This is a genomic window from Gelidibacter sp. (assembly GCF_053579655.1).
Genome location: NZ_JBMDWE010000012.1, coordinates 57,672 through 98,154 on the forward strand (window position 1 = coordinate 57,672; position 40,483 = coordinate 98,154).

General features: G+C 37.4%; 36 protein-coding genes, 1 tRNA gene and 1 pseudogene (1 of these 38 running past the window's edge). 13 read left to right on the forward strand and 25 right to left on the reverse strand.

The features are described 5' to 3' along the window. Both ACOH2D_RS08055 and ACOH2D_RS08060 read right to left on the reverse strand, forming a co-directional pair. Positions 1-1,747, reverse strand: the 5' portion of a protein-coding gene (locus ACOH2D_RS08055) for a RecQ family ATP-dependent DNA helicase (RefSeq protein ID WP_449534914.1). 158 nt of this gene lie to the left of the window's left edge; 1,747 of the gene's 1,905 nt are visible here — the first part of the coding sequence; it begins with the start codon at positions 1,745-1,747; the stop codon falls past the left edge of the window. Beyond that, positions 1,747-2,289 (reverse strand): AAA family ATPase, encoded by a 543-nt coding sequence (locus ACOH2D_RS08060; RefSeq protein ID WP_449534915.1) that lies wholly within the window; start codon positions 2,287-2,289, stop codon positions 1,747-1,749. The genes ACOH2D_RS08055 and ACOH2D_RS08060 overlap by 1 nt, the downstream gene beginning before the upstream one ends. A 92-nt stretch (positions 2,290-2,381) precedes the next feature. On the opposite strand from ACOH2D_RS08060, the gene ACOH2D_RS08065 reads away from it, so the two are divergent. From ACOH2D_RS08065 to murA, 3 genes are all read left to right on the forward strand, one after another. Next, entirely contained in the window at positions 2,382-2,675 is a 294-nt protein-coding gene (locus tag ACOH2D_RS08065; protein ID WP_348036082.1) for a DUF493 family protein, read from the forward strand. Positions 2,676-3,019: 344 nt separating this feature from the next. Continuing rightward, on the forward strand, positions 3,020-3,676 hold the full coding sequence (locus tag ACOH2D_RS08070) for a DUF4290 domain-containing protein (RefSeq protein ID WP_348036081.1): 657 nt from the start codon (positions 3,020-3,022) through the stop codon (positions 3,674-3,676). A gap of 5 nt (positions 3,677-3,681) precedes the next feature. Beyond that, positions 3,682-4,992 carry a UDP-N-acetylglucosamine 1-carboxyvinyltransferase gene (gene murA, locus ACOH2D_RS08075; protein WP_449534916.1) on the forward strand — a complete coding sequence of 437 codons (1,311 nt, stop codon included), beginning with the start codon at positions 3,682-3,684 and terminating at the stop codon, positions 4,990-4,992. A gap of 125 nt (positions 4,993-5,117) precedes the next feature. Here murA and ACOH2D_RS08080 read toward each other — a convergent pair whose 3' ends face one another. From ACOH2D_RS08080 to ACOH2D_RS08095, 4 genes are all read right to left on the reverse strand, one after another. Continuing rightward, entirely contained in the window at positions 5,118-6,422 is a 1,305-nt protein-coding gene (locus ACOH2D_RS08080; protein WP_449534917.1) for a cryptochrome/photolyase family protein, read from the reverse strand. 24 nt (positions 6,423-6,446) lie between these two features. Beyond that, entirely contained in the window at positions 6,447-6,926 is a 480-nt protein-coding gene (locus tag ACOH2D_RS08085) for an SRPBCC family protein (RefSeq protein ID WP_449534918.1), read from the reverse strand. A 45-nt stretch (positions 6,927-6,971) separates the two neighbouring features. Continuing rightward, on the reverse strand, positions 6,972-7,433 hold the full coding sequence (locus tag ACOH2D_RS08090) for a TspO/MBR family protein (protein ID WP_348036077.1): 462 nt from the start codon (positions 7,431-7,433) through the stop codon (positions 6,972-6,974). Positions 7,434-7,596: 163 nt separating this feature from the next. Beyond that, a complete protein-coding gene (locus tag ACOH2D_RS08095) occupies positions 7,597-7,854 on the reverse strand; it encodes a hypothetical protein (protein WP_348036076.1) in 258 nt (85 codons plus the stop codon). A gap of 225 nt (positions 7,855-8,079) precedes the next feature. Here ACOH2D_RS08095 and ACOH2D_RS08100 point away from each other — a divergent pair, with 225 nt between their 5' ends. Next, positions 8,080-8,925 carry a DUF2911 domain-containing protein gene (locus tag ACOH2D_RS08100; RefSeq protein ID WP_348036075.1) on the forward strand — a complete coding sequence of 282 codons (846 nt, stop codon included), beginning with the start codon at positions 8,080-8,082 and terminating at the stop codon, positions 8,923-8,925. 129 nt (positions 8,926-9,054) lie between these two features. Here the strand turns inward: ACOH2D_RS08100 and ACOH2D_RS08105 are convergent. From ACOH2D_RS08105 to ACOH2D_RS08190, 18 genes and pseudogenes are all read right to left on the reverse strand, one after another. Continuing rightward, positions 9,055-9,737: pseudogene (locus tag ACOH2D_RS08105) on the reverse strand (SDR family NAD(P)-dependent oxidoreductase). Between the two features lie 112 nt (positions 9,738-9,849). Beyond that, a complete protein-coding gene (gene folE, locus ACOH2D_RS08110) occupies positions 9,850-10,548 on the reverse strand; it encodes a GTP cyclohydrolase I FolE (RefSeq protein ID WP_348036074.1) in 699 nt (232 codons plus the stop codon). Positions 10,549-10,631: 83 nt separating this feature from the next. Further along, positions 10,632-10,874 carry a TIGR03643 family protein gene (locus ACOH2D_RS08115; protein WP_348036073.1) on the reverse strand — a complete coding sequence of 81 codons (243 nt, stop codon included), beginning with the start codon at positions 10,872-10,874 and terminating at the stop codon, positions 10,632-10,634. After that, a complete protein-coding gene (locus tag ACOH2D_RS08120) occupies positions 10,871-11,296 on the reverse strand; it encodes a hypothetical protein (RefSeq protein WP_449534919.1) in 426 nt (141 codons plus the stop codon). Before ACOH2D_RS08120 ends, ACOH2D_RS08115 begins: the two co-directional genes overlap by 4 nt. Before the next feature lie 384 nt (positions 11,297-11,680). Beyond that, positions 11,681-13,108 carry an SDR family oxidoreductase gene (locus ACOH2D_RS08125; RefSeq protein WP_348036071.1) on the reverse strand — a complete coding sequence of 476 codons (1,428 nt, stop codon included), beginning with the start codon at positions 13,106-13,108 and terminating at the stop codon, positions 11,681-11,683. Between the two features lie 198 nt (positions 13,109-13,306). Continuing rightward, entirely contained in the window at positions 13,307-13,711 is a 405-nt protein-coding gene (locus ACOH2D_RS08130; protein ID WP_348036070.1) for a response regulator, read from the reverse strand. Then, positions 13,698-17,468: a PAS domain S-box protein gene (locus ACOH2D_RS08135; protein WP_449534920.1), complete on the reverse strand. Its 3,771-nt coding sequence runs from the start codon at positions 17,466-17,468 to the stop codon at positions 13,698-13,700. The genes ACOH2D_RS08130 and ACOH2D_RS08135 overlap by 14 nt, the downstream gene beginning before the upstream one ends. A 384-nt stretch (positions 17,469-17,852) precedes the next feature. Next, positions 17,853-19,163: an ABC1 kinase family protein gene (locus ACOH2D_RS08140; protein WP_348036068.1), complete on the reverse strand. Its 1,311-nt coding sequence runs from the start codon at positions 19,161-19,163 to the stop codon at positions 17,853-17,855. Beyond that, a complete protein-coding gene (locus tag ACOH2D_RS08145) occupies positions 19,164-19,820 on the reverse strand; it encodes a TetR family transcriptional regulator C-terminal domain-containing protein (RefSeq protein ID WP_449534921.1) in 657 nt (218 codons plus the stop codon). A 135-nt stretch (positions 19,821-19,955) separates the two neighbouring features. Continuing rightward, a complete protein-coding gene (locus ACOH2D_RS08150; protein ID WP_449534922.1) occupies positions 19,956-20,936 on the reverse strand; it encodes a Gfo/Idh/MocA family protein in 981 nt (326 codons plus the stop codon). Next, positions 20,923-22,614, reverse strand: coding sequence for a sodium:solute symporter family protein (locus ACOH2D_RS08155; RefSeq protein WP_348036065.1), 1,692 nt, complete (start codon positions 22,612-22,614; stop codon positions 20,923-20,925). The genes ACOH2D_RS08150 and ACOH2D_RS08155 overlap by 14 nt, the downstream gene beginning before the upstream one ends. 243 nt (positions 22,615-22,857) lie before the next feature. Then, positions 22,858-25,383, reverse strand: coding sequence for a PIG-L family deacetylase (locus ACOH2D_RS08160; protein WP_449534923.1), 2,526 nt, complete (start codon positions 25,381-25,383; stop codon positions 22,858-22,860). Between the two features lie 142 nt (positions 25,384-25,525). Next, a complete protein-coding gene (locus ACOH2D_RS08165; protein ID WP_348037614.1) occupies positions 25,526-26,068 on the reverse strand; it encodes a mechanosensitive ion channel domain-containing protein in 543 nt (180 codons plus the stop codon). A gap of 255 nt (positions 26,069-26,323) precedes the next feature. Continuing rightward, the gene (locus tag ACOH2D_RS08170) at positions 26,324-26,917 is read right to left on the reverse strand and encodes a Maf-like protein (protein WP_348037612.1); all 594 of its coding nucleotides are present in this window, start codon (positions 26,915-26,917) and stop codon (positions 26,324-26,326) included. 213 nt (positions 26,918-27,130) lie between these two features. After that, positions 27,131-28,054: a geranylgeranylglycerol-phosphate geranylgeranyltransferase gene (locus ACOH2D_RS08175; RefSeq protein ID WP_348037610.1), complete on the reverse strand. Its 924-nt coding sequence runs from the start codon at positions 28,052-28,054 to the stop codon at positions 27,131-27,133. Positions 28,055-28,364: 310 nt separating this feature from the next. Beyond that, a complete protein-coding gene (locus ACOH2D_RS08180) occupies positions 28,365-28,895 on the reverse strand; it encodes a KdsC family phosphatase (protein WP_449534924.1) in 531 nt (176 codons plus the stop codon). Next, positions 28,896-29,693 carry a Rossmann-like and DUF2520 domain-containing protein gene (locus ACOH2D_RS08185; RefSeq protein ID WP_449534925.1) on the reverse strand — a complete coding sequence of 266 codons (798 nt, stop codon included), beginning with the start codon at positions 29,691-29,693 and terminating at the stop codon, positions 28,896-28,898. A gap of 114 nt (positions 29,694-29,807) precedes the next feature. Continuing rightward, the gene (locus tag ACOH2D_RS08190; RefSeq protein WP_449534926.1) at positions 29,808-30,395 is read right to left on the reverse strand and encodes a Crp/Fnr family transcriptional regulator; all 588 of its coding nucleotides are present in this window, start codon (positions 30,393-30,395) and stop codon (positions 29,808-29,810) included. A gap of 75 nt (positions 30,396-30,470) precedes the next feature. Between ACOH2D_RS08190 and ACOH2D_RS08195 the strand changes: the two genes are divergently transcribed. The 4 genes from ACOH2D_RS08195 to mscL all read left to right on the forward strand — a co-directional run bounded on the left by ACOH2D_RS08195 (position 30,471) and on the right by mscL (position 35,863). Beyond that, a complete protein-coding gene (locus ACOH2D_RS08195; protein ID WP_348037597.1) occupies positions 30,471-30,761 on the forward strand; it encodes a hypothetical protein in 291 nt (96 codons plus the stop codon). 6 nt (positions 30,762-30,767) lie between these two features. Next, entirely contained in the window at positions 30,768-31,169 is a 402-nt protein-coding gene (locus ACOH2D_RS08200; protein WP_449534927.1) for a group III truncated hemoglobin, read from the forward strand. 947 nt (positions 31,170-32,116) lie between these two features. After that, positions 32,117-35,314, forward strand: coding sequence for a cytochrome c biogenesis protein (locus ACOH2D_RS08205; RefSeq protein WP_449534928.1), 3,198 nt, complete (start codon positions 32,117-32,119; stop codon positions 35,312-35,314). A 105-nt stretch (positions 35,315-35,419) separates the two neighbouring features. Then, on the forward strand, positions 35,420-35,863 hold the full coding sequence (mscL, locus tag ACOH2D_RS08210) for a large conductance mechanosensitive channel protein MscL (protein WP_449534929.1): 444 nt from the start codon (positions 35,420-35,422) through the stop codon (positions 35,861-35,863). A 153-nt stretch (positions 35,864-36,016) separates the two neighbouring features. Here the strand turns inward: mscL and ACOH2D_RS08215 are convergent, their stop codons facing one another. Next, a complete protein-coding gene (locus ACOH2D_RS08215; protein ID WP_348037589.1) occupies positions 36,017-36,694 on the reverse strand; it encodes an HAD family hydrolase in 678 nt (225 codons plus the stop codon). Positions 36,695-36,963: 269 nt separating this feature from the next. On the opposite strand from ACOH2D_RS08215, the gene ACOH2D_RS08220 reads away from it, so the two are divergent. The 5 genes from ACOH2D_RS08220 to ACOH2D_RS08240 all read left to right on the forward strand — a co-directional run. Beyond that, positions 36,964-38,139, forward strand: coding sequence for a trans-sulfuration enzyme family protein (locus ACOH2D_RS08220; protein WP_348037587.1), 1,176 nt, complete (start codon positions 36,964-36,966; stop codon positions 38,137-38,139). Positions 38,140-38,177: 38 nt separating this feature from the next. Beyond that, the gene (gene rlmF, locus ACOH2D_RS08225) at positions 38,178-39,071 is read left to right on the forward strand and encodes a 23S rRNA (adenine(1618)-N(6))-methyltransferase RlmF (protein ID WP_449534930.1); all 894 of its coding nucleotides are present in this window, start codon (positions 38,178-38,180) and stop codon (positions 39,069-39,071) included. An 86-nt stretch (positions 39,072-39,157) separates the two neighbouring features. Further along, positions 39,158-39,874 (forward strand): bacillithiol biosynthesis deacetylase BshB1, encoded by a 717-nt coding sequence (gene bshB1, locus ACOH2D_RS08230; protein ID WP_449534931.1) that lies wholly within the window; start codon positions 39,158-39,160, stop codon positions 39,872-39,874. 75 nt (positions 39,875-39,949) lie between these two features. Beyond that, positions 39,950-40,025 (forward strand) — tRNA-His (locus ACOH2D_RS08235). 291 nt (positions 40,026-40,316) lie between these two features. Further along, positions 40,317-40,483, forward strand: a 167-nt coding sequence (locus tag ACOH2D_RS08240; protein WP_449534932.1) for a DUF6642 family protein, incomplete at its 3' end; no start/stop codon positions are given.

A 40,483-nucleotide genomic window follows, 5' to 3' on the forward strand; every position in this document is an offset into this window, starting at 1 on the left:
TGTCATAAGAAATACTTTTTACTGATGTTCTTTTGGGAGCTCTTTTTTTAGAAATGCACACGGAACAAATGCTGCAAGGCTCGCTTCTTTTCTCACCAAAATATTCCAATAGCTGAATACTTTTACAGTGTTCGTCATCTGAGATATAACCGATAACGGCATCAATTTGATCTTCCTTTAAGCGCTGTTGCTGTTCAATGACCGTGGCAATTCTATTGATGGTTTTATCGTCTTCGCGAGGCTGTAAAAAGGTCAATTCAGAATCGGTATTGGAATGTAGAAACTCCACAATCCCATCTTTTTGGATCTCATATAAAATGGCAAGAACCTGATTTTCGTTGATATTTGATTTTTCAGAAATCAAATTCAGGTTGATCTTCATCTGGTGTTCAAAAATACCACCATAACTCCTTAAGATCGCCTTAACCACAGGTTCAAAGGATTTGTGGGTGTTCAAATAACTGAATAAGGCCTGACTGCTAATCAAAAACTGAAGCTTAGTTTGATAATTGAATTGCTGTGATAAGCTAATAATGCTATTCCGATCTAATATCTGAACGGCATTATAGGCAGTGCCCGTTGGGAAATTATAAGTTTTACAGAAGACGTTAAAGTTAAATTGATGCTGTGTTAAGTGGCCTTCGCCATAAGATATCTGAAAATAGTTACATAATTTCCGATAGACTTGTTTAATAAAATCAACCGATGGCAGAGTGCTCAAAAACTGGTGTTTCAGTTGTTGTTCATCGGTGGCGTTTTTTAAAATAACCGCAAATGCTTTTTCGCCATTGCGTCCGGCACGGCCTGCTTCTTGATAATAACTTTCTAAACTTTCGGGCAAATTAATATGAATGACTGTTTTGACATCGGGCTTGTCAATCCCCATTCCGAAAGCGGTGGTGGCCACCATAACGGTTTTTTGATTATTGCTCCATTGTTCTAAATGGTCGTTTTTTTCCTTATTGCTGATTCCGCCATGATAGTAAGTAGCTGAAATGCCTTTCGATTCTAAAAACGAAAAAAGCTCCAAAGTCGCGCGTCGCGTTCTGGCATAAATGATGGACGGCCCAGGATATTTTTTCAGAATCTGCTCGATTTTGTAGTGCTTATCATTGGTGTCCAAGACCATGTACGCAATATTTGGTCTTTTAAAGGACGCTTGAAAAACCTTGGGCGCCATAAAGTCCAGTTCGGTCATGATTTCTTGGACGACTTTTGGTTTGGCAGTGGCGGTAAGGGCAATTACATTAACCGAAGGGTGTAATTGACGCAGGATTTTGATGTTTTTGTAGGCGGGTCTGAAATCGTTCCCCCACTGACTGATACAATGGGCTTCATCAACCGCAATTAAATTGACCGGCATTTGTTGGATTCTGTCCTGAACCAACGTTTGTTGCAAACGTTCTGGAGACAGGTAAAGGAATTTGTACTTCCCATAAATACAGTTGTCCAACATCGTGTCCAAAGTGGTATATGGAATACCACTGGTAATGGCCATGGCTTTTATGCCTTTTGCTTTAAGTTGGTCCACCTGATCTTTCATTAAGGCAATCAGTGGCGAAACGACAATGCAAATGCCGTCTCTTATTAACGCCGGAACTTGAAAACAAATGGATTTCCCACCGCCTGTTGGCAACAACACAAAAGTATCCTCATTATCCAAGACCGCATTAATGATGTCCTCTTGCAACGGCCTGAAAGAGGTATGGTTCCAATAGCGTTCTAGTATAATGACCGGATGTGACATTATTGGGAATTTAAGGAATCTATAATGAAATCTACGCGTTTTTCTACAGTATCAAAAGGAATATCAATTAAATGGTAGTTGAATTTTGCATAGGTCTTTAAAAGACGTTCATGAATTAATTCAGATTGCTCAAAGGTTTCATAGCGTTCACTATCACATTTAAAGATTTCTTGCCAAGGGGATAGAATAAAAACGACATCATAGGTGTTTTTCTGGCAAGTGTTTATAAAATCCTCTGGATAATCACTGCCAAAAAAGTCCATATATGCCAAAACATCTGGGAGTCCTCGGTCCATGAAAACAGTCGAGTTATCATGTTGATCGGCCTCCACATATTGCTGGCTTCTACCTTCCAGTAGCAATTGACTAAAGAGAAGGGGCTGGGTTAAAAAGAGCTGTTCTACACCGTTTTTCCTGGCCTCGAGAGTGATTTGTCTTGAGATTTCTTCAAAGCAAATATGCCCTCTTTGTTTTAATTCGTCTATTATTGAGGACTTCCCGGTCCCGGGTCCTCCCGTAATAACAATTCTTCTAGTATTCACTTTGGCTAGGTTTTGACTGCAAAAATCGTAATTTTAATAGAAATTAAAAAATGTAAAGTAAAATGTATCTTTGCAGTTGAATAAGAACCATTATGAGCACAGAGAAAAATCCAGAAGAATTTTACGACAAATTAAGGTCACAACTTTATGCAACTGCAAGCTGGCCATCAGAATATCTTTATAAATTCATCGTATTATCAGAGAACAGAAAAATAGCCGAAATTGAAAATATTTTTGATAATATGGGGGCAGTAATCATCACTAAGCCTTCTGCTAACGGGAAATATACAAGTGTATCCATTAATTTACAGATGGTAACTCCTGAGAGTGTTATTGAAAAATATAAGGAAGTGATAGAAAGGGTGGAGGGGGTTATTTCGTTGTAGATCTTTAGAGGTTAGAAAATTGACGACAAATTATAGAGAAAGTGGATTGAATATGAGGTTTACTTAAACATTAATGCATCAGATGATTGAGCTGAAATGCGCTTAAACAAGACCTTAATCTTCCTTAACTTAATGGTTTTAATTTTTTGGATCACTAGTGTTTTGGCAGTTTACCGTATTTTATGGATGGAAGCGCATCACATTTCGTATTTTTTGCGAAACTTTTATTGGACAATTAAATTTTCTTTATTTTTTTTCGTATTTTGCACACATGCACAAATTACTGCGTTGCATAATGCATTTTACTACATTTATTAGCACATTTAATACTACACATTTATATTTTGATAGATAATTTAGAATACAATACAGAGCGTGAACATTTGATCATTCCTGAATATGGGCGTCATATGCAAAAGATGATCCATTACGCCAAGGAGCGCCCAACCAAGGAAGAACGCAACAAAGTGTCCAAGGCAATTATTTCAGTCATGGGCAATTTACAGCCGCATTTAAGGGACGTTCCAGATTTTCAACATAAACTTTGGGATCAGTTGTTTATTATGGCCGATTTTGATTTGGATGTTGATTCTCCATATCCAAAACCTTTAAGGGAAGACTTGCAGGCGCATCCTGAACCTTTAAAATACCCTCAAAATTTTCCGAAATACCGTTTTTATGGCAATAACATCAAAACAATGATTGATGTGGCCAATACTTGGGAAGATGGCGATTTAAAGGAGGCATTGATTTATACTATTGCGAATCACATGAAAAAGTGTTTTTTGAATTGGAATAAAGACACCGTTGAAGATGATGTGATTTTTCAGCATTTGTATGAATTGTCAGGAGGTAAAATCAACTTGAAGGAAGAAGATGAAGATTTGTCTGATGCTACCACATTGATGCGAAATAAAAAGAAGTTTACTTCGACCAACAAGAAAGCACACCCCAAAAAAACCAATACTAACACCAACAACCGTAACAGAAAACGCTACTAACCTACATGGCAACATTTATAATTGAAGGAGGGCATCAATTAAAAGGAAGAATCCAACCTCAAGGTGCAAAAAACGAAGCATTACAAATTCTATGCGCTGTTTTACTTACTCCAGAACTCGTAACCATCCATAATATACCTGACATTATCGATGTCAACAAACTCATTTCTCTTTTAGAAAAATTAGGCGTCAAAACCAATAAAATTGGTGCTGGCTCTTATACATTTAAGGCGGATGAAGTGAATATGAAATACCTTGAATCGGCTGAATTTAAAGAAGACGGTAAAGGCCTTCGTGGATCTATCATGATTGTTGGACCGCTTTTGGCGCGTTTCGGTAAAGGTTATATTCCAAAACCGGGAGGTGATAAAATCGGACGCCGAAGAGTGGATACCCACTTTGAAGGCTTTATAAATTTGGGAGCTAAATTCCGTTACAATCGTGAAGAGCATTTTTATGGTGTTGAAGCTGATCGACTAAAAGGTGCGTTTATGCTTTTGGACGAAGCGTCCGTAACAGGAACGGCCAATATTGTTATGGCGGCTGTTTTGGCCGAAGGGATAACCACCATTTACAATGCTGCTTGTGAACCTTATTTGCAACAGTTATGTAAAATGCTGAACAGAATGGGCGCCAAAATTAGTGGCATCGGTTCCAATATGTTGATTATTGAAGGCGTAGAATCCTTGGGAGGCACAGAACATAGAATGTTGCCCGATATGATCGAAATTGGAAGTTGGATCGGATTGGCAGCCATGACCAAAAGTGAATTGACCATTAAAAACGTCAGTTGGGATGATTTGGGACAGATTCCAAACGTGTTCCGGAAATTGGGAATTACCGTTGAGAAAAAAGGAGATGATATCCATATTCCGGCACATAAAGACGGTTATGAAATCCAGAATTATATTGACGGTTCCATTTTGACCGTTTCTGATGCACCATGGCCTGGATTTACGCCCGATTTATTGAGTATTATCTTAGTCATTGCCACTCAAGCGAGAGGCGCTGTTTTAGTACACCAAAAAATGTTTGAAAGCCGTTTGTTCTTTGTGGATAAATTGATTGATATGGGCGCAAAAATTATTCTTTGTGATCCGCATCGTGCTACCGTTATTGGTCACGACTTCAAATCGACTTTAAAAGCAACAACGATGACGTCTCCAGACATTAGAGCTGGGATTTCACTTTTGATTGCTGCCTTATCAGCAACAGGTACATCGACCATTCATAATATCGAACAGATTGATCGTGGTTATGAGCGCATTGATGAGCGTTTACGAGCAATAGGTGCGAAGATTACGCGAGTAAGCTAGATCGATACCAAATAATATACATAAAAAATGCCTCAAATTAGTTGAGGCATTTTTTGTTTTAAGGTTTATCCAACTACTCATCGATTTCTTTAAACATTTAAATCAACCAATATAATGACGAACAATTAAGCCAGCGCCCTTTTATAAGTTGACAAACAGCGTTCCCGTGCTTCTTTATGATCGACCATCGGTGGTGCATAAGTCAATTCTTGAAATTCTGGCACCCATTTGTTGATGTATTTGAGGTCTTTATCAAATTTTTCAATTTGTGTGGTCGGATTGAAAATTCGGAAATAAGGCGCTGCGTCCACACCACATCCGGCAACCCATTGCCAATTGCCAATATTGCTTGCCATTTCATAATCGTGGAGTTTTTCGGCAAAATATGCTTCGCCCCAACGCCAATCAATCAGCAGATGTTTACATAAAAAACTTCCCACCAACATGCGCACCCGATTGTGCATAAAACCGGTTTGGTTGAGCTGACGCATTCCAGCATCGACTAATGGATAACCCGTTTCGCCATCGCACCATTTTTTGAATTCTCCTTCATTGTTGCGCCATTCGATGCGGTCGTATTTGGGTTTGAAACTCTCGTGTACCGTTTTCGGGAAATGCCAAAGGATTTGCATGAAAAACTCACGCCAAATGAGTTCTTGCCAAAATATTTCATTCTGTTCTGCAACTGCTTTTTTGATCATCTTACGAATACTGACGGTTCCAAAGCGTAAATGTGGACCTAAGCGTGACGTACTATCTAGAGCAGGGAAATTTCTGGTTTTTTCATAGTTTTGAATTAAAGTGGATGTCACTTCAAAATCCACTATCTTTTGTGAGGATCTCTTAAAACCAATATCAGCCAAGCTTAAGTTGGGCAGCGCTGTGTTTTTGAAAAGATGATCAAGACCAGTAGTGGTATCAAAAATTTCTAAGTTATACGTTTTGAATTTCTCTTTCCAAGCCTTCATATATGGCGTATAAACGATATAAGGATTGCCATCTTTTTTGACCACTTCGTCTTTCTCAAAAATGACTTGATCTTTAAATGTTTTGAAATCAATGCCTTTTTCTGATAGAAAATTATTTATTTCGGTATCGCGTTCCTGAGCGTAGGGCTCATAATCGTGATTGGTGTAAACCGCTTTAATGTCATAATCCTGAATAAGCTGTTTGTAAACTTCCAAAGGTTTTCCATGGTAGATGCTGATACTGCTCTTATAGGTTTCTTGAAGCGTCGTGCGCATTTTTTGGAGGGTATCAAAAATGAACGTCACGCGAGCATCAGCTTCAGGTAAGTGATCTAAAATTTCAGGATCAAAAATAAATATGGGCACTACGGGATGTTTAGATTGCAATGCTTCGAAAAATCCGACATTATCGTCCAATCTTAAATCACGACGGAACCAGAAGATGTTGAGGGGCTGCTTCATAAGATCAGGAGTAGTGTTTCTTTTTTACTTTAGAAGTGATGGATCGTATATCCCAAACAAGTCTTGCAGCTTTTTTTGTCTATAGTCAAATATTTCCTGCAGTTTTGGCTTCACTAAAATAGAATGTGCCAATTGGCCCAAAATTCCGAAGGGTAATTTGTAATCAATGAGATCTTCCATTTCCACACCACCTGGAATTTCCTTGATAAAATGTTTGTGATGCCACAATGCATAAGGGCCGAAGCGTTGTTCGTCCACAAAATACTTATTGGTTACGCTATGCGTAATTTCTGTGACCCATTTGGTTTTAATTCCTAAAACTGGGGTTACGATATATTGAATAATCTGCCCAGCATACATCGGTCGATCAGCTCCAGATAAAATATGGAATCCCATATAACTTGGTGTAATCGTCTTTAAGTTGTTTGGATCGGAAAGAAAAGCCCAAGCAGTTTCAATGCTTATAGGGAGATTTTGCTTTTTGTGAAGGGCGTATATTTTCATCTATAAGTAGTTTCAACTATTTTGTGAGCGATAGGGATTTCTTTTTTAATTCTTTAATAGAATGTAAAGATTAAGCGAAGTTGCAATACAAATCCAAACAAAATACGGTAAAATCAGCAGCGATTTTATCTTCATGGATTGATAATAGGTTACCAAAAAGGCAGTAACGATAACCGTCAACGCAATAATGGTTCCCAACCCAATCGCAACTAAATGCTGATTGAAAAAAACAAAATTCCAGAGGACATTCAGGATAAATTGAATACAGAACAGTGTAATGACTTGAGCGGTTGTACTTTTGAGGTAAAGAAAGGTCATGTACAATGAAAAGCAGATCATAATGACCGTCCAAAAAAAGCCAAAAGCCCAACCTGGAGGTGTCCAAGGGGCTTTGTTCATTGAGATGTACCAGTCGCTTGTAGGGCCATTTCCCATGAGTAAAATACCAATTCCTAAGGCACCAAAGTTGATGATTAGAAATAGGAGGAAATGTTTGAAGAATTTCATTGTTTAATCAAGTTGCTCGTTTGAAAACACTTTCTTCATGCTTAATTTTGAAATTTGATTTTTAAGCGAGGAGTTGGAATGGTCTAAATATTAATAATTTGATAATTATAACATCTTGACAGCGTCATTCAATAACCCCATTATCTACTACATTAAAGGATGCTTAGCTAGTTGCGGTTAACGGCTTTCCTTTTAATCGTTTTTCTACCTTTTGTTTTATTACAGTTAATCGCTTCATGATGTCCATGATCTGTTCATCTTTTTTGCGTTTATAAATTTCGTTCAAGCCTAAAATTAAGGTTTTGGCTTGTCTTGAAATTTCTATTCTATCGCTTGTAGAAAGCGATCTTAGTGTTTGTTGTTCAAATTCAAGAGCTTCTTTTATGATTTCTTGATTTGCCGTTTTATTCTCTGTTGCCATAATTTTAATTTAAATGCGAATATACACAATGTTGAATATTTTTTATAGAACATTAAACAATATTTAACATTGTGTTTTTAGCTTAATCTGCACTGTTTTAATTAAATGGAGGTCAGTATCATACGCTTTGTCGTGAAATTAATTTAGTATTTCGTTAACAATTGAGGGCTTTAAAAGCATTAATTTTACATGTAGATTAATTAACCATCTAAAAAATAAATTGTTATGAAAAAATTTATGCTTTGCCTTGCAGTTTTGGGAATGACCTTTACAGCAAACGCTCAAATTCAAACGCCTCAGCCGAGTCCATTTTCTAAAGTGGAGCAAAAGGTTGGGTTAACAGATGTGACCTTAGAGTATTCTCGTCCAAATATGAGAGAGCGTACTATTTTTGGTGATTTAGTTCCTTATGGTAAAGTATGGCGATTGGGAGCAAATACCAATACGAAAATCTCCTTTAGTACGGATGTAACTGTTCAGGGTAAAGAATTAAAAGCTGGAACCTATGCACTTTTTGCAATTCCAAATGAAAATAAATGGGAGATTGTATTTTATTCAAATGCCAGCAATTGGGGAGCACCTCAAGAATTGGATGAATCAAAAATTGCGGCGAAGGTTAATGTAGAAACTTACAAACTTCCAATGACTATCGAAACATTTACCATGAGTTTTGATGATTTGACAAGTAATGGTGCCACCCTCGGAATCTTGTGGGCAAATGTGTATGCCGGTGTTAAATTTGAAGTGCCAACAGACAAAATTGTTGCTGCTAATATCGATAAAGTCATGACTGGTCCTAATGCGGACGACTATTACGCGGCTGCCGTATATTATCTTCAAGAAGGTAAAGATGCCAAGCAAGCTAAAATATGGATTGACAAAGCGATGGCCATGACTCCAAAACCAGCATTTTATCAATTAAGACAGCAGTCTTTAATTTATGCAAAAGCAGGAGATAAAAAGGGGGCGATAGAAATTGCGAAAAAATCATTGGCTGCCTCTAAAGAAGCAGGAAATCCAGATTATATTAAAATGAACACGGATTCCCTAAAAGAATGGGGTGCAATGTAAGTAGATATTAAATCTGTAGTAGCGACACAATATTTTGTGTCTTTACTGTGGATATATTCCAAGAAACCTTTCAATACCGATATTTCGGAATTGAAAGGTTTTTTTATGCGAAATTTTAACCAGAACAGTTTAAATCTTAAAAGTCACAAGGCCACAATCCAATTCAAAAATCTGGCCTGAAATGGAAGCTGATTTTTCTGAAAGTAAGAACTCTGCCATATCAGCAACTTCGTCGGGTTTTAGGAATTTTTTAAGCGGATGACGCTCGGTAATACTTTCAATCATTTTTTCATTGCGCAATAATTTTGAGGCCAAATCGGTATCGGTCACAGTTGGGGCAATGGCGTTAATACGCAAAGTGGTCGCAATTTCAGCGCCTAATGATTTTACCAAACCTTCAATAGCTGATTTCGCCGCCGCAACACTAGCGTGAAAAGGCATTCCTAACTTAGCCGCCACGGTACTAAATAAAAGAATCGAAGGATTGTCGCCTTTTTTAAGAATATCTAAATACGTTTGGATGCTTTTGACCGCACCTATGACGTTAATCTCAAAATCTGCTCTAAAATCGTCTAAACTCAACCGATTGATCGGTTTGAGATTAATGCTTCCCGGACAATAGACCAAGCCGTCAGCTTTTTCAATTGGAGGCAAGGCGTCCGTTAATATATCACAGGAATGATGCGTGAGATTTTCGTTGCATAATCTGGAACCGTGCGGTTGATATTGATAATATAATGAGTGGACAGGAGTTTTTGTGCAATAGCTTTACCGATGCCCTTGCTGCCGCCAACAATGATGAGGGTTTTCATTTATTTTTTATAGGAATTATGCGTTCGGATTTCAAAATCTAACGCTGAAATGGAAAGTGATCTTAATTTTTGTTGTTCAAATTCGAGTGCTTCATTAATGAGATCCATAATCTTAGTCTTTTATATAGTTCTGCAATTCAGTAATTTTTTCGGGTGTGCTAAATTTTCCACCGTAATAGGAGGTAACCGTTGCCGAGGATTCATCTTTAATGCCTCGCGAGGAAACGCATAAATGTTTGGCGTCCAGAATGACCGCAACATCCTCCGTACCTAAGATCTGTTTTAAATCTTCAGCAATTTGATTGGTCAAACGTTCTTGAACCTGTGGTCGTTTAGCATAATATTGCACAATGCGATTCAATTTTGACAAGCCAATCACTTTTCCCGAAGAAATATAAGCCACGTGGGCTTTGCCAATAATCGGCACAAAATGATGTTCGCAGTTGGAGTAGAACGTGATGTTTTTTTCTACCAACATTTGATTGTATTGGTATTTATTATCGAATAATGCAATTTTTGGTTTGTTGGCCGGGTTTAAGCCAGAAAAAATCTCATCGATATACATTTTGGCCACACGATCGGGTGTGCCTTTTAAGGAGTCGTCGGTTAAATCCATTCCCATGACATCCATGATTTCTTCAAATAAAAGGGCAATACGTTCCTTTTTTTCCTTATCTGAAAGTTTATATCCATCTTTTTTCATTGGTGTTTCAAGTCCTGTGTATAAATGGTCATCGCCAATGTCTTCGATGCTGAAGCCGTTTAACTTGTTATTAATTTTAAGGGTACCGGAGTTTTTTTCTTGAATCATGTTGTCTTTTTTAGATGCTGTTTTTAGGTTTTTATTGCCAAAACAAAGCATAGTTAGCGTTTGGAAATGGAATTATGTTTGATTTATTTTTGTCTTGAACATTTATAACGTCCCAATTCAAATGATCGTAATTTTTGATGTTTTGTAGCTCGTCCTTGAACACGCTGCCGCCATATTCTGAAACTACTAGATTTCATTTCGCGTCGCATTAAGGTAATGACATCCTGTTCTGAAAGTTCAAATTGGTAGGTTATGGCCTCAAAAGGCGTTCTGTCTTCCCAAGCCATTTCAATAATGCGGGCAATCTGTTGCTCCGTCAAAATCATGGCAGAATGTTATTGTGAACTTCATAATTTAATTTTTGGTCTAAAAGCTTGTCAAAAAAAGCTTTATTTTCTCTAAAAGTGATGTTTTTTTTAAATTTGATGAACTTTCCTTGGGCATGAATGCTGCTCCCGTTGGTTTTATAAATGACCAAATGGTAATATGGAATAACCCAAGTATAATTTTGTAAACCTTTATTGATTCTGATCAGTAATCCAAATGGACGCAGCTCTAAATTAGCGTAGCTGATAGCGGCCGTCGTATTGAGATATGGCTTCATATTCGCACTGACCTCTTCAATCATCATGCGTTTGGACCCGATACCTCTCATTTTAAACGCTTGGATAAAACCAAAAGGTTTTCCTACCAAATCATTGATGAGCGCGTCGTGGGTTTTATCAGTAGAGGTGGTGTCCAAAATCATAGTATAAAGATAGCTAATTAATCATTTTGTTTATCTTTATGAGATAAACATTAAACAAAAATTAACATTTAAGTTGAGCTAGGGTGAGTTTAGGATCGTATTGTTTTAAGAAGGCTCAATGTTAGAGAGGTGTATCGATTCAGCAATAGGCTTAGATGCTTAGGCTATCCTTGTTAAGATTCCATAAGCTTTCGCTGGCTTTCTTTCGGTTTTTGAAGATTTAAAATAGGGTAAGATATATACGCAAACGTCAGATTTTATTCAAGTGGATGCATTTTTTTGTAGACTTTATATTCTGAAAATGATATTCTGGACTTTCTTTTTAGGATTGGAATTGGGTTTTCACTTTTCGTAACAGAAATCCTATTAGTGAATTTTAATACGCTAATCGACTTCTACCAACTTGTTGATCATGCCATTAAAAATGAACCAATGAAAAGGCAATACACTGTACCAGTACAAACGTCCTGCCAAGCCGCGTGGTCTGAACGTTGCGGTTTGTTTAAGCAGGCCATCTTCAATTTTAAATTCGAGCCAAGCTTCGCCAGGAAGTTTCATTTCGGCGTAAAGCAAGAGTTTTTTATCTTTTTTATCACTAAAAATAACCCGCCAAAAATCCAAGGCATCTCCTGCAGATAATTCTGAAACATGCGTTCTTCCGCGTCGCAAACCGATACCTCCAAACAGCTTATCCATGTGTCCACGCACTTTCCATAAGTAATTCCCATAATACCAACCAGTGGAACCACCGATGGACCAAATGCGGTTGATGGTCTTGTCCATATCGATGACTTTACGTTCTTTATAATCTTTGAAACAGCCATAGGTAGGCACATTTACATATTTAAAAAGACTGTCCTTGAGTCGGCCACTGCTGACCATAGAATCTTTCCAGCTGGAAACAATGCTGTTTTGTTCAATCTTTTGAAAAGCCAGTTCTACGGCTTCACGATAACTCATAGGGTGAACATCAAGGATCTGATTGATCTCACTTTTCTGACCGATAATTTCCACGCCCATACTTTCCACTAAAGAAGAGGCCAGTTTGAAAGAGGTAGAGGTCACGAAATAAAGCCAATAAGAGGAGAGTTTGGGGGTCATCACTGGAACCGTTAAAATATAACGCTTCAATTTCCTGATGTCAGCAAACAGGAGTAGCATTTGTTTGTAGGTCAGCACTTCAGGTCCAAAAATATCAAAGCTTTTATTATAAAGTTCTGTTTTGCCTTTGGCTCTCGACAAAAATGAAAGGACATCCTTAACACCAAGAGGTTGCGTTTTTGTATTCAACCATTTAGGAGCCACCATAACTGGTAGTTTCTCAACCAAATCTCGGATAATTTCAAAAGATGAACTTCCTGATCCGACAATGATTCCTGCCTTAAAAACGGTCAAAGCGTATTTTTCTGAATGTAATAGTTCTTCAACATTTTTACGGGATTGTAAATGCTTGGACAGAAAAGTGTCATTGGTAATCCCGCTTAAATAAATGACTTGTTTAACTTTGGTGGTTTCAAAATAGTCTCTGAAATTAGCCGCACATTTTGCTTCCAAGGCTTCAAAATCCTTGGACGTATTGGACATGGAATGGATAAGATAATAAGCGACATCAATGTCCTTTGGAATATTTTGAAGCGTTTCTGGTTTTAAAAAATCGGCTTCAACCACTGAGATATGTCCGTCTTCAAGATAGTTTTTATCAACCCTAAACGTATCACGAACTGCACAAATAACATCGTGTCCTTCATTAATGAGGATGGGAATCAGACGTTTGCCTATATAGCCGGTAGAGCCTGTAACGAGAATTTTCAAAATTTTATTTATTTACTTAAAGGTACGATAGGTTTAATTGTTCATTGCAAAAGTTCAACAAATTATTAACTGAATAAGAATAAACAGCCCTGTCTATAAATTTAGATCAAATCGTAAGAAACGTATGGTTTTGCAGTTGCTATTTAGGTGGTTTTGCAGTTGCTATTTAAAAGAATGTCAGGTTTAAAATTAGGAAGGTCAATTTGTTTTGGTCAACTCCTCGATTAAATCTTTAATTTTAGCCACTGAAAAGGGTTTTATAATGTAATTATTGACAATTTTATAGGTTTTGGCTTTATCAATATCGCGCCTATCCACTGAGGAGCTGACAATATAAATCGGAATTCTTTCTGCATTAGGAATTTTGACAAGTTCATCCAGAAACTGCCATCCATCCATAATTGGCATATTCAGATCCAAAAGAATGACGTCCGGCAGATTGGTGTCCTCCCATAATTTAGGTAGTAAATCATCAAAGGCTTCCTTTCCATTTTTATAGATTAAAAAATCCAACGATAAATGGACGTTTTCCATCATTTTTCTTGTTCCAAATCTAAAGATGGGATCATCATCAATAATGCATATTGTATTAATTGTCTTCATCTTTAAAATATATAGTGAATGTACTGCCTATGTTAGGTTGGCTTTCAACTTCGATGGATCCACCCATAGCTTCAATTTGGTTTTTACTTATAAATAATCCTATTCCCCTGGCATTTTTATGATCATGAAAGGTTTTGTACATGCCGAAAATCTTTGCGCCATGCTGCTCCAAATCAATTCCCAATCCATTGTCTGCAATACTTAAAGCCATATAACCTTTAATCTTTGTGGCACGAATGTCGATCACTAAAAGTCGATGGGGAGATTTATATTTTATAGCATTGGTCAGTATATTCAGGATGACGCTGTCAACATAGGAAGAAATGCCATAAATAACCAATTCTTTATTGACCTTCAGCACGACTTCACCATTAACCTGACTGACCGCTGTCCGAATATTCTGCAGTGATTTTTTGACCCGTTTTCTTAAATTAATTGGAACCAATGTGTTTTTGATGAGATTTTGAATTTCAACAATTTCGCTCAAATGGTTAACGGTTTCGCACATGTTGTTTGATGCCGATTTGATATGTTCAAAAAGCTCATCTTCAAAACCTGACTTATGATTCATTTCGCTCAACTCCAACAACATCGATAAGTTACCCGTATGGGATCTTAAATTGTGTGATACAATGTGTGCGTAATTCTGGAGGCGGTTATTGTGTTCTGTCAAGCTTTCTGTGAGTAGTTTTTCGCGTGTAATATTACTGACCTGACAAACAAAATGGGTCGTTTGTCCTTTATCGTTTTTGACGGAAGACATTGAGAGAATGGTCCAAATTAAATTTCCGTTTTTGTGGAAGTATCGTTTTTCTTGCTGAAAACTTTCGAGTTCTCCGCTTAAAAGTTGTTGGGTAAGTTTATTTGTCTCTTCTAAATCGTCAGGATGTGATAATTCACTTTTATTAATAGCAAGCATTTCTTTTTCAGAATACCCCAAAGTTTCGCACATACCTGGGTTAACCCGGGCTATTTTGCCGTTTAAATCCAGTAATACCATTCCGATGGGTGCATGCCAAAAGGTTTGTCTAAACTCTTCTTCTCGCAATAATATCTCCAATTCTGCACTTTTAAACTCCTCAATATCCTGAACCAATCCATGTACTGATTTACAAATGCCATTCTTGAAATTTGAAATACCAATCATGCGCATCCAGCGCAGCCCTGATGCCGTTTTTAATTGCAACTCAAAATCAAAACTATGACCATTTTGCATGGCGTTATTTAATAAATACGCCATCTTTTCATGATTTTCTTCAAGTACATAATCAATGATTGAATCACTGAAATTATGCGCCTTATACTCTTTGTTGCCAAGCAAGCGTTTGAGGTTTTCACTCCAATATAACATGTGATTTTCTGGGTTGAGTTCCCATGAACCAATCTTGGCTACTTTATTTGAGCGTTCCAAAAGATCTTTGTACTTTTTTAACAGGATTTCATTGGTTTTTGATTCTGTAATATCCACCAATTGAGCCACCATATGGGTAAACCGATTAAAGTCGTTTTTTACCGAAGAAACGGAAACATTGGCCCAAATAACATTTCCGTTTTTATGAATAAAACGCATCTCTTGACTGAAATTTTCTATAGTGCCATCCATCAACTTCGACATCATTTCAATATTCTTTTCGAAATCTTCCTCTAAAGAAATATCCTTGATTCGCATTGATTGCATTTCTTTAATGGTGTACCCAAACATATCAGAAAGACTTGGATTGACCTTATAAGCTTCGCCATTAAAATTGATCAATGACATGCCTACGTTGGCGTGATTGAAAGTCGTGCGCCATTGTTCTTCCTTGATGATGATTTCACACTGGGCTTTTTTGATTGCATCGATATCCTGAATTAGGCCATATAATCGTTTACAGTGATTATCTTCAAACTCTGAGATGCCAATCATTCGTACCCATTTCGGATCACTATCATTAGCGTTGGCTAGAATTTGAATATCAAAACTCATACCTTTCTCTAAGGCGTTTTTAACGGTTAAAATGGCGTCCTTTCTATGTTCTTCAGCTATAAAATAATCGATGAATTCAAAAAAGGTAGGCGTGAAATCCTTTCGAGTATTCAAAATTGTATTTAAGGAACTGCTCCAACTGACATTGTAGTTATTAACGTCAATTTCCCAAGAACCAATTTTGGCGACGGCATTGGACCGCTCCAATAAATCCTTATAATTAATAAGCAGTAATTCATTTTTCTTGCGCTCGGTAATATCCTGTACCTGTACCACGAAATAGGTAATTCGGCCCATTTCATTGCGAACTGATGACACCGAAATATGACCCCAAAGGATGCTGCCATCTTTATGGATGTAGCGTTTGTCCAATTGAAAACTTTCACGTTTGCCCAATAAAAGTTCGGCAATAAATTTGTCGCTCAGGTCTTTGTCCAGCGGATGGGAAAATTGGTCAAAGTTTTTTTCTAAAAGCTGTTTATTCGAATAGCCTAAATAATTGCATAAACTTTTATTTACTTTGGAAATGCTCCCTTTTAAATCAATGACGGCCATGCCAACAGCGGCATGGGAAAAGGTTTTTCTGAAAAGTTCTTCTTTGAGTGCGAGTTCTTTTGTAGCGATTACTTTATCATGAATGTTTTGAAAAAAACCATAATAACGTGTGCATTCGCCATTATTGAATTCTGATATGCCAATGGCACGACACCATAACGTCTTTTTATCAACAGTAATAATTTCAATTTCAATATTGTAATTTTCTCCTTCTTCGAGGGCGTTTTTTATGGAGTCAATCATCTTTTGACGACTTTTCCCTTCTTTCATAAAACCTACGACATCATCAAGTTTCAAATCAAAAAACAAAGGAACTCCAAATATTTTCTTTATTTCATCACTACAATTGACTTGGTTCGTTTTTAAGTCGACTTCCCAAATTCCAATTTCTGCAGCCTCATTAACATCTTCTAATAAGTCTTTATATTGTTGAACCAAAAGTTCTCCATTTTTTCTCTCTGTAATGGCATAATGAATCCCGCCTAACCATTCGGGCTGACCATCTTCAGTATAACTTAACACTTTTCCAATATCCATTACCCAAACCCAATGGCCATCCTTATGTTTAACCCGGACTTCGTTTTTAAAACCCGATGATTTTTGAGTAATATGTTCATTGATAAGGTGTCGTGTTCTTTTTAAATCATCAGGATGTGTCAAATTATCCCAAAAATTACTTTCCTTCTCATTAAGTTCTTTTAAAGTGTAACCAATGATTTTTGCACAACTTTCATTAAATACCACTTTTTCAGTAATCAAATTGTACTCCCAAGTACCGATACCACTCCCATTTAAAATGTCATTATCTCTCAGTTGTTGGCGTTTAACTTTTAACTCGTGGTTTTTTTGATCGGTAATATCCTTAAATGCTATGAATACATAGCGCTGTATTTGATCAGGAATAGATTTTGAATAGATATGAGTTTGCATCCATAAATGGTTGCCATTTTTATGAATAAATCGGATGTCTGTGCAACTTGTATATTCCGTATTAGAAATGTTCTGGATTTGTTCAGTAAAACCCGGTAAATCTTGAGGGGATATAAGGTCATTCCATGCAACGGAATCTGTTGGTTTATAGTCTAATAGAGTTTTGAAATTTTCACTGATATTGAATATATCTGGCTGTGATTTTTCAGCAAACCAGACTCCATCGTAGAGTTTAGAACGAAACAACTCGTAAATCGTAGAGTCAACAGGTGAGAATAACCCTGAATATGGTTGGAGTTTGATCAAGTTTGATTTCGTTTTGGGGACTTAAAAATATAAAGATATCTTTTATTTGAAATAAAGCAATACAAACGAAATTTAAATTTAATCAGGGTCTATGAACAACGATTTATCAAGGAAGATTAAAGGATTTTTTTAGTATTTGGAACGTTCGAAATAGGTCGTAGGTTTTAAAAAATTGCAATAAATGAATTTGCCATTTGATCTACTTCAGAGATTCAATTCTAATTTGGGCATTTGATATCACAAATCGGTTTTGAGCCTAGGAATTGTAAACACGTCCAAACCATTGATTACTGCAGTTTTTCCTTCATAAAATATATAAATCTAACTTTTGAATAGGTTTATGCAATAGAAATCTCATGATATCCTACTGACTGAAATGTGGCATTAAAAATTGATGTAATTGTTGATTTTAATGTCTTTGGCCTTTAAATCGAACATTAAATTATATAGCCCAAAAAACGTTCGGTTCATATAGATGAAATGTTTGGAGCCTCGATTGCCATTCATTTTGCGCAGTTCGGTGCTTTTTGAATAGCGTTGGCCCAATTCGGTTATTTTACCAAAAAACTCAGCAGCCGAAAAGTCAAAGGTCTCCGAATGAAAGGGTTGGGTAAACAAACTCAGTAATTCATGAAACATCTCTGTGAAAAACTCGGCTTCTTCTTTGGAATCGTCTTCTCGTAAAATTTCTAATTGGTATAATTTTTCGATGAAAAAAGCTTTATTGGAAATGTTTTCTGGTTTTGCCAATTCAAAATATGGTACATAAAAATCGTCAGGAATGGTTTTCATGCAGCCAAAATCTAAAGCAATTAAATTGTGTTCTTTAGACACTAAAAAGTTTCCAGGATGCGGATCGGCGTGCACTTTTTTCAACTTATGAATTTGGAACATATAAAAATCCCAAAGCGCTTGTCCTAACTTATTCGAGAATTCCTGATTGGTATTATAGGCGGTAAACTCTGATAAATGTTCGCCTTCCATATAATCCATGGTAATGATGCGTTCCGAAGATAATTCCTCATAATATTGAGGAAACAAAAGATTAGGAATGTGCGAACACGCAGCAGCAATCTCTTTGCTTTGCTTCATTTCTAATATATAATTTGTTTCCTCAATGAGTTTTCCTTCAACTTCCTTAAAATACTTGTCTGAATCTTTGCCTTTAATGTTAAACATTTTCATGGCAATAGGCTTTACAAGCGCGAGGTCAGACGAAATACTTTGGGCAACTCCAGGGTATTGGATTTTCACAGCAAGTTTTTTCCCGCATTTTTCTGCAACATGGACTTGTCCAATGCTCGCAGCGTTTACTGAAGTTGTGTTGAAGGAATCATAAAGTTCATTGGGTAATTTCCCAAAATAGGTTTTAAAAGTTTTTAGAACCAATGGTGGCGATAAGGGCGGCACAGAAAACTGAGCCAATGAAAATTTCTCAACATAGGCCTGGGGCATGATGCTTTTTTCCATGCTCAGCATTTGTGCAACTTTAAGCGCACTTCCTTTAAGCTGTTTTAAGCTGTCATAAATGTCGTCAGCATTGTTTTCATTGAGTCTTGAACGTGCTTCGTCTTCAGTTTTCGTCAATTTATCGCCATAATATTTGAGATAATTGACACCGACTTTAGCACCTGTAGACACTAATTTAGAGGCTCTTTGAATTTTCGAGGTGGGAATTTTATCGATCGTTTTCATCTATTTCGTTTGCATTTTTTCCTTGAAGAGAAATTTACCAAGGTCGATAACGCTTTTTAAGGGCGCAATATTGAGGACATCAAAGCCCGTGTTGACTGATTTTTCAATAAAAATATCTGTTTTTTCAAAAGAAGCAGAGGTGTCGTCCATCCAAAACTTCATAGTTAACAACAACTGAATCCACGCCGATTCTTGAATGGCGCGCTGTTGAAGTTTATCGATGCGTTCTTCTTTGATATCCAAAGTTTCAATATCTAAACTGTCGATATAAGTGGTAAATGATTTTCTCAATTCAGATAAGGCGGCCATTCCTTTCATGCTATTTTTATGTTGCTTAAGAGCGAAAAGAACATAACTTCTATTGGCCGTCAAATTTTCGAAAAATGTAAAGTAGAAGCTTAACAATTTGTTGCGCGCATCAAAAGATTGATAATCTTCACTGGCAAGCAATACCTTTAAAGTGTTATCAAAAAAGACTTTAAATACGTGCTTTTCAATGGCTTCAAAAGATGCAAAATGTTCATAGAACTTCGATTCGTCAAAGTCATTATTCTTTGTGAATATGTAAACTGATTTGGGTTGTGCGCCATGTTCTAAAACATAATCCATGTAAAAGGAAATAATGTTTTGATCCGAAATAGATTTCTTTTTTGCCATGATTCTAATTTGAATGTAAAGATATGAAATGTTTAACATTTCTGTGATTACATTAAACAAAATTTAACAGTAGAGTCACAATATGTTGTGACTCTACCATTTGGCATGACATCATTTTAGGCCTCCAATGGTGGGTTATTCATATTTCAAGCCAATCAGATGTCTGACATCATCCAAAATCAACATCAAATTCCGACTGAAATCGTAGGACATAATTGGGCTTTCGGTTTTCCCGTTTCTAAGTAGATCATTGAAATGTTGAATTTCGAAATTGTAACCAATGGTGTTATAGCCAAAGTCATGCGTGGCTTCCTTCCCATCAAACGTAACGGTTACCGTAGAAGGTGCATGAAATCTCGAATTGATTTTAATGATGCCTTTTTCGCAATAAAAAATAGCTTCAGTGGGCGTTTGTTCTAAAAGCGTGGATTTTAAAAAGGCTTTCACACCATTATAATAATTGAAAATAATATCACAAGAGGCATCGGCACCATTATCAAAAAAAACAGCTTTGGCGTCTACATCAATAGGTTTTCCTAAGGTAGACAGCGCAGCAAAAATAGGGTAGATGCCAATATCCAATAAACTGCCGCCACCAAGGGATTTGTCGAAAACCCGAGAAGTACTATCGAATTTGGGTAGAAATCCAAAATCGGCTTCAAGTTTTGTAATTGCACCAAATTTTCCTGACTTCAATTCATTTAAAACAAATTGGTAATGTGGTAAAAAATAAGTCCAAAGGGCTTCCATCAGCAGGACATTGTTGGTTTTAGCAACAGTAATCATGTCTTCAACTTCCTGAATATTCATGGCCAAAGGTTTCTCACACAACACTGCTTTTTTATGATTCAGGCACAATAGCGTGTATTCTTTATGAGAACTGTGTGGCGTCGCAATATAAATAGCATCGATATTAGGATCGGCAGCCAAGCTATCGTAATCGCCATAAGCTTTGATGGCATTATATTGTTTGGCGAACGAATTTGCTTTTTCCTGATGCCTTGAAGCTACAGCATATAGTTGACAATTTTCTACATTTTGAATGTCTTGAGCGAATTTGTTGGCAATTTTACCAAGTCCGATAATTCCCCAGCGTATGGTTTTAGATGTTTTCATGACGTGATAATGGATTAAGGGTTTGAAGAATAAAAGAAATTCCAATAACAAGGGCGCACCCGAATAAATTCAGCCATAAATAAGGCATCCAATCATACCACCAGCCTGCGATAACAATCGCTTGTGTGATTAAAGCTGCCATAAAAACCGCATTACCTTTCACATATTTAAAAAAGAATGCCAATAGGAAAATTCCCAAAACATTTCCATAGAAAATGGAACCGATAATATTGACCAATTGAATTAAATTATCCGCCAAATAGGCTACTGACGCAATGGCAATAGCTAGAATCCCCCATCCTAAAGTAAACCATTTTGAGGCTTTCAAGTAATGGTGTTCATCTTCATTTCCCACAAAGCTGCGTTTATAAAGATCCATGGTCGTCGTTGATGCCAACGCATTTAATTCGCTCGCGGTACTGGACATGGCAGCGCTTAAAATAACGGCCAATAACAAACCAATCAAACCCCGTGGTAGATTGTTTAAAATAAAGTGAATAAACACATAATCCTTATCGTTGGTTTCCACCCTAAGGGTGTTTTCGATGTTTGCCTTGTCAATTAACTCTTTAGCGGCATTTCGATTCACTCGATCGCCATCATTGAATAACGCAATTTGGTTCGCTATCACTTCAGATTTGTTGTCCGCGTAAGCGTTTAGCAACTCCTGTTTCCTTTGAAAAATATGATTTTGTTCGTTTTGTAACTGCATGTATTCTTCGGCGTAGGAAGAATTCATGACCGTTTCTGTCGCTGCAGGATTAAAATTGATAGGGGAAGGGTTAAATTGGTAAAACACAAAAACCATTACGCCGACCAATAAGATGAAAAACTGCATGGGGACTTTCAAAAGTCCGTTGAAAATCAAGCCCATTTGCATCTCTTTTATCGATTTCCCTGAAAGATAGCGTTGCACCTGGCTTTGATCTGTACCAAAATAGGAGAGGGCCAAAAACGTTCCGCCGATAATACCACTCCAAAACGTGTAACGATTATTGAAATCAAAAGAAAAATCGAGGATGTCCATTTTCCCGCTGGCGCCTGCAATATGCAAGGCTTTGGTAAATGTGATATTGTCTGGTAGATAGCTGACAATTAAAAAGAAGGCGATAAACATCCCCGTGAAAATCACGGCCATCTGTTGTTTTTGAGTAATATTCACTGCTTTTGTACCGCCTGAAACGGTATAGATGATGACCAAAATCCCGATAGCGATGATGAGTAAATTCAAATTCCAGCCTAAAACAGCGGAGAGGATAATCGCCGGTGCGTAAATAGTAATTCCTGCGGCCAATCCGCGTTGAATCAAAAACAAAATAGCCGTCAGACTTCGGGTTTTGAGATCAAACCGATTTTCTAAAAACTCATAAGCCGTATAAACTTTGAGTCGATGATATAAGGGGATAAAGACCAAACAGATGATGACCATGGCAATTGGCAATCCGAAGTAAAATTGCACAAAGCCCATGCCGTCATGAAATGCTTGTCCAGGCGTGGAAAGGAAGGTAATGGCGCTGGCTTGCGTTGCCATCACGCTTAAGCCAATCGTCCACCATTTGGCTTCATTGCCGCCTTTAAGAAAATCTTCAACGTTTTTACTGCCTCGGGTTTTCCATGTGCCATAGGCGACAATAGTAAAAAGTGTCCCAATAAGAACAATCCAATCTAATGTATGCATCTTAGAAGGATTTCGTGATAAAGTAAAACAAAATGATATAGATAGCATTGGCAACCAATACTAAAGTGTATGATTTTTTCCAGTGCTCTTTTGGTGGTTGTTTTTGCATAGTTTTTATTCTTTTGCCACGAATACGCGAATACGTTTCAATTTCTCCGTGCGACTCTGTGTTTTCAGCGTATCTCTGTGAAATAGCGATTAAATATATTTTTTAAAAAACCTGACAGGTTTGCGATTTTAAGATTAGTTTTTCAATTGTTGGTCGGTTTTTATCGATTCTTTTCCGACAGAAAGCATGTTGGCAAACAAACGGAATGCGCCAGCGACACCTTCAGGAAATTCCCTGAAAAAACTCAATCCCGTATAAATATAATGACCTTTTCCATATTTAGCGATTAGTAGGCTGCCTTCTTGTGGAGATTCGCCCTCGTCATGCATAGATAACACTGGCGTGAACTCTTTTGACCATTTATTCGGAAAATAGAGGCCGCGTTCTTGCACCCAACCTTCAAAATCTTTTTGGGTAATTTTATTCGGATAGTTGAGCAGTTCGCTATTGGGATTTAAGAATTTGACTTCGGCATTTTCATTGGTAACACGGTCTCGTGATAATTGTAAAGGATAGGGCGCCAATTGATCAACAATGATTCCTGCATTTGTATTATACTGAACAACTAAATTACCACCTTGCTCAACAAAATCAAAGAGTTGTTTCTGTTTAAATTTTAAGGCATCCACCGTATTATAGGCTCTAATGCCTACAACAATGGCGTCAAATCGATTTAAAGTTTCAGCAGTAATATTTTCAGGTTTGATGATCACTACATTATAGCCGATTTGCCTCAAACTTTCAGGAACAAGATCGCCTGCGCCTTCAATATATCCAATGTTTTCGCCCCTTTTCTTGATGTCCAGACGCACTATTTTGCTTTCATTGGGCAATAATACGGTTTGAAACGGAATATGGTCATAGTTGATTTCTACAATTTTTTTGGTGTAAATCTCCTTGCCGATATGAACCATTGGCGATAATAGACCTTCACTCTGATTTTTTGGTGGAATGACCGTAAAAACTAAAGTCTGTTCTTGGCCTTTATGAAGAATAGCGACATTTTGCTTTTCAGGATAAACGTTCCAACCTTTCGGATGTGCCAATTGCACAAAGCCTTCCAGATTTTCACGATTCGCTTTTACGATCACTTGGATGTCTTTTTGTTGGTCGTCGGCAAAAATGATCACGGGTTCAGAAATATACGCGGAGACTTCTGGTACAATTTCAAACGGTTTGTAAACTTCGCCTTTTACTGGATCATTGGTTTTGTAGATGACAGGTCTTGTATAGGATAATATTTCCCCATGCATCGAAATATTGAACGTCGCCGTAATATTTCGGGGTGTCTCTGGCAGTCCAATTAAATTTTGTTGATCGACGTTATACATTCCTAAAGTGCCTTTATTATTCAGCCAGTAAGGGGTTGAGTAGCTTGCAGATGCAGCAATGTTTATTTGTGATTTAAAACGCTGGGACTGATTAAATTTTAAGTCCGTGTTTTTTTTAAGGTTCGTGCCATCAGATAGCACAATTGAAATTAGTTTAATGTCTTGAGCACTGCGATTGATGGCTTCCAAATTTAAATCTACTTTACCGTTTGGAGTGGCTGTATTAGAGTTAGCGGCGACCTCCAAATACAAACCCATACAAGCGGCAATCACATTCTTGAGATCTTCTGATTTGATGGTTTTCCAATGGCTATTGTCAATTTTTTGAATCAGCTTGTAAGCTTCAATCAATTTTGGAAGGGACGCTGATGGATTTTTGAAATCATAATTATCCTGAACTTCTTTCAATAGAATGCCAATCGGTTTTCCGCCTTTTACGCGATTCCAGCTGGTATCAATATCATCAAAAATATTGTTTTTGTCTTTTGGCATATCGCCTTTTACGAGCTCTAAATATTCGGTTTCACTACCACGTGTTCCTGTATTTCCAAAACCTTGCGATTTGTGCGCGCTTCTGCTCAAGGCGGCAATTTCAGGATTTGACAATCCGAGTGCGGGATAGAAATCGCCCACTTCCACAGCAAACTGACCGGTTTTATCGGCAGCTTCAAACTTTTCCTGACTGCCATAAAACCACCAAGAGGTATTAAAAAACTCACGTTTTGCTTGCCAAACGTCTACTGATTTTAATTGATTGGGGAATTTTGATTTATCGCTCGCCAGATCAAAAGCTTCCATGCTTAATAGGGCGGAACTGGTATGATGTCCGTGCGTTGATCCCGCACTTCTATGGTCAAATCGGTTGATAATGATATCGGGTTGAAACTTACGAATAGCCCAAACGACATCACTCAATACCTCGTCTTCGTTCCAGATGGCTAAAGTTTCATCCGGATGTTTGGAGTATCCAAAGTCATTAGCTCTTGTAAAGAGTTGTTCGCCACCGTCAATTTTACGTGCAGCCAGTAGTTCTTGCGTTCTGATAACACCTAAAAGGTCACCAAGTTCTGTTCCAATAAGATTTTGTCCGCCATCGCCACGAGTTAATGATAGATAAGCCGTGCGCGCCTTTACAGCATTGGCCATATGTGAAATAAGTTTGGTGTTTTCATCGTCGGGATGCGCGGCAACGTAGAGGACAGATCCGAGGAAATTGAGTTTCTCTATGGACTGATAAATCTCTGAACTGGTTGGTTTTTTGGGTTTTTGGGCTTGTGCAGAAAAGCAATAAATTAAACTAATTAATAGGAGTAAATAGGGTTTGAACATTTTTTGAAAATTAGCTAGAACCTCAAATATAAAAAAGAAGAATCGCAAATTTCGGTTTTAGTCTTTATTTAACGCAAAAAGTGAATTTAATCCCATAAGATGACAGTGAAAGTGAATAGGTAATCCTAGGTCTATTTATTTCTTAAATCAAATCCGTTCCATCATCAAATAGTTCATCAATAGCATCTTTTTTAATAAGCGTCACTGCTTTTTGAAGCATTAAATTGTTGGGATAGGTTACTAAATCGCCGTTTTCAGTTCTTAAATGCAATTGAAAGGCTCTAATATCTTCAATAATACCTTCAAGCGGAACGTCTTTATCATGTATTTGTATTTTATCGCCTACTTTATAAGGAAACGAAAGGAACATAATAACACCTGAGGTTATATTACTTAGTATGGACCATATCGCAAAAAGAGCAATCCCAATGACGGCAAATACCGAAGAAAAAAGAACGACCAAATCCTGTATTCGTGTTCCAAAAATAAAAGGAATAAATAAAAGCGCAAATATAAAAAGCAGGACACTTGTATAGCGCTGCATTAAGTGGGTTCGCGCTAAATTAATACCGTTCTTTTTTGAGATTTTACCAATGAGTTTATTTAGAATATATCTAATAATCAGTAAAAAAAGGAGTACAAATCCTGTGGTGATTAATGCTTGCTGATGGGTTTGAAAAAACATAAACTTTTTGATGTGAAATTAGATGCTAAGATACACAGAATACCGATAATTTTAATTTAAACCAAGGCTTTCTCTTAAAGCGAAATCGTCATTGATATTCTTGTTCCAATGGTCTGGTTTTATTGTTTTTTACCGCATAGTGCTGTTTGTTAGTGTTTTAGCAGCTTCTCGACGACAACTTATGGAGGATTCTTTCTAGGAAATTGTGGATAAAATTTGATGCAGAGACCAATAGTTCTGATTGAAAATACAATCCTATATTTTTTTGGCCATGTCGTTTAAGGTTTGGTACACCAGGTGCGTGGGCAATCCCATGACATTAAAATAGGAACCTTCAATTTTTTTAACGCCAATTTGGCCAATCCATTCCTGAATGCCGTAAGCACCCGCTTTATCAAAAGGTTTACAGGTGGCTATATAGTAATTGATTTCCTCATCCGTTAAGTTTTTGAAGGTCACTTTTGTAACCGCATTTACAGTTTTTTCATAGAATGATGACGTAAAACATACGGAGGTAATGACTTCGTGCGTGGCATTGCTCAGCGATTTTATAATGTCAAAGGCTTCTGAAGCATTTCTTGGTTTTCCTAAAGCTTTGTTGTTGTGCCAAACAATCGTATCACTGGTAATTAGGATGTCGTTGGGTTTGAGTTCATCTTTAAAAGGCAATGCTTTGAGTTGAGCAAGATAATCGCTGATTTCAAAATGCCTTAAGCGTTGCGGATATTCTTCATCCACCGGTTTTAATCGGATTTCGAAGTCCAAGCCCAAATCTTTAAAAAATTGCTGTCGCCTTGGCGATGCTGAGGCTAAAATAATGTGATGGTTTTTTAGTTTATCGTTGAGCATGATTTAGTTTTTAGTTGGTAGTCGGTAGTTTTCCCTCCTTCACAGAAGCTTTGGATGGGTGAGTAGTCTTCAGTCTTCAGTCCTCAGTCTTCAGTCCTCAGTCTTCAGTCCTCAGTCGGCGGTCGGCGGTTGACGATCTTCGGTATTTAAACTTCACGCGTCCATCTTCATGCTTCTATTTTCAAAAATCTTCAATCAACAATATTCTTGCTTTTATTTTAAAACAATCGGATACAATAACATAGATAACATTCCAAAAATCATGACTAATTTAAGCATATTGCTGATATGATGGTAGTGTTTTTTTGTTTTTGCAGCGTAAGATTTAATCGCAATGTAAATCAGTGGTGCGATAATCAAAATAAGGAAGTAAGCGATAATGATCTCAAATTTGATCAAATAGGTTGCCACATAATAAATGGCGCCGAATAGCGGGATTAGGATAAGAATAAATGCAACTTTGGAGGTTCTTTCACGCCCAATGACGATAGGCAGTGTGTTCATCCCAGATTTATAATCGCCGTCAACATCTTCTAAATCCTTAATGATTTCGCGCACCAAATTGATTAGAAAAGCAAAGATGGCATAATCTAAAAGGATTTTGAAAAATGTGAATTGGGTTGTTTGATTCTGTGTTGTGATCACGGGGATTAATTCGAAAACACCAACAATTAAAATACTCATGGCAACCAAAATTGAAATGGCAATGTTTCCTAATAAAAGTGTCTGTTTTAAATAAGAGGCATACACATAAAGCAAAGCTGAAATGATCACGAAAATGGCAAAAAAGCCACTTCTTCCGACCAGATTCGATAGATAAAATCCGATAAGCACACCAACCACGTTGAAGGTAATGAATAGGTTGTAGGCGGTTTTTTCAGAAATCTTTTTTCCGACGATCACTTTTGATGGTCTATTGACCAAATCAGTTTCTACGTCGTAAATGTCGTTAATGATATTTCCTGCCGCTGCAATACAAAGTGAGGACAACACTAAAAGACCAAATCCGAAGGCATTGAGCGTGATCGTTAATTCTGTCGTTTTTAAGAAGGGGTCAAATAAGGCGTATTTGATGAGCAATTGCACCAAGGCAATCATCAAAAGGTTTTTCCAGCGGATTAAATTTAGTATGCTCAAGGTGTGGGTTGGGTGTTGTAGTGTTTGTTGTTTAAATGTTTGTTATTAAGATGTTAATTTGCTTGGTGTTATGATGCTAAAATGTTGGTCACGAACCTGCCCGTCCGTTCAGGCAAGTGCACGAATCTTTTTATTTTTATCATCCGTCATCCGTCATCCGTCATCCGTCATCCGTCATCCGTCATCCGTCATCCGTCATCGGCTTTTGTTAAACGACGATGAACGTTGAGTTTTGAAGTCTCAGGTTCTAAACTTCTAAACCGCTAAACTTCTAACTCAAGCTTCGTGCTTCAAACTTCAAGCTTCAAGCTCAATCATACTTCGCATCAAAATTCCCATTCCATTTACCTTGAACCTTGAGCACTTGTTCAATCACATCTCTAACGCAGCCTTGTCCACCTTTTTTATGAGAAATGTATTTTGAAATGGTTTTAATTTCAGGAACGGCATCTTGTGGGCAGGCCGGCAAGCCAGCCAATTTCATGACTGGATAATCTGGAATATCATCGCCCATATAAAGCACGTTTTCAGGCTTGATATGGTGCTTGTCCATAAATTCATTCAATTGCTCAATTTTATTGTGGATGCCTAAATAGACGTCCGTCACTCCAAGTTTGTTTAAACGCAAACGCACGCCTTCATTGCTGCCACCAGAAATGATGCACAGGTTAAACCCTGCATCGATTGCCGTTTTCATCGCAAATCCATCTTTGGTATGCATGGTGCGTAACATTTCGCCCGTAGAGGTCAATAAAATCGTACCATCGGTCAGTACGCCATCAACGTCAAATACAAAAGTAGTAATGTGTTCGAGGTATTCTTTATAACTTTTTTCTTGCATTTATTTTATTTTTTTTTGAGAATCGGTTGCTGAGTTTGTCGAAGCACCATGTGTTTCTTGAATGCTTGCAGTTAAGAGCTTATAAATAGCTTTATGCTGCTCGTTATCCAACAATTCTAAATGTTTTTCTATTGTTTTTTTATCGTTGCGTTTTGCAGGTCCTGTTTGTGCCATATATGGGGACAGATCTTGCACTTTTTTTGCGGTTTCTAAAATCAAAGGTTTTAATATATCAAACTCGACGCCTTGAGCTTCGGTAATTTCATGCGCTACACGGTACAACTGATTTGTGAAATTATTGACAAACACAGCTGCTAAATGTAAAGTTTTCCTCTGATTGGTATTGATTTTGTGACTTTTACTGCCGATGGCCTTGGCTAAGGATTTTAAGGTTTTAAAATCGGTTTTGTCCAATGCTTCAATGCACATTGGCACGTTTCTAAACTTTATGGGAGCGGCTTTGCTAAAGGTTTGCAAGGGATAAAATACACCGCGACGGTTTTTTTTGTCGAGATCATGAATGTTAACCGTCCCTGAAGTGTGCACGACCAATCGGTTTTCAAAAGGTAATTTTGAGGATAAACGAGCAATCGCATCATCACTTACGGCAATAATGTAGATGTCGGCCTCTTTTAAATTTGACAAATCATCGGTTATATCAACCTTGTTTTTGTATGGTTTAAGACTGCCGATGTTTCGATTATACCACTGTGCAACAGTGATTTTATCGGACTTATCAAAAGCGTTGAATAAATGTGTTGCGACATTGCCTGCGCCAAGAATAACTACTGAAATCATGCTGCTAAATTACTGAAGAAATAAGAAATACGAATAAGAATTTGGGGTTTTTGGTTTTCTATCTGAACTATCAGGTCGCTCCATTATAAAAAGCTGGGCGAATAAGTGCCGTTTTTAGATAAAAACCTTTCGGTCGATGATAGCTAAAGCTTCGGACTTCTCTAGTTTTTTAATGGCCCGGATGACGGTTTCAACGCGTAATCCTGTTAAGTCTGAAATTTGCTGCCGGGTTAAAGGAACTTCAAAGCTGTTATCGGTTTTGGAGTTGCCTTTAAGGTGGTGCAATAAGGTTAAAATGCGATGTTCTGGTGGATAAATGGACACTTCCCTCGCTATTTTCGCTTTATAAACCATGCGCTTGCAAATCAATTTCGTGAACTTTAAATGAATATCAGGATGCGTTTTTAGAAGTTTAAAAAAAGAAACTTTTGGAAGCATATAAATTTCTGAGGCATCAAGAGCCAATGCTGTTGCGGGATATTTGAAAGCGCCAAACAGCGGCGGTTCGCCAAAAGAATCATCCTTTTTGAAAAAACCTTGCACAAATTCCTTTCCATCTTCTGTAAGGTTATACATTTTGACATGTCCAGTTTTAATCTGAAAATAGAACTCGGCAAACTCGCCTTCACGGATAATGGTTTGGTCCTTTGCGTAATTCTTTAAGTTCGCTCCAAATTGTTGAATGATGTCTTCGGGGATCATGGCCTTATGATTTGAGTCATAAAAATACGAAGAAACGTTTAGGAACTTTGTGTGAACACTGAAATAAAAGAAATTATGACACTTTACACTAAAGGATTGGAAGATTTCAAAGAGCACTTAACCTTATATGTCCCGTTGAGTATTATTTTTCAAAGCTGTTTGGGTTCTGTTGCAGCCATGTTTATACTTAAAAGTAGTTTTCAGACATTTCGTTTTTTAGATTTAGCATTAGTGGTTAGCTTTGCAATGGCTTATAATGGTGCGTTGTATGCGCAAATGAAACCAAAAGTGATTTACAATTTATTTATTGTAACAATTTTGGTGCACACAACGTTTCTTATCATTAATATGATTCGTTTGGGATAGTTGAAAATGGAAAAAAAAGATATTGAAAATCGGGAGGATGTATATGTACTCGTCTCAGAATTTTACCGAAAAGTTAGAAAAGATCCTGTTTTAGGGCCTTTTTTCAATCGGGTTATAAAAGATTGGGAAGCACATATTGAGCGTTTGACCACATTTTGGGAAAGCAGTTTGTTCATGACCAAAAAATTGGAACACCGTTATCATGGGAATCCTTTGCAAGTGCATATAGAAGTGGATCGTGAAAATGATAATGCCATTACACAAGTGCATTTTGGATTGTGGATGAATTTATGGTTTGAAACCCTCGACGAACTTTTTGAGGGCGAATATGCTGATAATGCTAAAAACCGCGCCCGCAAAATGGGATCATTTATGTTTATGAATATTTTTCAGGCGAGACAAGGTTAGGAAAGTTCAAGGATTGATATTTGATATTTAAGGCTGAAAATTAGTCTTCAGTCTTCAGTCTTCAGTCTTCAGTCGGCAGTCCAGATCATCAGTCTGTTTTATGCTATTTCAGCACTTATATCTGCTTAGTAATCTGAAGAAATCCGGATGTCTGCGGGAAAATCAATATTCAAAGTTGAAAACATGCACTATTTCTTTGTAAACCTTTGTTTTTCCTTTGAGTAACTTTGCGTGATAGCTTTTAAGATAGTTTTCAGTCCTCAGTCGGCAGTTTTCAGTCACAGTTTTCTATATTCAGTTGGCAGATCATAAGTCTGTTTTATGGCATCTTCAGAGTTATATGTACTTAGTGATCTGAAGAAATCCGCATGATGTGAGGGAAAATCAATATTCAAAGTTGAAAATATGCACTATTTCTTTGTGAACCTTTTTTTTCCTTTGAGTACCTTTGCGTGATAGCTTCCAAGACAGTTTTCAGTCACAGTTTTCAGTCACAGTTTTCAGTCACAGTTTTCAGTCACAGTTTTCAGCCGACAGATAATCAGTCTATTTGATTCAGTTTAACATTCAGTACAACCAAAGTAGATCAACTTAGCAATCTGCGAAAATCCGCGTCGTCTGCGGGAAATTATTTCTGGCAATAGGCGATCTTGGTATATTGACGATTCATAAAACCCATCCAATAAAGATTTTCTCAGTGAATCTCAGTAAAACATTTTTTTCCACCATCCGTCATCGGTCATCCGTCCTCGGTCATCCGTCATCCGTCCTCGGTCATCGGTCCTCGGTCATCGGTCATCCGTCAACCGTCAAATTCACTCTTTCTTACTGAGACCGTGACTTATCCAAACTATCTGAACTTTAACATTTTTTAATCCGCAACAAACCAACAAAAAAGGCTAAATTTGCACTGCTTAAATAAAAGTGCAAAAAACAGTTCTTCTATCATGCAAAAAAGACTCGCTAACATCCTTTTTTCTACACGTTTAACCGCTATCCTATTTGTCGTATTCGCCGCCGCAATGGCCACCGGGACATTTATGGACGCCAACCAAGAAACATCACCTACTCCTTATACACGGCATTTAATTTACAATGCCTGGTGGTTTGAAGCCATTATGGGGATGTTTATGATCAATTTTATTGGTAATATGTTTCGTTACCGATTATTGAGATGGAAAAAATGGGCCACGTTAACGCTACATTTGTCCTTTGTTCTGATCATTTTTGGCGCATTCATTACGCGATATATCGGATTTGAAGGCATGATACATATCAGGGAGGGCGAATCGGAAAGCCAGTTTTTATCGCAAAAAACCTATGTCACCACCTATATCGATGGCGATTATATGGTCAATGGTGTGGCGCAACGAAAAGTAATCGAGCGCGAAGTGGATTTCTCATACCGACTAAACAATCACTTTAAAGTCGAAACTGAATATAATAACATTCCTGTAACCATTGAACTTGAAAAGTACATCAAAGGTGCAGAATTGGATATTATTCCTGATGAATCTGGAGAATCCTATTTGAAGTTGGTGGAAGCTGGAGACGGCAGTCCGCATAATCACTTTTTGAAATCTGGAGAAGTTCAAAATCTACATAACGTATTGATTTCTTTAGATAAACATACGCCTGGTGCCATTAATATTATGACGACTCCAGAAGGTGGTTTAACGATTGAGTCGCCTTACGATGGAGATTATATGACTATGGCCACGCGCGCCACAGGAATTCTGGTAAAAGACAGCGTGCAACCGTTGATTTTACGTTCGCGTTACGTTATTGGCAATATGTCCATGGTTTTTCCTAAACCCGTAGAAAAAGGAATTTTCGATGTGGTTAAAAAATCAGAAATGCTGAAAGGCGATGAAGATGGCGTCGTGATGAAAGTGACGGTCAATGGCGAAACCAAAACTGCAAATATACTCGGTGGGCCTTTCAAAAATAATCCTTTTGAACAAGTGCAATTTGGCGATCTGACGATTGCGCTTAAGTATGGTTCCAAAATGATGGAATTGCCTTTTGAAATAAAATTGAATGAATTTATTGGTCGAAAATTCCCTGGAACAGAGAAAAGCTATTCTTCTTATGAAAGTAAAGTCACGGTTTTGGATAAGGAGGAAGGCGACTATGATTACCATATTTATATGAATAATATCTTAGATCATAGAGGCTATCGCTTTTTTCAAGCAAGTTTTGATCCTGATGAAAAAGGGACCATTCTTTCTGTAAATCATGATTTCTGGGGAACTTGGGTAACTTATATTGGATATTTCTTATTGTATATTGGACTTATGGCGATTTGGTTTGACAGAAACACGCGATTTGCAGATTTGAATAAAATGCTGGATAAAGTTAAAAAGCAAAAGAGCAAAGTGTTAACCATTCTATTTATAGCGTTCTCTACGTTGGGCTTTTCACAAGAACATTCTGCAGATGATGGCCATGACCATGGTGGCAGACCGACCAAAGCGCAAATTGATTCGGTGCTCAAAGCTAACATCACGCCAAAAGAACATGCCGATAAATTCGGACATATTGTAGTACAGGATTACAGCGGGCGAATGATGCCGATGGATACATATGCTTCTGAAATGTTGCGCAAAATAAGCAAGCACGATACTTATGAAGGGTTTGATGCCAATCAAATCATATTGTCCATTCAGGAAAGTCCGTTGTTATGGTATAATGTGCCCATCATTTATTTGGCGCCGAAAAAAGCAGATACCATTAGAAAGATCATTGGCGTTCCATTTGATCAAAAACATGTGGCCTTCATCGATTTCTTCACAGAAACAGGTAACTATAAATTACAGCCATATCTTGAAGAAGCCTACAGAGCAGCAATTCCAAATGGATCTCAAAAAGAGTTTAAGGAAGCCGATCAGCGTGTTAATTTAATGCACAATACCTTAGAAGGGCGTGCAATGAAAATTTTTCCAGTCCCTAATGACGATAACAACAAATGGATTTCTTCAAAAGAGTTTAGAGATGAAGGGTATCGCGAGAAAATAAGTGACTCTCTTTTGGGGAATTTCATCAACAATGGTTTTAGCGCGTATCTATTGACGCTCAACAGTGCGAAGCAAGATGGCGACTTTTCAAAGGCAGATGCCGTACTGAATGGTATTACCAAGACCCAAGAAAAATATGGAAGCGAGGTCATGCTGTCCGAGAAAAAGATAAAAACAGAAATTGCGTATAACAAATATGATATTTTTAGGAATTTGTTCAGTTGGTATATGTATGCTGGTACGCTCATGTTCATTCTGTTGATTGTACAGATTTTCAAGGGTAACAATAAGTTTGTGAATGTCAGTGTTAAGACTTTCAAATTTATCATTTTAGGATTGTTTATTCTCCACACTTTAGGATTGATTGTCCGTTGGTACCTTTCAGGGCACGCGCCTTGGAGTGATGCTTATGAATCGATGATTTATGTAGCTTGGGCAACCATGTTCTTTGGATTAGCCTTCGGCCGTAAAAGTGATTTGACCATTGCGGCGACCGCCTTTGTGACTGCCATTGTTTTGATGGTAGCGCATTGGAACTGGATGGATCCTGCCATTTCAACTTTAGAACCGGTGTTGGATAGCTATTGGTTAATGATCCACGTGGCGGTAATTGTGATGAGCTACGGACCATTTACCTTGGGTATGATTTTGGGTACTGTCTCTTTGATTTTGATGATATTTACTAATAAAGACAATAAAAAGAAGATGTTGCTCAATATTCAGGAGCTCACCATTATTAATGAAATGGCCTTAACTACTGGTTTGGTATTATTGACCATTGGAAACTTTTTAGGAGGTATGTGGGCCAATGAGAGCTGGGGACGTTATTGGGGTTGGGACCCTAAGGAAACTTGGGCTTTGATCAGTATTATGGTATATGCCTTCGTAATTCATATGCGATTGGTTCCAGGACTTCGCGGTCGTTTTGGTTTTAACTTAGCTTCTATTATTGCATTTGCGAGTATCATGATGACCTATTTTGGAGTAAATTTCTACCTTTCAGGACTCCATGCTTACGCTAGCGGCGACCAGATTGTGAGTGTGAAATTTATTCTGATTGCGGTAGCCATTGTTGTGGTTCTGGCACTTTTAGCCTATCGTAAATATGTCATGTATTACAAAAAATAAGAAATTTTTAGGCATTAGATATGGACAGCCATAAACACATTGTTTATGGCTGTTGCCATTCATATTAAAACGAAGATTTTATAGTTTTTCAAAAAGTAAACAAAAATGGGAATTTTTAAAGAATTTAAAGAGTTTGCCGTCAAAGGCAATATGATTGATATGGCCGTCGGTATTATCATTGGAGCGTCCTTTAATAAGGTCATCGATGTGCTTGTTAAAAAAGTGATGATGCCGCCTTTGTCCTTAATGACCAATGGTTTAAAGTTTCAGGACAAAAGTTTTGTTTTAAGAGATAAAGTTACCGATGCTTCTGGCCAATTGATATCCGAAGAAATTGCCATCGGTTATGGTGCATTAATTGAAGCTGCTACCGACTTTTTAGTAATAGGGTTTACCATTTTCATGATGCTCAAATTTCTGAATAGAATCAGAGAAAAGGCTCATGATCCTAAAAATAAAACCGTCAAAACCCCTAAGGATATTGAATTGCTATCACAATTGACCGATTTGATGAAAGAGCAAAATGAACTTTTGAAAAAGGAGAAGTAAACCTTAAAGGTTTCTATGCATGGAATAATCGGAATGTTTTTTTACGACGTTCTAAATGGATTATTTCGTTAGCAAATCAAGCTGTGTATTCCTCGGATAATAACCTGCCTGCCATACTAGAAGCAGGTCACTTAATATGAGATGTCTAACTTTTTATTTTTCAGACAGGACTGACGTGAAATGCTTAGCAATAGTATCGTAAGCAATCTCTTCAAAATCACTAATCACTAAATCGGCAAGTGAATAGTCTTGATCATGGGAATGGAAACTGTCATAACCAACGCAAAAAATGCCAGCGTCTTTAGCTGCTTTAATGCCATTGGTTGAATCTTCTATGACCATACATTCATGACGCTCAAAACCTGAGGCCAATGCAGCGTTTTCAAAAATCTCAGGATGCGGTTTGGACGCTTTTAAATCGGCACCACTTAATTTGGCTATAAAATATGGGTTGAGATTAAAACGCTCAAAAATATTGTTGATGTTTTCCATGGAGGCAGAAGACGCCAAAACCAAGGTCAAGCCATTATGGTGGTAATCTTTGATCAGGTCCAAAACACCATCTAAAAGTGCTAATTCATCGTCGTTTTCAAACAGATATTTAAAATGATGACGTTTAAGTTCCACCAAGGTCTGTGGCCCCATCGGCAACTTAAAATGATCAATCAATAGGCGACTAATTGCTATTGTGGATTGCCCAGTGAAAGAAGCGTAAAGTTCGTCAGGCACCTCAATATTGATGTCGTCAAACATTTGGTAGTAGGATTTATGATGCAGCGGTTCGGTGTTCACAATCACACCGTCCATATCAAATAATACGGCTTTAAGCATTTGGAGAGGAGTTTATTAATAGCGGTACGAATATAAGAGAATTGGTTAACAATCCCTAAAAATGGTTTTCAAGTTTTTAATAATTTTTAAGTATAATACTTTTTTCATCAAGCTTTTGAATTTTTATTGCTTTTTTTTAAAAAGCATATACTTAGAGAATAGGAATGTTTATATGTGAAAATAAATCATGAGTTCAAAAAGCAAGATTGAAAATGGCTTTCTATAATCATTTATTCGTAATTTTAAACCTTACTAAATGATCGATTATCATGTCAAAATCAAAATACGGATTAAATACCATTTGCACCCATGTCGGCGAAATCAAGGATGAACAGTTTAAAGGGGCGATTTCACCTATTTATATGTCCACTTCCTATCAGTTTGATGGTGTCGATGTCAAACGTTATCCGCGGTATTTTAACACGCCAAATCAAGAGTATTTATCGAAAAAAATTGCTGCCCTCGAGCATGCTGAAGCAGGCATGATTTTTGGAAGTGGCATGGCTGCAATTAGTACCGTATTTTTGGCTTTTTTGAAACAAGGCGACCATATTGTGGTTCAAAACACCTTGTATGGTGGTACCAGTAATTTTATTAGAGAAGAATTTCCAAAATATGGCATTGAATTTACATTTACGGACGGCTATGAAGTTTCTGATTTTGAAGCAGCCATTTGTCCAAATACAAAATTGATTCATATTGAAACACCTTCCAATCCCTTGTTGACCATTACCGATATGAAAGGAGTGGCCGACTTGGCTAAATCAAAAAGCATCGTGACCACCATCGATAATACCTTTGCCAGTCCGGTTAATCAAAATCCCATAGATTTTGGGATTGATATTGTCATCCATTCCGCCACAAAATATTTAGGAGGACATTCTGATATTTTAGCGGGTGCGGTGGCTTGTAGTAATGCGCATAGGGATCTTATTTGGAATGTGGCGAAAAATCTGGGCGGTAGTTTAAGCGATATGACCGTTTGGATGTTGGAGCGCAGCATGAAAACCTTGGCTTTACGTGTGAAAGCTCAAAATAGAAACGCTAAAAAACTAGCGAAGTTTTTAACTCAACACGACGATGTGAAACAAGTGTTTTACCCAGGACTTAAATCCCATCCGCAATACGATTTGGCAAAGTCGCAAATGAAAGGTTTTGGCGGGATGCTATCTTTTGAGTTGAATGACGAATTAGATGCCATGGCGTTTCAAAAAGAATTAAAATTGATTAAATCTTCGATGAGTTTGGCAGGCGTAGAAAGCACCATGCTATCGCCTCATAAAACCTCGCACGCCTTATTGACGCAACAACAACGTGATGCTATTGGTGTTAGCGATAATTTGATTCGATTTTCTGTGGGAATAGAATCAAAAAAGGATTTGATGGCAGATATTGAACAAGCGATAAAGAAAGTAAAAAGCTCAAAGCTTCAGGTTCAGAAGTAGAACTTTAAAATAATAAGAAACCTAGAAAACACAAGAAATTGCACAAAAACTCATTTCACAATAAAAAATACGATTTTGATGTTCTCGTCGAAAATCATGAAGCCTTAAGACCTCATGTTTTTGTGAACGATTTTCAAACTCAAACCATCGATTTCTCAAATCCTCAAGCGGTAAAAGCGTTAAATACAGCATTGCTATTTACCCATTACAACGTAAAATACTGGGAGTTTCCTGATGAAAATTTATGTCCACCTATCCCAAGTCGCGCAGATTATATGCATCATTTGTCCGATTTAATAAGACGTAGCCATTTGGAGACTGATATCAATATTTTGGATATTGGTGTGGGAGCGAGTTGCATTTATCCTTTGATAGGAAATGCGCTCTTCAACTGGAAATTTGTTGGTACTGATATCGATGAAAAATCACTTCATGTTGCGAAAAAAATCATAGATAAAAACTTTTTGGCGAATGTTATAGAGCTGCGACGTCAAAATGATTCCCAGAACATCTTAAAGGGAATTATTAAACCTTCCGATAAATTTGCAGCTTCAGTGTGCAATCCGCCGTTTTTTAAAAGTCAGGCAGATGCGCTTGAGGCCACCAAAACCAAATTGAAAGGCCTAGGAAAGGATAATGACAAAGTGGTCAGAAACTTTAGTGGTACGCCAAAAGAGTTGTGTTATGCCGGCGGAGAGAAAGCGTTCCTACATAATTACCTTTATGAAAGCTCCCATTATAAACAACAGTGTTTTTGGTTTACAAGCTTAGTGTCCAATGTTAGTCATGTACGATCCATGCAAGCTTCCTTAGAAAAATTAGGCGCTACGGAGTTTCAGGTTTTGGATATGATTCAAGGCAATAAAGTGAGTAGAGTGGTAGCTTGGTCGTTTTTGACTAAGGCGGAACAAAAGGATTGGAATAAAAAATAAACAGATTAAATGAACATGCTGAAAATTTTATATCCAAAAAAATGCAAACAGCATGTATACGTTAAAAAAATAATAGAAATAAACTCATGAAATTAGACATATTAGCTATTGGCTCGCATCCTGATGATGTAGAGTTAGGCTGTGGAGGCACCATTGCAAAAGAAGTTCATAACGGAAAAAAAGTCGGCATTATCGATTTGACCCGTGGCGAGCTCGGCACGCGCGGAACTGCGGAAACTAGAAAAGAGGAAGCAGCAGACGGAGCAAAATTTTTAGGTGTGGTCGTTAGAGAGAATATGGGGTTCGCCGATGGGTTTTTTATGAATGATAAAGCCCACCAATTGGAGCTCATTAAAATGATCCGGAAATACCAACCAGAAATAGTATTGTGTAATGCCATTGAGGATCGGCATATTGATCACGGAAAGGGGAGCCAACTCGTAAGTGATGCTTGTTTTTTAAGTGGATTGATAAAAGTTGAAACCGAATTGGACGGAAAAGCTCAAGAACAGTGGCGACCAAAATTTGTGTATCACTATATTCAATGGAAAAATATTGAGCCAGACTTCGTAGTTGATGTCTCTGGATTTATGGAGACCAAAATAAAAGCCATTCGAGCCTATAAAACGCAATTCTTTGACCCTGAGAGCAAAGCGCCTCAGACGCCAATCAGTAGTAAAAACTTCACAGACAGTATTGACTACAGAGCCAGGGATTTAGGTCGATTGATTGGCGCGGAGCACGCTGAGGGCTTTACGGTGGAGCGTTATGCCGCTGTGAAAAGTTTATTCGATTTAGTTTAATTTTTTTACGAAAAAGTTTTGTTACATCTAACAAATCTCTTACATTTGCAGTCGCATTGAAGAATGCGGCTACATGGTGGTTGTAGCTCAGTTGGTTAGAGCATCGGTTTGTGGTACCGAGGGTCGCCGGTTCGAGCCCGGTCTTCCACCCAGAATTTAAGCCTTCAAAGAAATTTGAGGGCTTTTTTTGTGGCCATATTTTAGATAGAAGAAAGTAAGGGGTCAACACAAAAAGTTTTGGAGTAAATAAAACTGAAAGAACTTTGAAGCAAAAATTGTCCTCTAATTCCCCTTTATCTATTGCCAATTTATTACTTCCGGAAGTGCTGAATTTATGCTTGGTTTAAAATTAATCACACTCTTAATGTTTTAATAATTGATTTGTGAAACACAATCAAAAACAAGAGTTTTGTTACCTACAAAAAAATGAAGCCAACTTTTTATGGAGAATGAAAAATTTATTTTCTGCCTTGAAGCCATTCCAGATATAGACAATACTGAAACTACGGAGGTTTTAAAAATCTTGGAGGACGTGGCATTGAAACAAGGTATTGCGAGTATTTACAAAGCTTGTGATGATATTGAAGGCCTAGAGGAAAGCTTAAGCAA

Bases quoted from the DNA above. Each gene is read 5' to 3' on its own strand.
- ACOH2D_RS08065 (WP_348036082.1), top strand. From the start codon at position 2,382: ATGAGCACAGAGAAAAATCCAGAAGAATTTTACGACAAATTAAGGTCA.
- murA (WP_449534916.1), top strand. From the start codon at position 3,682: ATGGCAACATTTATAATTGAAGGAGGGCATCAATTAAAAGGAAGAATC.
- ACOH2D_RS08080 (WP_449534917.1), bottom strand. From the start codon at position 6,422: ATGAAGCAGCCCCTCAACATCTTCTGGTTCCGTCGTGATTTAAGATTG.
- ACOH2D_RS08085 (WP_449534918.1), bottom strand. From the start codon at position 6,926: ATGAAAATATACGCCCTTCACAAAAAGCAAAATCTCCCTATAAGCATT.
- ACOH2D_RS08090 (WP_348036077.1), bottom strand. From the start codon at position 7,433: ATGAAATTCTTCAAACATTTCCTCCTATTTCTAATCATCAACTTTGGT.
- ACOH2D_RS08095 (WP_348036076.1), bottom strand. From the start codon at position 7,854: ATGGCAACAGAGAATAAAACGGCAAATCAAGAAATCATAAAAGAAGCT.
- ACOH2D_RS08100 (WP_348036075.1), top strand. From the start codon at position 8,080: ATGAAAAAATTTATGCTTTGCCTTGCAGTTTTGGGAATGACCTTTACA.
- folE (WP_348036074.1), bottom strand. From the start codon at position 10,548: ATGATTCAAGAAAAAAACTCCGGTACCCTTAAAATTAATAACAAGTTA.
- ACOH2D_RS08115 (WP_348036073.1), bottom strand. From the start codon at position 10,874: ATGATTTTGACGGAGCAACAGATTGCCCGCATTATTGAAATGGCTTGG.
- ACOH2D_RS08120 (WP_449534919.1), bottom strand. From the start codon at position 11,296: ATGATTTTGGACACCACCTCTACTGATAAAACCCACGACGCGCTCATC.
- ACOH2D_RS08130 (WP_348036070.1), bottom strand. From the start codon at position 13,711: ATGAAGACAATTAATACAATATGCATTATTGATGATGATCCCATCTTT.
- ACOH2D_RS08140 (WP_348036068.1), bottom strand. From the start codon at position 19,163: ATGAAAACGATCGATAAAATTCCCACCTCGAAAATTCAAAGAGCCTCT.
- ACOH2D_RS08145 (WP_449534921.1), bottom strand. From the start codon at position 19,820: ATGGCAAAAAAGAAATCTATTTCGGATCAAAACATTATTTCCTTTTAC.
- ACOH2D_RS08150 (WP_449534922.1), bottom strand. From the start codon at position 20,936: ATGAAAACATCTAAAACCATACGCTGGGGAATTATCGGACTTGGTAAA.
- ACOH2D_RS08155 (WP_348036065.1), bottom strand. From the start codon at position 22,614: ATGCATACATTAGATTGGATTGTTCTTATTGGGACACTTTTTACTATT.
- ACOH2D_RS08160 (WP_449534923.1), bottom strand. From the start codon at position 25,383: ATGTTCAAACCCTATTTACTCCTATTAATTAGTTTAATTTATTGCTTT.
- ACOH2D_RS08165 (WP_348037614.1), bottom strand. From the start codon at position 26,068: ATGTTTTTTCAAACCCATCAGCAAGCATTAATCACCACAGGATTTGTA.
- ACOH2D_RS08170 (WP_348037612.1), bottom strand. From the start codon at position 26,917: ATGCTCAACGATAAACTAAAAAACCATCACATTATTTTAGCCTCAGCA.
- ACOH2D_RS08180 (WP_449534924.1), bottom strand. From the start codon at position 28,895: ATGCAAGAAAAAAGTTATAAAGAATACCTCGAACACATTACTACTTTT.
- ACOH2D_RS08185 (WP_449534925.1), bottom strand. From the start codon at position 29,693: ATGATTTCAGTAGTTATTCTTGGCGCAGGCAATGTCGCAACACATTTA.
- ACOH2D_RS08190 (WP_449534926.1), bottom strand. From the start codon at position 30,395: ATGATCCCCGAAGACATCATTCAACAATTTGGAGCGAACTTAAAGAAT.
- ACOH2D_RS08195 (WP_348037597.1), top strand. From the start codon at position 30,471: ATGACACTTTACACTAAAGGATTGGAAGATTTCAAAGAGCACTTAACC.
- ACOH2D_RS08200 (WP_449534927.1), top strand. From the start codon at position 30,768: ATGGAAAAAAAAGATATTGAAAATCGGGAGGATGTATATGTACTCGTC.
- ACOH2D_RS08205 (WP_449534928.1), top strand. From the start codon at position 32,117: ATGCAAAAAAGACTCGCTAACATCCTTTTTTCTACACGTTTAACCGCT.
- mscL (WP_449534929.1), top strand. From the start codon at position 35,420: ATGGGAATTTTTAAAGAATTTAAAGAGTTTGCCGTCAAAGGCAATATG.
- ACOH2D_RS08215 (WP_348037589.1), bottom strand. From the start codon at position 36,694: ATGCTTAAAGCCGTATTATTTGATATGGACGGTGTGATTGTGAACACC.
- ACOH2D_RS08220 (WP_348037587.1), top strand. From the start codon at position 36,964: ATGTCAAAATCAAAATACGGATTAAATACCATTTGCACCCATGTCGGC.
- bshB1 (WP_449534931.1), top strand. From the start codon at position 39,158: ATGAAATTAGACATATTAGCTATTGGCTCGCATCCTGATGATGTAGAG.